This window comes from Paenibacillus sp. sgz302190 (genome assembly GCF_059820445.1).
In genome coordinates, this window is record NZ_JBZYAO010000033.1 from 1 (window position 1) to 56,620 (window position 56,620).

Consider the following 56,620-nt stretch of genomic DNA (forward strand, 5'->3'; position numbering starts at 1 on the left):
TCAGGATATGAATAAGATTTTGGATGCAGAATTTATTAACCCGTTTGCGCCGCAGAAGGCAGGAGTGTTTGGAGGTATACCTGAAACAACAACGCTAAGGGAAATCTTGCAGGACGCAACGGGGAAAATATCGAATTATATGAAAAGCGAAGGCGATTCAGTTGGTCATGGAAAGGGTGGAGGTGGTTCGGGCTCTAAGGGGACGGGTAATGGTCAAAGACTCATCCCTGGTAGTCCTGGGGTTGTTACAGGTGGAAACTCTACAAAACTTGGTAAGAATATGATGGAGGAAATGGGCTTAAAACGTTCCCAAAAATGGTCGGGATATCAAGCCCAACATATCATTCCTTCGGAAATGAAATCACATCCAGTTATTCAGAAAATAGGGATGGATTTTGATAATGCTAATAATGGAGTATTCCTGAGAATACCTGATAATGACATTAGTACGATGGCTAGACACCAAGGCTATCATTCTGTTTATAATGAAGTTGTAGAAGGGGCATTAAATCGTATGGACATAAACCAAAGTGTTGATGTCTTGCAAAAGCAAGTCTATGCATTACAGAAGAATCTCAGATACCTCCAAGAAAAAGGATTGCCTCTTTATCCAAACCAAGGTGCTTCTGTGGAACTTTGGGAACGGAAATTGAGTCAATTGATGGAGTAATCCGATTTTATGAAAGGATGGTGTGTTTGCAATGAATAACGAAGAACTACAGAAGCTGAAGGACCTGTTATATAGTGAAGATAGTGAAAGCATTATTGTAGAAATCAAAAATATGAAGAATCCTCTGTATCTTCATGTATATGCCGCCAACTATAATTGGAATAGTGGCTTTGAAGTTCCGAACGCTATATTAAGCAATGAAAATTGTGATTTTGGAACAGGTCTGCTAATGTTTTATCATGCAGATGGCTATCGTCTACTCGAATCAAAAGACGTGGTCGTTGTCTCAACTTTGAGTGAATGGAAAGAGTTCATCTCAAAGTTGTATGAAAAAATATTTGATAATGACTTCTCTAATAAGTCAATTTCTTTTACTCCTCCATTAACAAAAGTACAAGCCTTTAAGCTAAGAAAGTCAAACCCTAGTAATCCTGATGTCTTCTTCGAGAAGTCGCCTGGTGATGACATAGAAATCCCAGTTCTCTAGTTTATCATATGGGGCTACCCAGTGCCGAATGAACTCATCATTCAACCAATAACAGACTTAATCCATGTAATACCCGTATATAGATTTAGCTATTTCATTTGTACGTACAGTAATGCTTGAAAAGTATAACCTAATTAACGCTGAAGCGTTACGTAGAACAGGTCGATTATGGTGAGATACCACCATGATTGACCTGTTTTTTGTTGTCTTCGTTTTCTCACATGATTTTCAAAATCTAATGCAACTGTAGAATACGCTGCCCCGAAAGGGACGATGGGAGGAACAAATATCGCAACTTCTAGCGTAGACAGCACGACCATTTATAGGAGGGCGGTCACAAAGATAGAGTTCCGCCGCCGCTCCCTCCCGCCCCGTTGGGCGGCTCTCCTGATGGCTGTGAAACCGCACAGAAGGATTTTACAGGAGTTTCCATGACTAGGGTAATCGGGGTATATCGCCCGATAACATGGCTCTAAGAGCCGCATAGATGCTTTAGACGCGGTGGGGAGAAATGTCAGAACGTCCAACAAGGTAGTCAAGGCTTACATCAAAATAATCTGCCAGTGCGTAAGCAATTTCTAAACTAGGGATTCGCGTTCCTCTTTCCCAATGACTTACGATAGTTCTGTCAACATCTAAGAAATCGGCAATATCTTGCTGTGAGATTGATTTCATAAGTCGTAAATTTTTTAAACGAGCCGCAAATATTTCTCGATTAAACATAAGAATAGCTCCTTGACTTGTGACTATATGTCACTATATAATCAAAGTATGATATGTGACTTTAAGTCACCTTAAAAGGTAGTACTATATTGATACTGAACAACGTAAGTTTACCAGTTTTGCAATATCAAGAAAAGAGTGCGTAAGAATTTTAGAAGCGTGACAGTAATCTGAATTTCTGTAACGGAGGGCAACTACAATGAACGTAATCGGCTATATTCGAGTGTCCACAGCAGGACAAGCCAAGGGTGGTTACAATTTATCTTACCAGCAAGAAGAAATTGAATCCTATTGCCAGCAGCAAGGCTGGAACCTGCTGCATGTATTCAGTGATGAAGGTATCAGCGGCGCAAAAGTAGATGAGGATACTTTGGAGGTTGATCGGCATGGTTTCCAAGACATGCTTTACCTCATCGCTATTCAACCTGTTCATGCTGTAGTCGTTTTGAACACCAACCGTCTATGGCGCGGCGATATTAACGGCTTGTTGGAGCTATTTCCTACATGGTCATTATCCGAATTGGCGTATCAGCTTCAAGTTGAATCTATTGGCGAGCACCAAGCCATTATTTAAGCGGTGGGCGATATGAGAAATCAATATGCCGCCTATGAACAAGAAGAAAAAAGCTTGCTCGGAATGATAGAAGTGTGTGAATCTTGCAAGAAATTAGTCCTTGAGTTTGTAAGGGAACAAAAAGGAAGTATAAAAGGCATTGTTATAGAAGACCTGCTTATGAGCATTTTTAAACTGGAAATGGAACAACGGGAAAATCTGCTTCATCTTCAATTAGCCATGACAGGATGGAGTCAAACTAATAACGAACGAACGTGATTTTACAGCAGCACTATTAAAAAATGGACAACATGACAGGAATAAAATAGAGAGGCTTGCGTCCTATTGCGAACCGAAAGATTAACGCTCGAACTGAGGTTGCCCCTATTCGATATCCCGTCATGTTGGAATACGAAACTGGATGAAAGTCAAATCGAAAACAAACTAAGCAGCTTCGATGACCTGATGAAGTTCGTCAAGAAGTAAACAGCAAAAGGCTTGACCCCTGTGTATGGATTAGAAGATACGGGCGGCAATGGCAGAACGTTAGCCGTTCATCCGGTGGAGAAGAAGCAAATCGTCAAGGAAGTCAATTCTGCCCTGAGCTTCTTTTCTTTTTAAGTTCGCTGAGCGGGTAAAATGTTCCTCTCCAGTAGATGCCGCCCTGCTTGAACGTCAGCCCGACCGACCGGATGATCGTATACAGCAGCAGCGCAGCGCTGACGGGGAGCAGGTAAGCTTCTTTGCCGCGCTCACCCATCAAGCCGAACATCAGCTTCCGGTACAGCACGATTTGCAGGATTACGCACAGGGCATATGCGGCGGCGGGCCAGATTCCGGTGAGGAGCATGCCGATCCATGGGAAAATAAAAAACAGCAGCTGCCCGATGCAGGCCAGCAGCGCGAACGACAAGTTGTAACCGAAGCCGGAAAAAAGATTTTTCTCAAGCCCTTTCACCGCATCGCGCAGCGTCGGGTACCACTCTACCTGAAGCGTATGCCTGGCCGATAAAACGCGCTGCTTGAATCCGGCTCCTTTCAGCTGAACGCCTAACTGAAGATCGTCGTCGGGTCTGAGCGCAATCGCTTTATGGGTGCCGACGGCCTCGTACGCCTGACGGCTCACCATATTAAAGGCGCCGATTCCCATGCCATGGCGTCTCGTATCGTCCCGGTTCGCATTCCAGGGGCGGACGAACAGCGAGAACGAAAAGAAAAAGAAATGAACGAATCCCCGCAGCAGAGTATGACGCGCGATCATGTTCGGGGCAAGGGTCAGATGCTCGACGCCGTGCCGCTTCATATAAGCGACAGCGTCGGAGACGGCGGTTGGCGAAAAAAGAATGTCGGCATCGGTAAACAGCAAATATTGCCCTCTCGCTTGCAAATAGCCTTGATAGAGGGCGTGATTTTTGCCCAGCCAGCCTTCGGGCAGCTGTGTGATGTGAATGATGCGCAGCGGGACGGAAATGCCGCTTTTCCGCTCCGACCATGCGCGCAGCTCTTCGAGCCGGACGCCGGTGGCGTCTTTGGAGCGGTCGTTGACGGCGATGATTTCAAGCCGCGGGTAATTTTGCGACAGCAGATGCCTGACCGTCTCCATGATGGTGCCTTCTTCTTCTTTGGCCGCGATGATGACCGATACTAGCGGGGGCTTGTCCGGAAGAGCGGCGCCACGGGGAAGCGTATGCAGCAGTTTCAGGCCTCTGAGCACGACCGCGCTCATCGCCAGCCAGTACAGAACGGTCAGGGAAGCGGCAAACCCAAGTATGGACATGGTGTACCTCCATGTGGAAGAATAGAAATTGACTGCATTATACCATTCGGAAAGAGCGGGGGGCAATGAGACCATGAAACAGGAGCCGGTCGTGCGTGAGGACCGTTATTGGAAAAAAATAAAGGGAGAAGAACTCGCCCCCTTTTTGCAAAAAATCGCCGGGGAGTGCGGGCTGGAGCCGCAGACTCTCGCTTTTGTATGTATCGGAACCGATCGTTCGACGGGAGATGCGCTGGGGCCGTTGGTCGGCTCACGGCTGGAGCAGGCGGGCTATCCGCATGTGATCGGCACGCTGGCGGCGCCATGCGACGCAAGCAATCTGGTTGAGCGGCTGCGGGAAATACCGCAAGGCTGCAGCGTCATTGCGATCGATGCATGCCTGGGCCGGAGGGAGTCCGTGGGCTTGTATCAAGTATCGAATCAGCCGATCGTTCCCGGCAAATCGGTGGGCAAGGCGCTTCCGCAGGTAGGGGATTTCACGATAGCGGCGATTGTCAACGCGGAGGGGCCGAAGCAGTATGCGATCCTCCAGACGACCTCGCTGTACAGCGTGCTCCGAATGGCGGAGGAAGTGGCGGATGCGATATTGCGGGCAGTTCCGCCGCCGCGCGAATCATAACAATGTTTGAAACCGGATCGGAGTGAGGACAGGTGAGGAACGGATTTGGCGAAGGCGTAAGCCATCATTTGGAGAAAAAGGGGAGAGCGGACAAAGCCAGTTTGAAAGATGTGTCGCTGCGCCGTATTTTGCGGCTTTTTCGCGGATATGGGGGGCAGTTGGCCGTCATTTTGCTGCTGGCGCTGCTGTCGGCCGTCATCGGGCTGATCCCTCCGCTCGTCATGCGGGAAATTATCGACAAAGCGATTCCGCAGGGCAGTTTGCGGCTGCTCGCGGAAATGGCGCTGCTCATGATTGCGCTCCCGGTCGGAAGCGGCGTGCTGGGGGTATGGCAAAATCATTTGAATACGAAAGTGACCCAAGGGGTGATGCGGGACCTGGGGCAGTCGCTCTATCGCAATTTGCAGCGGCAATCGATGTCCTTCTTCACGGACGCCAAGTCCGGCGAAATCGTACAGCGGCTGACAGGCGACGTCCAGGCGATTCAAAACGTCGTCACTTCGCTGGTCGTATCTTCCATTACGCACATCGTCATCGTCGGGACGACGGTCGTCATCTTGTTTGCCCTCGATTGGAAGCTGGCGATCGTGTCGCTGCTTATTTTACCGCTGTTCGTGCTGCCGGTGCGAAAAGTGTCCAAAATGCGCAAGCAGCTCCGCTTGGAGACGCAAAAGGTGCGAGGGGACATCGCCTCGCAGTTGAGCGAAAGCTTCGGCATCTCCGGGGCGCTGCTGACGCGCATTTTCGGCAGGGAGCGGGAGCAGGAAGCGGAGTACCGGTCCATGAACCAGAAGGTCATGGACCTGGAGCTGCGGCTGAACCTCGTCGGCCGCTGGTTCAACATGGCGACGGGCACGCTGGGGCCGCTGGGCACGGCGATCATTTATTTGTACGGCGGCTATTCGGTCATTACCGGAAGCATGACGATCGGCGGCATCGTCGCTTTCGCGGCGTATTTGGGCCGCCTGTACATGCCCGTGGGCACGCTGCTGAACCTGCAGGTGGAGGTCGCGACCGCGCTGGGCGTGTTCCAGCGCATTTTTGAATACGAGGACATGGAGCCCGATGTCCTCGAAAGCCCGGATGCGCGGCCGCTGCCGCCGATCCGCGGGCATGTGGCTTATAAGCAGGTGTCTTTTGCTTATAAGCCTGGGCAGTACGCGCTGCGCGGCGTCTCGTTCGAGGCGCAGCCAGGGGAGATGATCGCGCTCGTCGGGCCGAGCGGCGCGGGCAAATCGACGCTGATCGGCATGATCGCGCGGCTGTACGACCCGACGGAGGGCTCCGTCGAGGTTGACGGCGTGAACGTACGCGGCGTTCAGCTTGCTTCGCTGCGCAGCGGCATCGCGTACGTGACGCAGGAATCGTTCCTGTTTCACGCGACGATTCGCGAGAACCTGCTGTTTGCGAAGGCGGACGCAACGCAAGAGGAAATGGAGGCCGCGTGCCGCCAGGCCTACATTCACGACTTCATCGTGTCGCTGCCCCAAGGGTACGACACGAGGGTGGGCGAGCGCGGCCACAGGCTCTCCGGCGGCGAACGGCAGCGGATCGCCATCGCCCGCGCGATTTTGAAGCGCCCGCGCATCCTGATCCTCGATGAAGCGACCTCGCACCTGGACTCGGAGTCCGAGTCCTATGTGCAGGCCGCGCTCGAGGAGCTGATGCAGGGGCGCACGACGCTCGTGATCGCGCACCGCCTCTCCACGGTGCTGGCCGCCGATCACATTCTGGTGATCGAGGCGGGCAGCGTCGTGGAGCGGGGCACGCACAGCGAGCTGCTGGCGCTGGAGGGGCTGTATGCGCGCCTGTACCGCACGCAGTTCGCCAAGGCGGAAGCGGCTGAGGAGGCCGAAGCGTGAATGAGGGGAGTGCCGATTTCCGTTTTTTAGTATCGGGCGGTCACCATTTTTTTGCGGGTGTAAAATTCGACGCCGTCACGGCCGTTTGCGTGCAGATCGCCGTAGAACGACTTTTTGTAGCCGGAGAAGGGGAAGAAAGCCATCGGCGCAGGTACTCCCAGATTGATGCCGAGCATCCCTGCGTCGATATCTTCCCGGAACTGGCGCACGGCTTTGGCGCTGTCCGTGTAGAGGCAGGCGCCATTGGCGAATTCCGAGCGGTTGCTGATTTCGATCGCTTCGGTCAAATCTTTGGCCCGGACGATAGATAGCACCGGAGCGAAGATTTCATCCTTCCAAATCGTCATGTCAGGCCGCACATGATCGAAAATCGTCGGGCCGACGAAAAATCCCCGACCCCGGGCAGCGCTATCCTGCCTGCCGTCCCTCGTCAGCGCGGCGCCTTCCTGTTCGCCGATTTCGATGTAACGAAGCGTTCTTTGCTTGTTTTCTTCGCGAATGACGGGGCCGAGGAAAACACCCTCTTCAAGTCCGCTGCCGATCGTAATCGCGTTTGCCGCCTGGAGCAGTCGTTCCGCCAGCTCATCGGCGATATCGCCAACCGCGACGACGACGGCACAAGCCATGCAGCGTTCGCCGGCGGAGCCGAATGCGGCGTTGACAATGTTGGTCACGGCGTTGTCCAAATCGGCGTCTGGCATAACGATTGAGTGGTTTTTGGCGCCTGCCAGCGCTTGCACTCTTTTGCCGTGAGCGGTTCCTGTTTGATATACAAACTCGGCGATAGGCTGGGACCCGACAAAAGAGATGGCCTTGATGTCGGGATGTTCGAGCATGCCGTTCACGACCTCGCGGGCGCCATGCACAATGTTGAGCACGCCGTCGGGCAGCCCCGCTTCCCGGAACAGCTCGGCCAGGCGGTTCGCCAGCAGCGGCGTCCGTTCGGACGGCTTGAGCACGAAAGCATTTCCGCAAGCGATCGCCAGCGGGAACATCCAGCAAGGCACCATCATCGGAAAGTTGAAAGGGGAAATGCCGCCGACGACGCCAAGCGGATAGCGGTACATGCCGGATTCAACGCCGGTGGCGATGTCCGGGAGCTGGCTGCCCATCATCAGTGTCGGGATGCCTGCGGCAAATTCGACGCATTCGATGCCGCGCTGCACTTCACCGTAAGCTTCGCCATAGCTTTTGCCGTTCTCCATCGTCACAATCCGGGCAAGCTCCTCCCAATGCCGGACCAGCAGCTGCTGATAGCTGAACAATATTCTCGCGCGGCGCGGTACGGCTATTTTTTTCCATGACTCAAAAGCTTTGCTTGCCGCCTGAGCCGCCAAATCCACATCTTCCTCCGTCGAGATGGGCACGCGCGCAATGATTTCGCCTGTCGCCGGATTCGGCACATCCTCGTAACGCCCGCCAGACGCCTCTACCCATCGTCCGCCTATAAAATTTTTTATTTTTACCGCTTCACTCGCTGTAGTCATCGAAAATCCCCCTTTTGCCAGTATCATTCTCTTATTTAGTATAAAAACTGCGAGACCCTAAAACATTAGACACATTGTGTAAAAGATGCGTTAATTTTTTTACAAATTGAAACGGAGAAGGGAAATCCCCCTGTGTAAAAGCGATGATTTCTTGCAGCAAACCTGATATGGGGAATTTCCGGGCATTGCTGTTTAGGCATGCGGCATCCCACGTAGGGGGGCAAATAGCGCCAGGAGAAGCCGAACGTCTGCGATAATGCGGCGTTGGTGAAGCCGACCGGTCTGCGTTCAACGCAGCGGAAATCCTGCGCAGCAAAGGTGGGTCTCCAAAGCCCGCACGCCGGCTCGCAACGATGAGAATGCATAGTTCCTTGTGGAATAGTTAGGTGACGCTGCACTTTTGCTGCTCAAAGGCTTGGCGTAGGTGGTTGGGAAGTAGCTAGTCAGCCCGAAAAATTGCAATGGTCAAACTGTGGGGGGGAGTCGCGAGACTTTTGTTAGGGTAGCCGGAAGGGGTGCAAAAATTGGGGTGCGGCCATTTGTGAAGCGGCTAGTCAGCCTGAAAACTGCAATGGTCAAACTGTGGGGGGAGTCGCGAGATTTTTGTTAGGGTAGCCGGAAGGGGTGCAAAAATTGGGATGCGGCCATTCGCGAAGCGGTTAGTCAGCCCGAAAAACTGCAAAAGTGCAGGCTTTTTCCGGGAAAGTGACTCGTTTTAGCGAAAAGCCTGCGATTGTACAGGAATTTTCGATGAATATGAGTCTGAGCCCATATTCGCGGCGAAAAGCCTGCACATTTGCAGGAATTTTTCGTAGCCAGCGTATCTATGCGCAAAAACCTGCTTTTTTGCAGGTTTTCTTCGCGTAGCCGTGCAGAATTGTCGCCGGCTCTGCATAGCCAGGCGAAAGTGCCCGCTGGCTTCGCGTAGCCAGGCATAATTGCCGCTGGCTCTTGCGTACGACAGCCTGCGCCCCGGATCATCAAGCACCCCGCAACGGTGCGCTCTCGCAAAAAAAACGCCTCGCACCACTTGTATAGTGGTATTGGAGGCGTTTTTTGGTTTACTTGCGGGCCGGTTTCGTTGAATCAGGCTCATTTGTTTTCGATATAGGAATCCTCGCCGTTCGGCTGCGGGCCTTTTTCGAGTTTTACTTCCTCACGAAGCAAATAGCCGAAAAAGAGGATGTAATACGTTACGATGACAAAGAAAATGCCGGCCGTCGTCGGATCTTTGGCGAATTGGGAAGGATCGGCGGGGTTCGCGGCGCCGGGATTGGGCATTGTCGCCATAACGACGATCCGGTAAGCGATACGGCCTAAAAACAGCACTAAAACCGTGATCTCAATCCATATATGAGTCCGGTAATACCAGCCGTCGGCGCGGTGCTCGAAGCGGGTATGGCGGATCGCGGCAAGCCCCAGAGCGGCTCCGGCGGCCACACCGACGGCATCGCCTATGAAATAAACCGGATGGACGAAGCCAAGCGATAGAATTAAAAGTCCGATAATGCCGAACATGACGATCCGGAACTTGAGTCTGCCGCGCGATAATTTTTGAAATCCGATGGTTCGTTTGGTGCGGCGGTAAATGATCAAACCCGCGACAAGGATCGGAATTGCGTAGTGCGACCAGGTTTGCACGGTTTTTCCTCCAGACTATATGATCAGGTGATTCCATTGTAGCAAAATTAGACGGTCTGTCATTAAAAATATTATTCCGTTTACAAAAATCCGTCATACACTTAATAGTATGTCGATACACTTACTATTACACACATATTGTACCGCAAGGAGTTGGCTGAACAATGGCTCTAATTACTCATGTCAATATTTGCAATGCCGACAACGAAATATATTGCTGTCTGCGTAACAAGGTTGTAAAGCTGGACGCCGCTCAGCATCAACATTTTTGCAGCAGCTGCAAAATGCATGCCGGCGATGCCGATGGCGGCGGTGTCGCCTGCAACTGGGAAGATCTTCGGGATATCAGCAATCCTCATTATGCGCTGGACCCGAACAAAGAATTTGCCAGCAACCAAGTTCGACAAGTGCCGCCGGAAGGTCCGGCCCCATTATTATTTTATAGCTGATGAAGAAACACATCTTGTTTGATTTTGACGGGACGTTGGTCGATTCCAGGGCTTTGCTTGTGAAGCTTTATAATGAACTGGCTGCCGAACACCGGTTTCGTAAAATCCGCAATCTGGATCTAATGCTGCTGCGCTCCCTATCCATTTCCGAACGTGTGGAGTGGCTGGGGGTGCCTGTGCTGCAAATTCCGAAGCTTATTTTGACGGCCAGGCAGCGCTACCAGGAAAACATCCGCTTTTTGCATATCGTTCCCGGTATGAAAGAAGTAATCGGCAGACTTATCGCCGAAGGCCACAAGCTTTCCATCCTGTCTTCCAATTCGACGAGCAATATCCGCCAGATTTTGCGGAACAACAAGCTGGAACATGCGTTCTACGAGATCGTATCGGCGAAGCATTTGGACGGGAAGCATCAATCGATTCGAAAAATTTTGAAGCGGTGGGGGGTTTCGCCTTCGCAAATCGCGTATGTGGGCGACGAGCTGCGGGATATTGAAGCCTGCAGGAAGCTGGGCGTGCCCATAATCGCCGTGACGTGGGGTTACGACGCTCCCGTGCTGCTTCGCCGCGGAAGACCCGACTATGTGGTCGGCGAACCGTCCGAGCTTTTGAAAATTCTCTTGACCTTGACGTAACGTTAAGGTCTATTTTGCATATAAGAGCAGCGCGCGCAAGCTCGGAGTCTGGAGGGTGAACTCAGCCCGCCAGACTCCTCAAAATGTTTTCGTATGAGAGGATGCTTTATGGACAAAGAACAGCTTCAGGAGCTTTACACGCAAGAATCGTATTATTGGGGAAAAGAGCCCAACCGGATGGCGCTGATGGTACCGCGCTACGGTCATGGCGGCTATGCCGTTGATTTGGGGGCGGGTGAAGGGCGTGACAGCGTATTTTTGGCGCAGCACGGTTACAGGGTGCTGGCCGTCGATACCTCCCCGGCTGGGCTGGCCAAGGCGGTCCGGCTTGCCGGGGAAGCGGGGGTGCATGTGGATACGCAGGAAGGGGATATCAATACCTTTCAGCTTGAACAGCCGGTCGATCTTCTTTATTCGATAGGAGCGCTCCAATATATCCGCCCCGAAAGGCGGCTGAAGCAGTTTGCCCAGTGGAAATCCAATACCCGAGCGGGCGGGCTGCACGTCTTGTTTGCTTTTAACGAGCACCCGGATGTGGAGATAGCGCCGGACTGGGGAGTGAACGAATATTTGTACAAACCCGGCGAACTGCAGGATCATTACGCGGATTGGGAGCAGCCGTACGTCGAAGAGTACATATTTGACTGCAATTCCTCCGGGGTCCCGCACTGCCATGCCGCAACGATTGTGATCGCCCGCAAGCCGGAATAACGAAACTGTTGAGGATTTTCCTGAAAAGCGTAACTTTGTCTTGTATGTATTTCAGGCGATTGCTGATACAGTAGAAGAAAACCGGATTTGGACGGGCAACGCGTCCATGGGAACCGAAAGGGAATGATGGAATGGACACAGCAGGCGGCAAGCGTCTTGCCTTGAATTTGCAAGGGATAACGAAGCGAGTGCGGCCGGGCACGCTGCGGTTAGGCGGTCAAAACCCGCAAGGGGATCGGATTTCTTTTACCAATTATTACATGGAATGGAACGGCAGGCCGTTTTTCGGCATTGCGGGCGAGTTTCATTACTCCCGTTATCCCGATGAGGGATGGGAGGAAGCTCTGTTAAAAATGAAGGCGGCGGGCGTGAATATCGTCGCTACCTACATTTTTTGGATTCATCACGAAGAAGAGGAAGGGCGGTTTTGCTGGGACGGCAATTTGCAGCTGCGCAAATTTATTGAATTGTGCGGCAAGCACGGGCTGCATCTGATTTTGCGGGTCGGGCCATTTTGCCATGGTGAGTGCCGCAATGGAGGGATTCCCGATTGGCTGTACGGCAGACCGTTCGAGGTCCGTTCCAACGATGGGGCTTATCTGGCTTATGTGACCCGGCTCTACAAAGAAATCGGTAAGCAAGCCGAAGGCCTGATGTTCAAGGACGGCGGTCCGGTTATCGGCATCCAGCTGGAAAATGAATATATGCATGCAGGCGCGCCTTGGGAGCATACGAACGGGCAGAGCAACGAATTCGTACCGGCCGGCGAGGACGGGGCGGAGCATATGAGGGAATTGAAGCGGCTCGCTTTGGAAGCTGGATTGGTTGCGCCGATTTATACGTCTACCGGTTGGGGCGGGGCGCCTGTGCTGGAGGACGAAGTGCTGCCACTCTATGGAGGTTATGCGTACACGCCCTGGAATGTCAACGAAAATCAGCCTGAGCAGCCGCCGACGACCGAGTTTTTGTTTGCGGACTATCATAACAATGCGCGCCAGGCTCACGGGTTTGAGCCGCCTTACGAGCCGGAAAACTATCCCTATGCCTGCTGCGAGATGGGCGGAGGAATGCAGGCCTGGTATTTGGCGCGGTTTCAGGTGGAGCCGGAGAGCGTGCAGGCGATGACGCTGCAAAAAATCGCCGGAGGCTGCAATTTTATCGGCTACTACGTCTTCCATGGCGGTACCCAGCCCGTAGGCAAACATGCTTACATGAACGAGAAAACGTGTCCGAAAATATCCTATGACTATCAGGCGCCGATCGGCGAATTCGGTCAAGTCCGCGAGTCGTACCGCAGGCTGAAGGGGCTGTTCACCTTCCTGCGCAGCTTCGGCGAAACGCTCTGCGATACGGCCACAGTGCTGCCGGACAATGCCGCGCTGCTGACCCCGGCCGATACGGAGCATGTGCGTTATGCGGCCCGCGCGCGCGACGGAGCGGGGTATTTGTTCCTGAACAACTTTCAGGATCATGTGGAGATGAAAGATCATCACGACGTGTCGATTGCGCTGGAGCTGGACGGCGAGACGCTGCGGGTACCCGAATCGGGCGGATTCACGCTACGGCGGAACGTTTCGGCTATGCTTCCTTTTCATTTGGACCTGGACGGCATTCTTTTGAAATATGCGACCGCTCAGCCGCTTACGAAAATCGGGGCGGGAGATGAGACCGTTTATTTCTTCTTCACGCCTGAAGGCATGGAGGCGGAGTTTGCTTTCGCCGGTCCGGATTTGGCGGGCGTGGAATCCGATGGCGGCTCGGTGCAGCGTGCGGGGGCGCGGACGTTAGTTCGGTTTGGTCCGGACGGCCAGGGCGTGATCCGTTTGAAAAAAACGGACGGAACCGCCGTGCAGATCAGGCTGCTCACCCATGAGCAGTCGCTGCGGTTGTATGACGTGAGCGTCTGGGGCGAGCACAGATTGATTTTGTCGGAAAGCCCGGTCGCCGTGCTTGACGATCAGCTTCGACTGTTTCACCGTGACGGGGGAACTGTTGAATTCGGCGTGTTTGCAGCGGAACGGCTGACACTTTCCTGCTCTGCCGGCGCGGGAACGCTGACGCCGACAGGGGAGGCGGAAGCGGGATTCGCACGCTACCGCCTGGAGCTTCCGCCGAATCGGCTGGAAGCGGAGGTGCAGTTGATCGGCGGCCGCAAAGCGGTGGTGCGAATTCCCGAATCTGCATGGAGTCTGCCTAACCTGCATGAATGGTTCCTGTCCGTCGAATACGAAGGCGACATCGGCAGCGCTTTTATAGGCGGCAAGCTTGTCGGCGACCATTTCTGGAACGGCGATGCATGGGAGCTTGGATTGACCCGCCTGGAAGCGCAGCTGCATGCTCAGCCGCTTGACGTAGTCGTCGTTCCGGCCCGCCGGGGGACAATCGTAACCAGCGATTCGGCCATGGCCATCCAGCAGACGTTCGTCGGCCAGGAAGTAGCCCAAATCCGCTCCGTTCGCCTCATCCCGGAGGTTTGCCTAACGGTTGCCAAGGGGTAGACGGAGGGCTATTTTCACCTATGGAGCAATCGCAACTAGATCTCAAACGAATTTCGCTGTGGAGCTTATCCTGGCCGATCGCGGTCGAAATGCTTCTTCAGTTTTTGATGGGAACCGTCGATTCGCTGATGGTCAGTAGTATCGGGGATAACGCGGTTTCGGCGGTTGGGCTTTCCAATCAAGTTATTCAATCCATAATGACGGTATTTTTTCTTATCAATTCAGGAGCGGGTGTCGTAGTCGCCCGGAAATGGGGAGCGGGAAAAACCGCTGAGGCGCGCAGGACGGCATTTATGGCGATCAAAATAAACCTCACCGGCGGTCTGGCGCTCAGCATGCTCCTCTGCATGTTGGCGGAACCTATCGTTCGGCTGATGAACGCCCCCGGCGAAGTGCACGATTACGCCGTTACGTACCTAAGAATCGTCGGCGCCGGGATGTTCGTGACGGTGCTCCACCTCAGCATCTCGTCTTTCATCCGCAGCACGGGGAACACGCGGGGGCCGATGGTCGTTTCCATCGGTATGAATCTGATCCATGCGGCGTCGAATTCCGTATTGATATTCGGTTTGCTCGGCTTTCCGACGCTCGGCATTCTGGGCGTGTCGATCTCGACTCTGGCAAGCCGTTCCGCTGCATTGCTATGCTGCATGTGGCTGCTGTATCAGGCATTCAGGCACGGTATGCGCCGGCTGGACTGGAAAGGCTATGACAGACCGTTAATGAGGGAAATGCTGTCGATTGGCGTGCCTTCGATTTTTACATCGGTATCCTGGGGATTGTCGCAGGTTGTTGTGCTTTCCATTGTGTCCTCGCTTGGTGAGACGCAGCTTGCCTCCTTCACGTATTTGAACGTGATTCAGCAGTTTCCGTGGGTTATCGGTTCCGCTGTCGGCGCTGCCGTGTCCATTCAAGTGGGACAATTGTTCGGAGCCGGGCGGCATGACCTTGTGAGACGCAGCCCTTACCTGGGCGCCAGAGCCGGTATGGCCGCAACGCTCTGCGCCGCTCTGCTCGCCTGGTACTTCGCGCGCACAGCTTTGGGGTGGTTCACCCGGGATCAAGAGGTGATTGCGGCTGCGCTGCCTGTTTTCACATTTTGCCTTGTGTGGCAGCCGCTGCGCATCTGGACCTTCTGTCTGACCAACGCTTTGAATGTCGTCGGCCATGCCAGGTTTGTGGCTGTCATCAGCGTGCTGGGTATGTGGCTGACGACAACCGGCGGCGCATATTTGTTCGGGATTACGGCTGGCTGGGGGATCTACGGCATTTTTGCCGCCTATATGGTCGACGAAACGTTCCGGGCCGTATTGGCTTGGCGCCGTTGGAAACGCGGCATAGCCCAGCCGAAGGAGCAGGGTGCTGCCCCGGCGGTTGGAACATAGAGGAGGGAGCGACGGAGCATGCCTTAAGGGCGTGCTCAGAGCCGATAGCCACAATCTTCCTGGCGATGGTGGTGCTGCCGGTGCGGTGTGGTGTGGTGCGAAGAAAACCTGCAAATATACATCAATTTGCACCCTTAATCCGCTGGACGCGAACAATTCCTGCAATTGTGCAGTTTTTTCACTTCGTGCGTGGGCTCGGGCTCATTTTCGCCGGAAATTCCTGCACTTTCGCAGGCATTTGCCAAAATGAAGCTTTTCCGCAGGAAAAACCTGCACTTTTGCAGGTTTTCTCCTGTCCTGGTTTGTCAAACCGCCTCATGACCGTCCGCCATGCAGCGGCATCCCCCGCACCAGGACAGGTGCGAGATGGAGAGCACGGTTGTGCCGAACATTGTCGCTTCTCCAGTTCCTCTAAGCCTAATACGTATAACCCATGGATCACCCGCGTAAAAACTTTTTTGTGGAAATATGTTAGATTATGGGTTGATATGGAACTTGTATTGAAACTAATGTACTATTTTCATAGTTTTAAATACCTAATAACCAAGTGAAATTGAAAAGGCAAACCTGACCGAAAGACAGGGACGCAAAGCCACGGGTCTACTTCTATGGGGTGCAAGTCGTCAGACATCCTCAGGAAACGGCAGCCGGGCCGCCAACAGCAGTTGGTTTTTTGTTTTGCGGCAAGTAGTGTAATGCGAGGAGGAAGCCAGGTGCAAATATGTGTAGACACGTCGACGCTGCGAGCGACGGCCAGCGAGCTTCGCACGACCATCGGGACGCTGGAGCGCATCCAAAGCCAGCTCCGCAGCGCAATGAACGGGCTTGCGATGTCCAGCCGGCATCGGTCCGATGTGGATAGCGGCTACCAATCGATTGACCGGATGCTGCAAGAACTGCGCTACGAACTGCAGCAAATCCAGGACTTCACCACGAAAAAAGCGAATCAATTCGATGAGGCGGACGGGAAGAGCAAGGGGTTCAGCATGAGCGGCGCTCTTTCTTTTGTGAAGAATGCCGTCAACAAAGGGTTTAGTTTTCTTTCTCCGATTAGCAACACCGCAAGGTTGATGTCGGCGTTATTTGGCAGCGGCCAAGCCGCCGGGAAGCAATCCAACTTCAAGGAACTGGGATTGACAGCCTTAGAAGCCTACGCGACAATGGTGAATAAGAGCGCCAAGTTGATGGATTATTTGGAGGTCCCGAGCACTTTTGTCACGAAATCGCTGGATAGCTTCCAGGAAATCGGGAAGGACATGATAAAAGGATTCGAAGAACGCGCCGCCCACTCCCTGGACTCCCCTGCTGATTTTTTGAATTATGTAACCATGGGTATTCCAAAAGGCATCAACGACGGTCTACAAAATAGGGCAAACAAAATGATGGATTCTCCCTACGATTTTGCCAATTGGCTGAGCATGGGGGCCGTCGAAACGGTCAAGGAGGCATTGGATCCGAAAGAAGCGCTCTCCAAGGAGCATTGGATGGCGAGCTTTGGGCTGGCTTCCATGATCACGGGAGGGACATCGGCGCTTATTTCGAAGGGGAAGCCTGCTTTAGGGAATACGGCCAGAGGAATCGGCGAAGCAGACCAGGGAACTCCTCCGTAAACGATCAAACCGCCTGAGAAGCCACATGAGAGACCAAATGAGAAGCTGCCAGAGGGTGAGGGACGAGGAAATCTTAAATTTAAAAATGTAGGGGAATACTTTGAATATATCAGTGAAATAGGAAAACGAACGGATTTAACTGCTGAACAGAAGTTTGAAAAGATTCATGAAGCGTATGCTGCGTTAGAAGTTAAAGGTGATGTTACAGTTGTCTCTGACATGAAATTCCTGAAGCCTGAAGGATTTGGACCAAACGGCAGAATGATTGTAGATTGGCCAGATAATCTGGGATTTGTAGAAGATTCAATCCAATCTATCAACAGAAAAAATCCTTTGCCAGAACAATGGGATAGAGTTGGGGGGAAGGCTGGGGAGAATTTCACTACTTTACCTAATAACGGTGTACCATTCACTTATGATCAACGTGCAATTCCTTATGTGGAAAATTTAACAGCAAGGCATGAAGGAACTTTCTTAAAGGATTCGTATTTTGATGCCATTGATGCTATCAAGAGTGGAAATCTTGAAGAGTTGAATCGAATTGTAAGTGCAAATGAAAAGAAGCCTGTTTCTAATATTGAGTTTGACAGATTTAAGGCACAATACACAAGTCTCCAGGAAAATGTAAAACAAGCCGTTGGAAATGTGGATGCAACTTATGGATTGAAAGGCACTGCTGCACCATGGACTAGTAGCTCTACAGGTGAGGTATTAATGAATGGTGGGGCAGAGCAAATTGTAACACCGTTGAATGGAGAAATACTGGAGAGAATGGGGATTATACCAAAATATTAGGGGTGTTTGTAATGACTAAGGAAGAGCTTCTAATGAAACTGGAGTCTGAAAAAATCAATATTGGTGAGTATATCATGGTACTTGATAGCATAACAGATGAACCGCTTGTAATGGGCTGTGTCTTTGATAAAGGTATGTGGAAAATTTATGAGACAAGGGAACGTGGAGGTCATTATATCATCAAGGAAATAGATAATGAAAATGAAGCGTTTGATTATTTTTATGAGTTGCTATTAAGTAGACATAACTATTTGACTCAAAATAATTAGAGTCATACTTTAGAGAATAAGGCCTAAGAGAAATTACAAGAGTGATTTCAACCAATAAAAGACCCCCCTTCTCCACGTTGCGAGTGGAAATGGGGGGTCTTTTGCTTCAGCTTGCGCGGGCAGGCGCTTTGGCGATCGCTCCGCCTGACTTTACACCCGGCGCAGCGGCGCCAAGGTGCCGTCGCGCTCTTCCAGCTCGAGGATGATCGGGCGCTCCTCGGGGTTCACGTTCGGGGCGTGGATGGTGAGCAGCAGCCTGCCCGCAAAATCGCGGAACAGCATGCCGTGGCCGCCATCCTCGCCGAATACGGGCGCTGCGTCGTGCACCCATGGGCCCGTAACGAGCCCGGACTGCGACCGGGCGAGACCCATCGCGTAGCCTTGGCGGCCTCCGCTCGACCAGAGCATGACAAGCTCTCCGTCTTTCATCCGGTAGAGGAAAGGGCCGTCCGTCACGTATTGCCCCTCCTTGCCGCCGACCGACCATGGCGCCTCCGAGGCGCGGAACAGCAGCATAGGCTCGCCTACAGTTCCCGTCAAATCCTCTTTCAGCCTTACGGCATACATTTCTCCGTCCGTAACCTGCAGCCATTCCCTGCAAAAAATCATCCAAGGCGCGCGCTGCTCATCCAGGAATAAAGTCCCGTCCAAACATTCCCAGTCCTCCGGCGTCACCGGATCTGTCCCATGTGGTACAAAAGGCCCCTCCGGGCTGTCCGATACGAGAATTTGCGTAGCGCGGCACCGGCCTTCGGCTTTGAACGAGGCGAACATATAAAAGCGCCCCTCGTAAATATGAACTTCAGGGGCCCAGTAATGATGATCGGACCAGAAGCTTTCGTCCGGGCGGAAAACGGCCTTCGGCCCGTCCCAATGAACAAGGTCGGAGCTGGTGTAAACATCGAAGCCGTGCGGCTTTCCCGACCAAGCGGTAAGGCCGGCGGTTCCGTACAAGTAATAAACGCCTTCCTGCGGAACGGGCAAAATAAAAGGATCTCTGAAATTGATTTGCGAAAGTGGAAGTGAAGTCATGCGCTATGGCCTCCATAATCAAATATATGTCTAGCTAATTATAGTAAAAAATATAAGATAAAATAAGAGCGGATTTATATCGAAACTGAATAGAACTTTCGAACTACATGTGCTATGATTATATAGGACTATATATTTGTCGAAAGAACGACCGAAATGGGAGAGGATTTCATGTCAGCCGCAAGACAGGAGTTAGTTGATGAATTTTTCCAAATGATTCGCAAATTGAATCGTACGGGAACAGATATTCATCATGTCAGAGACTTTTTCTGGAAAGTTTCGGGGCTTCGTTCCTTCGTACCTCCGACCGTTGAGTTTATGACGGTTTTGAAAAATTACAATGCCGTTTTGTTCCATGAATTTAAAAGTTCGCTGGTGCCGAACTCCAGTATGCATATTCTGGCCGGTCTCCACATGGAAGCCGGGGCAGCACTGATCAGCTTGGGGATTACCACCGTGGAAGAACTCGAGACGGCTGTCAGGGGCTCGGGCAAGTCCGCCAAGTCGGTGAAATCGTGTAGAGCCGTTTAACCGTCATCCAATGAAAAACCTCCAAAACCACTGAAGCGAGTGGAGTTTGGAGGTTTTTTATTTTGCCTTAATCCCCGTTTTGCTGCTGCAGGGCGGCCCGGAGTTTATCGGCGAGGCTGTTGCCTACGCCCGAATTGTCGGAGTACTGCTCGATCAGCTGGCGGTTCGCCTTGGCCGCTGCCCGCCGGCCGCCGCCACCGCCGCCGTTTTCGTTCTCCAGCTTCTCGACCACGTTGCAGGGGCGGCATTGAAAATATTTTCCGGCCTTGCCCGTATGAATTTCCATCTTTTTGTGGCACTGCGGGCAGCGCCGGTTGGACAACTGCCCGTCAGCCTCGCGCCTGTAGGAGCATTCCCGGCTGGAACAGGCGAGATATCGCCCGCGTTTGCCCTTGATTTCCTGCAGCAGCTCGCCGCAATCGGGACATTTGCTGTGCGTAAGATTGTGCGGCTTGTAAGCCGCGGAGCTCCGCTTGATTTCGCCGACCAGTTCGGCAGCTTTGGCGCGAATGCCGCTCAGGAACTGGTCCATGCTGCCCTGGCCTTTGGCGATCCGCTCCAGCTCCAGCTCCCACCCGGCGGTCAGTTCGGGGGAGCGCAGCTCTTCGGAGGCGAGCTCGATCAATTGGACTCCTTTGCCCGTCGGCAGCAGGAGCGAGCCTTGGCGTTCGATGGTGTCCGAGGACACCAGCTTTTCGATAATATCGGCCCGCGTGGCGGGCGTTCCGAGATTGTGCTTTTCCATCTGCGACAGCAGCGCAGCTTCCGTGTAGCGGCCGGGCGGCTTCGTCTGCCTGGCGAGCTGGCGGCTGCTCCTGACGTCCAGTACGTCGCCGGATTTGACCTGCGGCAGCAGTTGGGCCGTCTCCTCCTCGGCCCCGGCGTCATCGCGGTCCGGGTCGGAGAAGTCCGCTGCGCCGTACACTTCTTTCCAGCCCGCCTGCTTGATGACTTTACCCGAAGCATACAGCTTCTCGCCGGCGATTTCCAGAGTCAGCCGGGTTTCGTCATATTTGCACGGCTCGTGGAACAGCGCCAGAAATCTTCGCACGATCAGGTCGTAGAGACGCCTTTCGTCCGCGCTCAGCGCCGCCAGCGAGACCGCTTCTCCGGTAGGAATGATCGCGTGATGGTCGCTGACCTTGCTGTCGTCGACGATCCGTTTCGTTATTTTCAGCGGCTTCCGGATAAACGGGGCGGCCAGAGCGGCATACGGGCCGATGGCGGTTCCCTTAAGCCTTCCCGGCAGCGTAGCGGCCATGTCGGAAGTCAAGTAACGCGAGTCCGTCCGCGGATAAGTGACGATTTTGTACTGCTCGTACAGCCTTTGCAGCACATTCGAAGTCTGCTTGGCGGAAAAGCCGAATTTGCGGTTGGCGTCGCGCTGCAATTCCGTCAAATCGTACGCGAGCGGATGCGGAATCTGCTTCTCGGTCTGCTGGACAGCGGCGATTTTCGCCTTCTGGCCCTGCAGTTTCGCTTTCAGCGCGTCCGCCCGCTCGCGGTCAAAAATGCGCGTATCGCCGGTCTTCGGATCCCTCCACAGCGCGCGGAAAGAGCCGAAATCGGCCTCGATCAGCCAGTAATCGACGGAGCGGAACTCGCGAATCTCCGTTTCGCGGCGCATCAGCGTCGCGAGCGTCGGCGTCTGCACGCGGCCGGCCGACAAAGAGGCGTTGAACTTGCTCGTCAACGCCCGGGTCACATTGAGGCCGATCAGCCAATCGGCCTCCGAACGGCACACGGCTGATTGGTACAGCCGGTTGTAGTCGGTGCCGGGCTTCAGCCGGGCGAAGCCCTCGCGGATCGCCTGATCCGTCTGCGACGAAATCCAAAGCCGCTTGAACGGCTTTTTCCAACGGATCAGCTCCATAATCCAGCGGGCGACGAGCTCGCCTTCGCGCCCCGCGTCGGTGGCGATGACCATCTCCGCGAGGTCCGGCCGCTTGCTCAGCTGCTCGATCGCACGGTATTGGTGCGACGTTTCCTTGATGACCTTGAGCTTCATGCGCTCGGGTATAATGGGCAGGTCTTCCAGGTTCCACGTTTTATAGCGCGGATCGTAGTCGTCAGGCTCTGCGAGCGTGACCAAATGTCCGAGCGCCCACGTTACGACGTATTTGGGACCTTCATGGTGGTGTTTGTGCTTTTGATTGCAGCCGAGCACGCGGGCGATTTCCTTCGCTACGCTGGGCTTTTCGGCCAATACTAATATTTTCATATAAATAGGCGACCTCATCTCACTTTTATTCTGGCAAAACTAGACATGAAATACGAGCGACCAGACCTGCTTGCCGATCAGCAGTACCGTAACCAGCACGAACAGCGGCTTGACGAAAGTGCTGCCCTTGCGAATGGCCACCTGGGAGCCAACGAGCGCTCCTGCGATCATGGCGATCCCCATAGGCAGCCCGTAATAAATATTGACGGATTTCATCAGGAAAAAGGTGCCCAGGCTCGCGATATTGCTGGCCAGGTTCAGCACTTTGGCGTTCGCGGACGCGCCGACGAAATCAAAGCCGACCATCAGGAACAGGAAGATCAGGAACGATCCTGTGCCCGGACCGAAAAAACCGTCGTAAAAGCCGATGACGAAAGCCCCGGCAGTGAGCAGCAGCGTTGTTTTCGGCGTCAGCCCGGCGAATGTCGAGGCGGCGCCCCAATTTTTTTTGAAGAGCGTGTACAGCGTTACGGCAACGAGCATGCCGACGACAAGCGGTTTTAAAAAGTCGGACGGAATTTGCTTGACGGTATAGCTGCCTAATATGGCGCCGACAAAAGAGAGCGGGAATAGCGATAGCGATAGCCGCATATTAATCTTTTTGGACAATAAAAAAGAGCCTGTGCTCGCCAGAGAGGACATCGTGCCGCCCAATTTGTTGGTTCCGAGGCCAAAAACGGGAGGAAGCCCGGCGAAGAGCAGGGCAGGCAGGGAGATCAATCCGCCGCCGCCGACGACGGAATCGATGAAAGCGGCGAGAAAGCCGACGACAATAAGAAACAAGAGCATGTGCAAAGTTGGATAATCCATCATAAGTATTCAGGCTCCTTAGTGTGCGATACAAGTTAGCATAAGCCAAAATGGGGCCATTTTCAATGGAGTATCGTTGACAGTGGGAGGGGGCGGAAGTACAATGGGGCTATAAACGCGCGTTTATGAAAGCGAGGCAATAGTCATTGAAAAAGACGGAAACCAATAGCGAAGAAATCGCGAAGCTGGCCGGCGTTTCCCGGAGCACAGTCAGCAGAGTCATTAATAACTATTCCAACGTGCCCGAGAAGACGCGCGCCAAAGTCATGAAGATCATCGAGCAGCATAATTATTTCCCGAATTTGTCGGCCCGGGTGCTGGCCGGGAAGAAGACGAGAACGATCGGCTTGTTTTTCATCGAATCCGGCCATGTGGCGGGAGACATACTCAGCAATTTAATGATTGTGAGCATTATCGAATACGCCTCGTCGTTCGACTACTACGTTTTGACGAATATTATCCGCAATCCGAAGGACCCGAAGCAGGCGTCGCGCATCAAAGAGACGTTCTTTCAGAGACGCATCGACGGCGGCATATTCATAGGCGCGGCCAATGATGAGCCGGTTATCGAGCAGCTCATAGCCGAAGGCTTCATGGTGGCGATCTTCGATCAAAACCTGCCGGGACACAATGAACCGAACCGCATTGTCGTCAACTTCGACTACGATGAAAGCGTCAATGCCGCAGTCGATTATCTGGTCGGTTTGAATCATACGAGAATCGGCATTATCAACGGAGACATGAAGCGCTATGCGGGCCCGTCCAAATATCAGGCTTTTCTGAACGCCATGAGCCGGCACCGTTTGACCGTTGAAGCAGGGTGGGTGCTGCCTGGCGATTTTAACGAAACGAGCGGATTTCAGGCCGTTCAGCAGCTGCTGGCGCAAACGCCGGAGCTGCCTACGGCGCTTGTTGCCGCCAATGACAGCGTCGCGTTCGGGGCCATACGCGCCCTGCAGCAAGCCGGGATCAACGTGCCGGGGGATATTTCGGTAATCGGTTTTGACGACCATGCGCTGAGCGCTCGTTTTCAGCCGGGACTGACGACGTTCCGCATGGATTTCGAGTCGATGATGCTCAAATTGACGCAGCTGCTGATTGAAAATATCGAGCATGGAGCCAAAGATTTCAACAAGGTGCTGATTCAATCCAAATTAGTTGTCAGGGACTCGTGCAAGCCGCTCTGACATACGTGTTTACAAAAAACGCGCAAAAGGGAGATCGGACATGGACAATAACATTTTGGGAACGAAAGTTATCGCGCAAATCGGGCTGCTAGTTCACGACATTGACAAGACAAGCCAGACGTATGCGGATTTTTTCGGCGTGGAGAAGCCGAAGTGGTTTTGGACGGATACGGTCGACGTCACGCAAGCCGAATATCGGGGAGAACGGATGGAAGCAAGATGCAAGCTGGCTTTTTTCGACATGGGCTCGCTGCAGCTTGAGCTGATCGAACCGGACGAAAAGCCGAGCGTATGGCGCGACTGGCTCGACAGAGACGGCGAAGGCTTCCATCACATCGCTTTTATTATCGACGGCATGAAAGAGAAAATCGCGATCATGGAGCGGAGCGGGATGCCGCTGCTGCAAAAAGGCGAGTACACCGGCGGGCGCTATGCCTACCTGGACAGCGTGCCGCAGCTGAAGCTGATGATCGAATTGCTGGAGAACGATAAAAAATAATAGTCAAACCGCCGAACCTGGAAGTATCATTAGAGAAGAAAGCAGGCTGATAAAGCGGGGGGATTCCTTTGAATATTTTCATTACAGGCGCGAATCGCGGCCTCGGCTTCGCGTTGGCGGAGCTTGGCGCGGAGCGGGGGCACACGGTATATGCGGGCGTCCGCGATCCGGAATCGGCCGCTGATTTGAAAGCGCTTCATGGACGATACCCGGAGCGGGTTATTCCGATCGCGCTTCATGTGACCGAGGAAGCGTCCGTGGCCGCTGCCGCACAAGCTTTGCGCGAAAGCGGCGCGGCGCTCGACGCGATTGTCAACAACGCGGCGATTTTGCTGGGCCGTTCCGCCGCGATCGAAGAGCTGGAGCTGTCCGACGTTGCCGACTCGTTTGCCGTTAACTTGTTCGGCCCGCTGCTTGTGGTCAAGCACTTTTTGCCGCTTGTCGCCAAAGGCGCGCAGGCGAGGGTCGTCAACATCAGCTCCGAAGCGGGCAGCATGGCCGGAGCTTACGGGGGCGACTACCCGTACGCGCTGTCGAAAGCCGCGCTCAATTATTTTTCGCTGCAGTTGAGACGCTATTTGCAGGAGGATGGGGTGCGGGTATTCGCGGTCCATCCGGGATGGATTCGGACGGATATGGGCGGCGAGTCCGCTCCGGGCGATCCGGCCGCCGCGGCCGCAGGCATTCTCGGCCTGTTGGACGGCACGACAGCGGTCGCGCACGATGCCATGTTCGTCGATCACACCGGACAGCCCATGCCGCTCTAAGGAATACGGATACGCATACGAGGAGGACTATATGAGTCGGATTGTTGCCGTCGTAGGAGATTACTATCACCCGCAAGAGCCGATCAGGCGCGCACTTCTGTCCGCTTTGCAGCCGCAGCTGCAGGACGGTTCCCTGCAGATCGATTTTTGCGGCGAGGATGAGTTGGCCGGCGCCCTGCGGGATAACCCGGATGCGGTCGTTCTTTTCAAAGAGGACAGGCTGAATCCGCAGGACGACGAGGTGAACACCTGGATGATGGAAGAGACGGCCGCTGCCGTCGTTCGCTACGTGGAAGCGGGAGGAGGCTGGCTGGCCTGGCATTCCGGACTGGCCTCCTACCCGGTCGAAGGCGCTTATGTCCGCATGCTTCGCGGCTATTTCGAATACCATCCGGAGCGGCACAGCGTCGTTACATATACCCGGACAGGCGGCGGGGACGAGCGGGATTCGTCCTTTGCGTTCGCCGACGAGCATTATTTCGTTCACTGTGACCGGGAGCGCACCGAAGTGTTTTTGCTGTCCGCCTCGAAGGACGGCGCGTCGGTTGCCGGCTGGAAGCACGAATCGGGCCGCGGCCGGGTATGTTGCCTGACTCCCGCCCATACGGAAGCCGGCTTGAACGACCCTGCCGCGCTGCGGCTGCTGGCTGCCTGCATCGGATGGTGCCGCGGCGAATAGCCGGGAAAAACGAAGAAAAACAAACCCCATACAGAAAGAAGCAGAAGCGCTTCTCTCTGGTGGGGTATTTTTTTTGCGTAAATTGTCGGAATTTAGGAGACACGTATCCTTTTTTCACCAAGAAATGAGCTATAATGAAAGGATTAAGACAAAAGAGAGGGACAGCGCTTTGATCCGACGAATGAATTCCTTTTTTGTAAATAAGACCATTAAGCAAAGGTTTCAGCTGTGGATAGGAACCGTTATTGTTGCTTTAGGCTTCGCTATCATTCTATCTTTTTATTTTACCGAAAAAAAGGACCGGCTGTCCGAGGCCAGAAGCCAGTTGAAGCAAATCGTAGCTTTTCAAAGTTTGTACATAGAACAGTGGAGCCAGGAGCGGATGGATACGATCAAAAGGTTCGCTGTTTCCGATAACGCCAGAAATCACCGAATCGCCGAGCTGAATAGTGAGATTTTCGCTTATGCGCGCGTTCATACCGATTTTGAAAACATCGCTTACGTAGACAAGGACGGCTTCTTCAGGTCGATGGCGAATCCGGGCCAGTCGATCTATTTGGGGGACCGGGAATATTTTGCGGCGGCGCTGGAGAACAAAGATTTCATCACCGGCGTGTTGAAGTCGAAAGCGGACGGAAAAGATATCGTCACCTTTTCATCGCCGGTGCTTGACGCGAACGGGAAATTTGCCGGGGCCATCATCGGAACCGTGACGATCGAACTGCTGGACACATTGATGAAGCAGCTAAGCTTCGGCCAGACGGGGGAAGTTTACATTTTGGACAACCGCAGCAGAATCGTCACGACTTCGGAAACGAACAATGCCGAATCAAACCTGCTGATGGATACGGAGCTTTTGCGCCAGGCTCAAAATAACGGGCAAGTGACCGAGGCGTATACAGGCTTTCACGGGCAAAAAGTGTACGGCCAATATCAATGGACGCCAGGCAAAAACTGGATCGTCGTCAGTGAAATTACCGAAAACGAAGTGTTTGAAAAGCTGGACCAGCTCCTGATCACCGTCATCTGCATCACCTTGATCGCTCTCGTTCTCAGCTTCGCGGCAACCGTTAACGTCGTATCCCGATTGGAGAGGCCGATCGGCTACTTGCTGAAGGGCACGAAAATCATACAAAACGGGAATTACGATTACTACATCAATCCCGACAATATCAAAGAGGCGCCGATCGAACTCCGGCAGCTGTGCAATACGTACAATTTGATGGCCAGCAAGCTCAAAGCCAATATCACGCTTTTGGAGCATTCCGCGCTTGTCGATCAGCTGACAGAAATTTTCAATCGCCGCTATATGATGCTGGAGGGCGGCAACCGGCTGAGCGCGTGCATCGCGTCGGGGCAAAACTGCTCGGCCATTATGGTCGACATCGATCATTTCAAAAAAATAAACGATACGTACGGACATCCGGTCGGAGACCGCGTGCTGCGCCATGTAGCGCTGCTGCTCAGCCGGTACGCCGGCGACGATACGATTGTCGCCCGCTACGGCGGCGAGGAGTTTATCGTGCTGGCGCTGAATCGAAATACGGAAGACAGCCGAAAGCTGGCTGAAAGCTTGAGAATGCGCATCATGAACGAACCGTACGAGGAAGACCGCTTGGCTGTTCCGATCACGGCCAGCATGGGCATTGCCGGATATGCCGCGCAGCCGGAGACTGCTTTGGCGGCGCTGGAGGATATGGTGGCTCGCGCGGATCATGCGCTGTACAGGGCGAAAGCGGGCGGCCGCAATCGGGTGGAGCTGGCGCTGTAATTTTGTTGGTCGGAATATCGGAAGTTTCGTGTATAATAGGCAGAGAGTCGTCACAATTACCATTTTTAGGGGGATTTCCATGTTAAGTACGCCGCTGAGGCCAATCGGTATCGGAAGAATATTGGATCGCAGCTTCCAATTGTACCGCAAGCATTTTGTGAAGTTGACATTGATCATGTTGATTTTATACGGGCCGATTTATTTGCTGCAAAGTTTATTGCTTTCCCAGGAGTCGTCGGTGTCCAATTCCATGTTCCAACAGCTTATGGACGGAGCTTCCTGGGAGGACATCCTGCAGTCCACAGCTGCGATGCAGCAAAATGAGCCGCCTGCGGAAATGTTGAAAAAGTTGTCGCTTGTCATGCTGCTGCTGCCGCTGTTCTTGCTGGGGCTAATGCCGGCATCCGTGGCATCTGTCGTTCATCTTGTGAAGGCGGAGCTGTTCGGGGAAGAAGTGCCCGGACCCGCAGCGCTTCTGAAAAAGGCTTTCCGCAGATTTTGGCCGATGGTCGGAAGCACATTTCTCTATGGCCTGATCATTTTCGGCATTTATTTCGGCTGTGCTATTATTCTTCTTATTCTCGTCCTTATCTTTACGTTAGGAGCAGGCGTCTCCGGGGCTATTGGCGGTTCAGGAGCCGGTATGACCGTCTGGTTGATCGTTTTTTTCGTCGTGGTGTTCCTCGGATTTTTTTTCACGCTGATTTATTTCCTCACCCGTTGGATTTATTATTTGCCTGTAGTGGCAAGCGGCGGCGATGAACTCGGTTTGAAGGCAAGCTGGAGACTTACCCGCAAAAACTTCTGGCGGCTGTTCGGGATGTATTTCGTGCTTTCTCTCATTTTGTACTTATTCTTGGGCGTCGTTCAAGCGCTGATCACGGTCCTGCTCGGGGTCGGACTGACCGCTCAACTGGTGAACAGCCTGTTCAGCCTGCTCGTCTCGCCGCTTTGGCTGCTTCCTTATGCCATCAGTTTTTTTGACCTGAAAGTCCGCAACGAAGGTTTAGGGGTTGAAACGATGATGGAGAGCGTCATCCATCCGCCTGACCCTTGGTCGGATTCATCCGCTATGCTCGCGCCGATCGTGCTCGACAAGAAGCGGAACGAGGAGACGGAACAAGGCGAGGACGGACAACCGGAGGATTCGGATAAAAAGCATGAATAGCGCCGTTCAAGTCTCCGAAGATAAAGAGCGATTGAGGGAAATATTGGAGAAACACGAATACGCCGTCTATAACCGGCCGGAGAGCAGTTCGTTCTGGGATTCGGTGAAATCGCTGCTGCGCAAGCTGATGAGCTATTTTCCGGAGCTCCATCTCTCGCAAGGCACAGGGGATGTCTTGACGATCGGTTTCCTGCTCATTTTGCTCGGTGTGGCCGCTTACGCCATCTACTGGTTCTCCAGGCAGATTATCAGGCAAAAGCGCATCCGTTCCGCGGCCTATTTGCCGGAAGGCGAAATGAGCCGTTCCTACCGGGATTATTGGCGGCAGGCTGCGGAGTTCAGAGCTGCGGGGAATTGGCGGGAAGGCGTGCGCGCGGCGTTCCTCTCCCTGCTGTTTTATTTGGAAGCGAGCCGCAGCATCCGTGTGGAAAAATGGAAGACGAACTGGGAGTACGCCGACGAGCTTGCGGGTACGGAGCCTGCGCTCGTCCCTTTGTTTCAGGACAGCTCCCTGGTCTTTGAACGGATCTGGTACGGCAAGGCGGATGTGACGGAGGAACAGTTCGCTTTCATCTACGATCGGGTCACACAGGTGATGGACAGAGAGGGGGGCTCGCATGAAAGGGCTGAATAAGCTGTATGCGGGATTCGCCGTCAGCGTTCTTCTCTTCTTCGCACTCGGATACTGGATCGTGAAGCCGCAAGCGCCCAATCAGCCGCCGTATTTGTCGTTCTCGGCAGACCGCGACGGCACGAAAGCATGGCGGGAGCTGCTGGAGCAAAAGCAGCCGGCCGTCAAGGAATGGCGGCTCGGATGGAACTATTTGCCCGCCGGGAGCGGGATGCTGCTCGTCGCCATCGGACCCGAAGCGATCACGAAGGCGGATCGCGAAAAAGTGCTGGAATGGGTCGAGCAAGGGAACGATTTCGTGCTGGTGGACCGGCAGCCGCAAGGCTGGCAAGACGTTGAGACGCTGCGGATCGACGGGAAAGCGGACACGGCCGCTGCGAAATCCGGCGGCTCGGACAGCGGCGCTGCAGCGGTGCGCGCTTTGACGGCGGCGCCGGAATATGCGCAAGGCGGCGGCTTGTCCGGCGAGGTGAGCACGCCGTACCGGATCAAGCCAGGCGGCGGCATGACGGCGCTGTTCTCCGACGACGCCGGCGCGCTGGCGGGCCGCATGCAGGTGGGAGCCGGCAGCATGACCGTCGTGCTGACGCCGGAGTGGTTGTTCAATGGGAAGATTTTGGAACATTCCCATTTTGAGTTGATGTGGCCGCTGTTCGGGAAGTCGTGGAACGCCGTGTGGGTCGACGAGACCCACCACGGCTACGGGACGAATCCCGGGCTGCTGGCCGTCTACCCCGCGTGGCTCGTGCTCGCCAGCGCGCAGCTCGGCCTCGCGCTGCTGCTGTGGCTCTGGCTGCGCGGCAAGCGCTTCGGCCCCGTCCACACGCCGCGGGCGTGGACGGTACGGCGCGGCGACGAGGGCTTGCAAGCCGTCGCCGCCTGGTATGAGCGCCTCGGCTACCGCGACGAGGCGCTGCGCCACCAGCAGCGCTTCCTGCGGCTGCTGCTGGCCCGGCGCTGGGGGCTGAGCCCCGGCGCCGACACCCGGCAGGCGGAAGCCGCTGCGCGCGCCCGCCTGCCTGAAGCGCAGGCGGCGCGGCTTGTCCGCCTGCTGGAGGATGAGTCCCGGGCGAATCAAAGCCCGGGCCGGAACGCAAAAGCGTTCGTAGAGCGAACGCGTGAGATGGGCGAAATGATCGCCTGCCTGGAGAAGGAGTGAGCGAGATGAAACAATTAGTGGAAGCGATGGAGCAGCGGCTGTACGGACAAAAGCTCAATATCCGGCTGCTGGTGACGGCGCTGGTGGCCGGCGGACATGTGCTGCTGGAAGGTGTGCCGGGACTCGGCAAAACGAAGATGGCCCGGACTTTGGCGCAATTGTCGGGAGCCGACTACCGCCGCATACAATTTACGCCGGATTTGATGCCCGGGGATATTACCGGAAGCGTCATTTATCATATGCAGGACAATACGTTTTCGACGATCCAGGGGCCTGTCTTCACGAATGTGCTGCTTGCCGACGAGATCAACCGTTCGGGGCCGAAGACGCAGGCCGCGCTGCTGGAAGCGATGGAGGAGCGGCAGGTGACGATCCAAGGGACTACCTACAAGCTGCCTGACCCGTTCTTCGTCATCGCGACTCAAAATCCGGTCGAGTACGAGGGAACGTATCCTTTGCCGGAAGCGCAGCTAGACCGCTTTCTGTTCAAGCTAGTGCTGGACTATCCCGGCGAAGAAGCGGAAGTGGACATTTTGCGCAGCCACGTGCCTTTCCGCGTGGAGACAGAGCAGACGCTGCAGCCGGTTTTCACGCCGGAGCGGATTCAGGCTTTGCAAAGGCAGCTTGCCGACGTTGTCGTAGAGGATTCTTTGTATGCGTACATATCGACGCTGATCCGCAAAACGCGCGAATCCCAACGGGTTCAACTGGGCGCAAGTCCGCGGGCGGGCATCGCGGTGCTGATGGCGAGCAAAGCATGGGCGCTGCTGGACGGCAGAACCTATGTAACGCCCGATGACATCAAGCTTGTGGCGCGGCCGGCGCTGAGGCACAGGCTGCTCCTGACGCCGCAGGCGGAATTGGAGGGCGGCAGCAGTGACCAGATTATCCAAGAAACGCTCGGCTCTATTCCGGTTCCTCGATAAAATTCTGCTTAAGGACTTCATCCTCCCGACCGGGCGGATGATCGCTTTCGCATCGGCCGGAGCGGCGGTGACGATAGCGGGATACATATTCGGCCAGGGAATGCCTGTATTTTTGAGCTTCAATGCGCTGTTGATCGTCCTGAGCGCCGTGGATTTGCTGCTGCTGCCCGGACGAAGCGTCTGGAACGTGAACAGGCGGCTGCCGGAACGGATGGATGTCAGACAGGGTTTTGAAGTGGGGCTGGAGCTGCGCGCTGCGCAGCCGCAATCGGTACATATCGAACTGAACGACGATTTGCCCGCTGTGTTTAGCGCAGTGCGCAATTGTTTGAGCGGCCGGATGGACGGAGCGGAAGCTTCGTTTTTGTATACGGCCATGGCGCTCGAACGCGGTAAATATACGCTGGAACACGTCTATCTCCGCTATTGGGGCGGTCTTGGTCTTTGGAAAAAGCAAGTTCGGTTGGAATGCCCGGATACGATCGAGATTTATCCCGATCTGTCAGGGGTTCGGGGCGTATTGGGAGCAGCGCAGGATACGCTCATTTTGGAAGGGCAGCGGATTTATAAAAGACAGCGAAGCGGCTCGGAGTTTCACTATATCCGCGATTACGTGCAGGGAGACGATGTGCGGCATATGAACTGGAAGGCGTCCGCCCGCGCAGCGAAGCTGATGACGAACTTGTACCAGCCGGAAAGAGGGAAGATCGTCACGCTCGTGCTCGATTGCGGCAGGCAGATGGGCATCGAGCTGGACGGCCAGGTGAAGCTGGACCGCACGCTGGAGGCCGCATTGACCCTTGCGGCGGTGGCCCTCAAGCAGGGGGATCAGGTGTCGCTGCTCGCTTTTTCAAGCCGCGTCAAGGTGTACGTTCCGCCGGGCAAAGGATTGCCTCATTTGCAGGAGCTGACGCGCGCGGTGTACGACCTGCGGACCGATTTTGTCGAGTCGTCTTATCAGACGGCGATGGCTTATTTGCTGCAGTATTTGAAAAAACGCTCGCTGGTCGTACTGTTTTCCGATATGGAGAGCTATTTGTACGACAGGGAGCTGATGCCTTACGCGCTTCGGCTTCGCAGAGTGCATCATGTGCTGCTGCTGTCGCTCAGCGATCCGTTGCTGCATGATTGGGCCCGCATCCGGGCGGAAAGCAGCCGGCAGGCTTACATTCAGAGCATCGCCCACAAATTTACGTCGGACCGGCAGGAGTATGCAACGAAAATGGCCGCCCGGGGCATCCCCGTGATGGATGTCCCGGCCGACCAATTGACGCTTGGCGCGGTAAACGCGTATCTGGATTTGAAGTCCTCGGACGCTCTCTAAATTTACACTTCGGCGCGCTTCGAGGCGTTCCGCTTGCCGATGCCGTACACGTAGTAGAGCGCGAGGATCAGCAAAGTTCCGCCGGCTATGATGTACTTGACCTCCAGAGAAAGCGTGGACGGCGTGATATAGCCTTCGATGATGCCGGCGATGACGAATAGCGGAATCGTTCCGATCAGCAGCTGCGCCGATTCCTTGGCCGATTCGAGGAACCGGTGCTTGCGCGGAAACGGGCCCGGGACGAAGAAGCGGTAGCCCATATACAGGCCTGCTCCGCCCGCGATAAAGATAGCCGTAAGCTCGATGATGCCATGGGGCAAAATATACGCCCAAAACACGTAGCTTTTGCCGGATTGCATGAATACGGCGGCCAGCGCGCCGACGAGCAGCCCGTTGCTGATCATCAGATAGACGGTTCCGATGCCAAGCGTAACGCCGCTGATGAAGGCAAGAACGGCGACACGGATGTTGTTGGTCATAATGGTCGTCGAAACGAGCGAGCTGTGCAGATCGCCGCGCGGATCGGCCGTTTTGGAAGGATCGATGCTGTCGGCCATCTGTCCGGGCATGATCAGATACAAATTCAGCGGATCGCTGCGGACCGACAAAAAGCCGAGCAGACCCCCAATCACGAACAGCAGCAGCGCTGCGGCGACAAACCAGCTCCTGGCTTGAATGAGCGAAGGAAAGTAATGCAGGAAAAACTCTTTCAACTGTGTGCTGCTTTTGTTGTTTTCCTTATACATGGCGTTGTGGGCCCGGGAGACGAGGTGGTTCAAATATACCGCCGTTTCACCGTCCGGCCGATAAGTCTGCATCGTCGCCAAATGGGACGAAACTGCTTTGTACAATTCGGCAAAACGGTCCAATTGGCTCGCCTGAAGCGACTTTCTGCGTTTGCCGAGCTGGTCCAGCAGCTCTTCAAGCTCTGTCCACAGCGACTTGTTTTCTTTGATAAAACGTGAAAGTTCCATGAGTACCCCCTTGATTTGTACTTTATTTTACCATAATTTCGGAACCGCGAGGAGATGCTATGAACGAGGCCACGGATAAAAAACTGACGATTACGACTCCCGAACAGGTGCAGCTGCAATTTCAAACCGCCGGGTTGGGCAGCAGAGCGCTGGCGCACTTGCTCGACAGCCTTATACTTGGCGCGGTCAATACGCTTCTTGTCTTGTTTGTGATCGGCGGGAGCCGGATGTATACAGGGGAATGGTTCCCGGAGCTGAGCGATTATGTGCTGGCTTTTTGCATCATATTTTTTGTCGTCATCAACTTGGGATATTTAGTTTGCACTGAAGCTTTCATGGGCGGCCAGACCCCGGGAAAACGGATATGCGGACTGCGCGTCCTGCAAAATAACGGGCAATCCCCGACTTTCCTGTCCATTCTTATACGCAACTTGTTCCGGCTTCTTGACATGCTGCCAAGCGGCTATTTCCTGGGGGGCGTAGCGATGCTCTTCAGTTCCCGCGACAAGCGGATCGGGGATATGGTCGCAGGCACGATCGTCGTGGTTGAAGCCGGGAAAGAACGGTCCAAACGCAGATCCGTCATCGATAAGGAAATTGCCAAAAGGAGAAGCGCCATCCCCCATCTTGTATTGGACGAATCCTTGAAGCGGACGATCACGGTCGATGATTGGAGGCTGCTGAACAGTTGGATCGAAAGCTTGCCCACTATGCACGAAACGAGGCTCCGGGAGCTCAGTGAGCCGATAGCCCGGCATTTTGCCGCCAAATTGGAGCATGATCTTCTGCTTTATTTTGATCTGTCCGCGTATTTGATCGCTTTGTACGAACTGCTTCGTGACGATTGGGAAGTGTAAAAGGGGGCTTTGGTATGGGATATACGGCTGTCGTCGCCGGAGCAACGGGACTTGTCGGACGGGAGCTTGTCCGGCTGCTGCTCGCGAGCGAAGCGTATGACAAGGTCATTGCGCTTGTGAGAAGGCGCGTTGAGCTGCAGCATGACAAGCTGATCCAGCGGATCGTCGATTATGATCGTTTGGACAGCGCGCTCGCCGAGGACGAGGTGCAGGGAGCGCATATTTTTTGCGCGCTCGGGACCACGATCAAAGTTGCGGGGAGCCAGGAGCAGTTCCGCAAAGTCGACCAGGACTATCCCTTGAGGCTGGGAGAGCTGGCGCAGAAGTACGGAGCTGCGGTTTTCGTCATCGTGACCGCGATGGGGGCCGACCGCGGTTCCGCCTTTTTTTACAACCGGGTCAAGGGCGAGGTGGAAGAGGGGCTGCGGCAGCTTGGCTTGAAGGCGCTCCACATTTTGCGGCCTTCTTTAATTCTCGGGGAGCGCGCGGAGCGCCGTCCGGGCGAGAAGTTCGCAGCGGCTGCATCGAAGCTGCTGACCCCGCTTATGGTCGGCGCGCTGCGGCCGTACAGACCGATCCCGGCGGCTTCTATCGCCGGCGCGATGATGAAGTCGGCTCTCCGCCAAAGCCGGAGTCACATCGTGTACAGCTCCGACGAAATCGCGAGCTTTCATGCCGCCAATCCGTAAGGAGCCGAGTTAAAAATAGGACGAAGCAAAGAGGGCTGCTTCGTCCTATTTTTATTTGCGAGGCTCTGCCATACGAGCGGAAAGCTGCAGAAAGTCTGCAGAAGTGCATCTTTCTACTCTTAGATGCGCTTGCCCCGAATGGTTCCTGCAAATCTGCAGTGCAGTCTTTTCCGCTAAAATGCAAGCCAAGCCCCATCGTGAACGGGAATGCCTGCACAATTGCAGGCTGCCTAGAACCCCATGCACCAGAGCCGTCCGCCCAATCTGCCTGGCTGCGCGAAAGAAAACCTGCAAAAATACAGTTTTTGCTCGCCCAGAACCCCACGTGCCAGGGCCGTTCGCCCAATCTGCCTGGTTGTGCGAAAGAAAACCAGCAAAAGTACAGTTTTTGTTCGCCAGAACCCCACGTGCCAGTGCTAGTAGCCAATCTGCCTGTTTGCGCGAAAGAAAACCTGCAAAAATACAGTTTTTGCTCGGTTGAAACGCTGGCTACGAAAAATTCCTGCAATTGTGCAGGCTTTTCGCCGTGATTGTGGGCTCAGATTCATTTTCAGCGAAAATTCCTGCACAATTGCAGGCTTTTCGCCAAAATGAACCACTTTTACGGAAAAAAACTGCACTTTCGCAGGTTTTTCCCTGCCAAGCCGCCTTGTGCCCCCCACTTCAGCACCGCAACCCGAGCAGAAGAGTAGAGCCCCCCACTTCAGCAACCCGTGAAGGAGAAGTACCGCCCAGCGGCATGGGGGACTTTCACAGGTTTTGCGGCCTGGCAAGCTGTACCTGCCAGCCTTGTACGAGCCGTACGGGGCGCCTGCTGCGTTTGCGGAAAGCCTTACTCTTCGTGGTTCGTGTACAGCACCCTCGCGAGCAGATCCTGGTTATAGTTGCCGAAGTTTTGCCCGAAAATGGTGAGGCCGCGCTTGTTTTTGGACTTCTCGTCGACTGCCATTTTGAAGTTGAGCTCGCTTTTGTAATCGAGTTGAATGTCCGCCAGCGTGACGTCGGAAATGCGGCAGCCGTCGATAAAGCTTCCTTCCTCGTTGATGCGGATCAGCTTGAGCATGCCGTATTGGTTCAGGTGCGGCGGCCACCAGTCCGGGTTGAACGTTCCGCGGGTGTCTCCGAAGTCGCCGGGACTGGTCCAGAAGCCGATCTCGCGGCCGTTGACGTAGAAATAAATGTCAGACGGATAGTTGTTGCAGTAGCCCGGCGCTTCCGAGCCTAATTCCATGGAAAACTGAATCTCTTTGAAGCTTTGATTCGGTTTCAAATAGTTCGGTATCCGGTACTCCAGAAACCCTTCCGAGAGCCAAATGATCTGGGAGTCGATCCGCTGCGGATCGGCAAAATACCGTGGGTCGTCGAAATCGCCGATGATGCTGTCCTTGGTCGCCAGACCGCAGGTCGGGAGCACCTGATAGTTGCTGTAGTGGCCGACCTTGATGTTCACTTCGTACAGGTTGTCGATTTCTTTACTGCGCAGGTCGACCATCAGCTTTTCTTCGTTCAGATAGCAGATTTTCTGAATGCCGTGCTTGCCGACCGCGGTGTTGATTTCGATCAATCCGCTTTCTTCCAGCTTTTTGATATGCATCGTGATCGCGCCGTTCGTCAATTTAAGCTTGCCGGCCAGGTCGTTCAGGTTCAAGCTCTGATTTTTCGCCAGCAGTTCCAGAATCTCGATCCGGATTTCAGAGCTTAATGCTTTAAATATATTTAAACCAGATCGCAATTCTTTTATATATATCATCCAATAATCCCCTTTTTTATTTTAGATTTATTATAATTGATGGCCGAAAATAAAGAAAGCTATCCGTTAAATATTTTACGCGGATAATCATATAAGCGATTTCATGTCGTTAAACATGCGCTATTCGAATAGTTGATGTCATATAAAGCGAGAAAGAAAGCGTATTCAAATTTTTCTTGACAAAAATATAAAGTAAAAATAATATAAATTTGAAATGATTTAAGTTTGACTAAATTAAAACATCATGAGCACACACCATGCAGCTTTCGTTTTTATCCATGAAAAGGGGGAAGGATCGAATGAGGAAGGCGTTTATGATTGCGGCATTGTTGGTTCTCTGTATGGTCACAGTTTTATCGGGGTGCAGCAGCAGTAGCAGTGCGGGCACCGGCGAATCCGGGGGCTCCAAACCGGGCGGATCAACGAAATTGGTGCTTTGGACGTTTAACGAGCTGCATGCCAAGTTTTATCAAAGTATGGCGGAGACGTGGAACAAGGCGAATCCCGACAAGCAGATCGAATTGCAGGCGGATACGTTGCCGTACGACGATATGCACAACAAGCTGCTGGTCGCCCTGCAATCGGGCACGGGAGCACCGGACTTGGCCGACATTGAGATCAGCAAATTTCCCAACTACCTGAAAGGAACTCCGCAACTTGCAGAGCTCAACGAAATCGTGGAACCCGAGCTGAAAAACATCGTGAAATCCAGGGTCGAAATTTACGCCAAAGACGGCAAATATTACGGCATCGACTTCCACGTAGGCGCAGCCGTTATTTATTACAATAAAGAAATTCTCGATAAAGCCGGCGTCAACCCGGATTCGATCGTCACCTGGGCCGACTACGCGGAAGCGGGCAAAAAAGTGCTGGCCGCCACCGGCAAGCCGATGACGACGGTCGAAACGGCCGACCAGTGGTCGTTCTGGCCGCTGATTTCCCAGCAAAAGTCCGACTACCTCGATAAAGACGGCAAAGTCACTCTCGACAACGAAGTGAACACAAAAACGCTGCAGTACTTGCAGCAGCTGGTGAAAGACAAAATCGCGGTTCCCGCGCCGGGCGGCGGCCATCATGCCGAAGAATACTACGGCTTCATGAACAAAGGCGGGGCGGCTTCGGTCTGGATGCCGATGTGGTACATGGGACGGTTCACCGACTATATGCCGGATTTGAAAGGCAAAATCATCATCAAGCCGATGCCTGTATGGGAAAAAGGCCAATTCCGCTCCGCAGGCATGGGCGGTACGGGTACGGCGGTCACCAAGCAGTCGAAAAACCAGCAGCTGGCGATGCAGTTCCTGTCCTACGCGAAGCTGTCCAAGGAAGGCAACATCCAAATTTGGAAGCAGCTTGGCTTTGACCCGATCCGCATAGAAGTATGGAGCATGCCGGAGCTGAAAGAGGACAACAAATTCACCCAGTTTTTCGGCAAAGACATTTTCAAAGTGCTTGAATCGGTAAAAGACGAAATCTATCCGGTCCATGTCGGCGAAAAAATTCCGGCCGTATCCGACGCGGTGAAGACGAAAATCATGCCGAGCGTGCTGCAGGACGGCAAAGATGCCGCCCAAACTTTGAAAGATGTAGCCGGCGAGCTGCGCAAGTAACGCTTCCGGGCTTTACGAATGTTCAAGATCACTGGCTTTGCGCGCGCAGGCTCCTGCTTGCTCCGGCAAAGCCGGTGATTATCCTTGGTTAGGGAGGTGGGCCGCTGTGGAAACCAGTCAAATGACCGTGACGGCCGAGCGCGGGCGCACTGCCGGAAGCAAGCTGCTGTACTCGCAAAAAGTGGCGCCTTACGTGTTCGTGCTGCCGTTCGTTCTGTCTTTTATTATATTTTTCGCTTATCCTGTCATATCTACAATTACGATGAGCTTTCAAGAGGTGCTTCCGGGCAGCACCCGGTTCATCGGATTTGAAAACTACAAAAAGCTGCTGAATCCCGATTTTTTCAAAGCGCTGCTCAATAATACGAAGTATACGTTCTGGACGCTGGTCGTTTTGATCCCGGGACCGCTGGTGCTCGCCGTATTTTTGAACTCGAAAATGATGAAGGCGCGCAATTTTTTCCGGGCCTCGCTGTTTGTTCCTGCGCTCACTTCGGTAGTCGTCGCGGGCACGATTTTCCGGCTTATTTTTGGCGAACTGGACGGCTCGCTGCTCAACTCCTTCATGCATCTGATCGGGCTAGAAAGCGAAAAATGGTTGAGAAGCTCGGGGACGGCGATGTTCGCGCTCATCGTTCTGGCGGCTTGGCGCTGGACCGGCATTAATATTTTGTACTTCTTGTCCGCTCTGCAGAGCATTCCCGGGGAGCTGTACGAATCCGCCGAAATCGACGGAGCGGGCGTTTGGGACAAGTTCCGCAATATTACGCTGCCTTTGCTGAAGCCGGTCACGATTTATGTGCTCACGATCAGCATTTACGGCGGATACGCGATGTTTGTGGAGAGCTACACGATGTTCGGCGGCAACAATTCACCCAATCAGATCGGCCTGACGATGATCGGCTATATTTACAAGCAAGGGCTGGAGTCCAACAATCTCGGATTCGGTTCGGCGATCGGCCTGACGCTGCTCGTCATCACTTTGCTGGTGAATCTGGTGCAGCTCAAATCTTTCGGATTGTTCAAAAAGGAGGAGTAAACGTATGAAAGAACGCAGTTCCTGGTCGCTTCCGTCCGTGCTGATGCTCCTTCTTTTTATCGTTCTGGCCATTGCCTCGCTGTTTCCGCTGTACGCGCTTTTGCTGGCGTCGCTCAAGCCTTCCAAGGAGCTGCTCAGGTACGGGCTGAACATTAAGCTGCAGTGGGACGTCATGGGGCTCAGCAATTATTCGTTCATTTTGTCCGGCTCGGCCAAAAACTACTTTAACTGGTACAAAAACAGCCTGCTGATTACGGTCATTTTTACCGCAGCGAGCCTGCTTTTTTCTTCGATGGTCGGGTATGGGCTGGCCAAGTACAATTTTAAAGGCAAAAATTTGGTATTCACGATGGTTTTGCTGGTGATGATGATTCCGGTCGAAATCATTATGCTTCCGCTGTACAAATTAACGATCAGCCTCGGGTTGATCAACACGGTCGCCGGCGTTATTTTGCCTTTTGCGGTCGCTCCGCTGCCGATTTTTTTCTTCCGCCAGTATGCGGCCGACTTGCCCAAAGATTTTCTCGATGCGGGACGCATGGACGGCTGCTCGGAATACGGCATTTTCTTCCGCATCATGGTGCCGCTTATGGCCCCGGCTTTCGGCGCCATGACGATTTTGCAGGCGATGGGCAGTTGGAACAATTTCCTGTGGCCTTTGATCGTCCTGCGCACGAACGACAAGTTTACGCTGCCGATCGGCCTTTCCACGCTGCTGACGCCGTACGGCAACAACTATGATGTCCTAATCGCGGGATCTGTGCTGGCTATACTGCCGATTTTAATTTTGTTCGTGTTCTTCCAACGTTATTTCGTATCCGGCCTGACGATCGGCGGGGTCAAGGGATAGCGCTGCACAATGAAGCATATAAGCAAAGAGGAGAGAGGGACCCACCATGACTGAACAAAACAAAAGCGCACAAAAAGAGCAATTCGTAAATCCGATGATCGAGCAGCGGGCCGATCCCTGGGTGTTCAACCATACGGACGGGTATTATTATTTTACGGCGTCCGTGCCGGAGTACGACCGGATCGAGGTTAGAAGAGCGAGGACGATTCAGGCGCTGGCGCAGGCCGAGCCCGTCGTCGCATGGAGAAAGTACGAAAGCGGTCCGATGAGCGCCAACATTTGGGCGCCGGAAATCCATTTTATTAGCGGAAAATGGTACATTTACTTCGCTGCGGCGAGAACGGCGGAGACGGATAACGGCTTGTTCGATCACCGCATGTTCGTGCTGGAGAACGAATCCGCGAATCCGCTGGAGGGCGAATGGGTGGAAAAAGGCCAGCTGAAGGCGAACTGGGAATCGTTCTCGCTGGATGCGACTACGTTCGAGCACCGTGGAGTCCGGTACCTCATATGGGCACAGCGGGACCCGGCGATTGTCGGGAATTCCAATCTGTACATCGCCCCGCTGGAAAATCCCTGGACGATTCGAGGCCGCCAGGTGATGATTACGAAGCCCGAATACGATTGGGAAATTATCGGATTCCATGTGAATGAAGGGCCGGCCGTGATCCGCAAGAACGGCAAAATTTTCATCAGTTATTCGGCCAGCGCTACCGATTATAACTATTGCATGGGGCTTCTGACGGCATCGGAAGACAGCGATCTGCTGGACCCGGCCTCATGGAGCAAAAGTCCTGTTCCGGTGTTCGCCACGAGCGAAGCGACAGGACAATACGGCCCCGGTCACAATTGCTTCACCGTTTCCGCCGACGGATCGGAGGATATACTCGTCTATCACGCCCGCAATTATAAAGAAATCAACGGCGATCCGCTGTACGATCCGAACCGCCATGCCCGCGCGCAGAGGTTGGGCTGGAACAGCGACGGCACGCCGAACTTCGGCATTCCGGCGGCGGACGGCGTGACTGTTTAGGCTAGCCTCGTACTTCGTACGCCTTGCGCGGTCCCGCTGCTTTAAAGATGCCGCAGCGTTTTGCGGTAAGACGTAGGCGCGCAGCCGCTCCATTTGCGGAATTGCTTGGAAAAATAAAGCGCGTCGTTAAAACCGACCGACGAAGCGACCTGGTCGATCGTCATCGGCGTTTCGAGCAGCTGCTCGGCGCGTTCCATGCGTATTTTCAATAAATACTGCATGGGGGAAAGTCCAGTTATTTGTTTGAACATCTTGCACAAATGAGTCCGGTGGTACCCGATCATGCGGGCCAACTGCTCAATAGATACGGGCTGCGTATATTGCAGCTCCAAATAGCGGATCGCCTGTCCGACCTGACGGTGCGCGTCCGATTCGGCGGCCGGCTTTGCCGGCCAGCGGCGGCGGTTGGCGAGGCCGAGCTCGCTGAGCAGAAGCCGCAGCCAGCCTCCGGACTCCGTATCCTCCAGGGCGGGGATAGCGTTCTGGGCGAAGCAAGCGCGCAGCCGCCGGTACAGATGGCGGACTTTTTTCGTGCCGCTGTTCGGGATCACCGGATTGTCCGGGACGATTCCCATCGAGGACAGCACGGTACCCGCCGCACGGCCGGCGAAAGCGACCCAGACATAATGCCACGGCCGATGCGCGTCCGCTACGTAGCTGAACAGCTCGCCCGGGAAAATGACGAAGCTGTCGCCCGCCCCGCAGCGGTAAGTCCGGCCATGGATTTCAAAAACCCCTTCGCCGGACAGTACCGTATGGATCAAATAATAATCGTGCACGGCCGGCCCCATTTTGTGCCGGGGATTCGGCTTGCCTTCGCCGCTGAAAAGCACAGGCAATTCGCCGCTGCCGGTGAACGGATTAATAGTGACATAGAAGTAGGAGTGGTCCGGATTCATAGGGGCACCTTTTTGTGTTTTTATCATAAGAGTAGCGGAAGAAACTACAAATGTCCATATTCCTGTTCGTTCGTTCCATACTCAACCGAATCGTCGTCGCTTATAGTAAAAGAAAGCAGGGAACAACGATTTGGAGGCGAAACGAACATGTCAAAAATTACTTTTTTAGGTGCGGGAAGTACCGTTTTTGCTAAAAATGTACTGGGTGATTGCATGCTGACGCCCGCGCTTCAAGGCTTTGAGCTGGCGCTCTTCGACATTGACCGCGAGCGGCTGCTGGACTCGGAGAACATGCTGAATAATTTGAAAAAAACAAGCGGCAGCACCTGCGAAGTGAAAGCGTATTCGGACCGGAAGGAAGCTTTGCGCGGCGCCAAATACGTCGTCAACGCGATTCAGGTCGGCGGCTACGATCCGTGCACGATCACCGATTTTGAAATACCGAAAAAATACGGCCTGCGCCAGACGATCGCCGACACGGTCGGCATCGGGGGCATTTTCCGCAATCTGCGCACGATTCCCGTTATGCTGGATTTTGCCGCGGATATCCGCGAAGTTTGCCCGGACGCGTGGTTCCTGAACTACACGAATCCGATGGCGGTGCTTACCAACGTGATGAACACGTACGGCGGAGTGCGCACGGTAGGCTTGTGCCACAGCGTTCAAGTGTGCGTCCCTCATCTGTTCGAACATCTGGGCATGGAGCAGGACGGGGTTCAGGCGAAAATCGCCGGAATCAATCATATGGCCTGGCTGCTGGAAGTGAGCAAGGACGGCGTCGACCTGTACCCGGAAATCAAGCGGCGCGCAGCCGAAAAGCAGCTGGAAAAGCACGGGGACATGGTCCGCTACGAAATGATGCTGAAATTCGGCTATTACATTACGGAGTCTTCCGAGCATAACGCGGAATATCACCCTTATTTCATCAAACGCAATTACCCGGAGCTGATCGACCGCTTCAACATTCCGCTGGACGAGTATCCGCGCCGCTGCATCGGGCAGATCTCGAACTGGAAAAAGATGCGCGAAGATATCGTGAACAACGCGAATCTGACGCACGAGCGCTCCCACGAGTATGCTTCTTATATTTTCGAAGCGATGGAGACGAATGTGCCGTTCAAAATCGGCGGCAACGTGATGAACACCGGCCTTATTACGAATTTGCCGCGCGAGGCTTGCGTGGAAGTGCCTTGCCTGGTTGACCGGAACGGCGTTACGCCGACTTATGTAGGCGACCTGCCTCCGCAGTGCGCGGCGCTTAACCGCACCAATATCAACACCCAACTGCTGACGATCGAGGCGGCGATTACGCGCAAGCGCGAGCACATTTATCATGCCGCGATGCTGGATCCGCACACATCGGCCGAGCTGTCGATGGACGATATCATCGCGATGTGCGACGATTTGATCGAAGCACACGGGAGCTGGCTGCCCGAGTACAAGTAAGCCGGAAACGAGAAAGCCGAGGGGAATGCGTTCCCTTCGGCTTTTTTTTGTGGGCTCCCTGCAGAGGGCGGCTGGGCGCAGCTAGCTTGCTGGGCAGCTTGGCGCCCCAAGGTCTGCGAAAGTGCAGGCATTTCCGTTCGCGATGGGGCTGAGCTCGCATTTTAGCCGAAAAACCTGCAGATTTCAGGCTGCCCAGAAACCCGCACGCCAGAAGGCGGTCGCACAATCCGCCTGGTTGCGTGAGCTCGCACGCTAGAGGCGGTAACTGTTCGGCAATGCGAAGAAAGCCTGCAAAAGTCAGGAGCTCGCACGCTAGAGGTGGTAACTGCTCGGCAATGCGAAGAAAGCCTGCAAAAGTACAGTTTTTGCCCGATGGATGCGCTGACCACGACATATTCCTGCAAAAGTGCAGGCTTTTCGCCTCGAACTTGGACTTAGATTCATTTTCACCAAAAATTCCTGCACAATTGCAGGATTTTCGCCAAAATGAACCACTTTCGTGGAAAAAACCTGCACTTTCGCAGGCTTTCCCTTACCGTTTTCTCCTGCCAAGCCGCTTTGTCCCCCCACTTCAGCACCGCAACTCGTACAGGGGAGGCACGGGTTGGGGAAGAGCGGCTGTGACCCCTCTGGTTTCGCTACCCTGTCGTTTTATCGGCAATCTAATTTTCGTAGGTTTTCTGTGCGTTTATAGAGTTAGAGCTACGCCTCACCAATGTACGTTTTCTCAGCAGCCTGAGATTTGCAGAAATATTTCGAAACAAGCACGCTTGGGTGCAATAAGATTACTACTAGAACGATCCGATTGATCGGTTACAGTTTGTTTGGCCGTATGCCGTCGACGGCATGGGGGGCTTTTGCAGGTTCTCTGAGCGTGCTGCCAATGTAGCGGCAGCACGGAGGGCAGAACTGCTGCAGTCGCGCTTTCGCAGCAGGTGTTTTGCTTACGCCCCGCGCGCGGTACCTGGCGTGCGTCGCGGCGTCGCACGGCGGTCGTGCCGGTGAGGCACCGGCGGGCGGGCTTTTCCGCGGCCGTGCATGCTGTCGACCGGCCGCCATCATGCAAGCGCCGCCCTGCGCGCAGCCCCCGGCGCGCCGTTGCGAGACCCGGCGCTAGCCGCCGGCGGCCGGCCCGGTCATCCGCCGAACGCTTCGCGGAATGCGTGATTCAAAGCGGCAAGCTCCACGTTCCAGAGCGGAGCGATTTCCGGGCCTACGTGTTCGCCGAACCAGTCGGCAAGCAGCTTGCGGTTGCTGCCGTGCTCGACGATGAACGGCAGGTTCAGCATTACTTTTTTGACGTAAAGCTCCTCGGCTTGCCGCATTTGCTCCGGAGAAATCCACGTTTTCAGCCGTTTGGCCGTCCGGTACAGCTCCTTGCTGCAAGCCCGTCTTATTCCGCGCGCAGTCGGGAGCTGCTGTTTGTGCTTTTCATTGGTGTTATTTTTCATTGCCGCCTCAACACTCCTCTCTCTGCTATGTGTATGCGCAGCGAGGACGGATAGCTACTGGCGCGGCAGCAGCCCGGAGCCCAAGTTGGGAGTCGTCCGGCGGGCGGCGGCGCCTTCCGCGGATTTCGCCTGCCGGGCTCTTGAGAGTCTGTCCGACGGAGTTGCGTTTGTGCTTACCCACTGAATAATGACTGTATATATGCCGCTCACGCTGCATGAATACCGTCATTGTGCATACATATACCTTCTACGTGGTTCATCGGACAGACTCCAGGGAGGCTTACTCCGTGACGACGATGTAGCCGATCATGGGGCCGTTATGGTTTTTATCGGCATGCGTCATGCAGATCAACCTGTATGTGCCCGCTTGCTCCGGCGTGAACGAAACGACGGTTTCCTTGCCTTTTTTGACTTCCCCTTTAATGTTCAGCCCTTCGATCAGAAAAGGGTGGCTGGCGCCGTTGACGCCCAAGATGTTGAGCTTTATTTTTTCGCCTTTGCGTACGACAACGGTTCCGGGGTCCCAGCGGTAAGCCTCGATTGTCGATCCATCCTCTGTATTGGCTTTGAATTCCCCGGTCACCATATGAATGGTCCGCTCGGCAGCAGGCTCCGCCATGGCGGGGACGATCCGCTCCCGGTTCGCGTATAACAATCCGGCTGCAATGATCAGGAGCGCCACTGCTGCAAGGATTAGGTGTTTGCGCTGAATGATCCATACTTTCGACATCAAAAGTCCGCCTCCTGTACATTCGTTTTTGTACATCCTATGCAGGAGCTTGTCTGCGCATGTATGCGGAATGCTGCCGCCGGAACCGAAATTGGTGACATATGCACGTCTATGGTAGAATAGGAAGAGGTTAGGATCGAGCCGAAAATAGCAAGACAAAGAAACGGTCCGGCTACTATTTGCGGAGAGAGGTCTATGAAATGGGTGAGTTCATTCACAATGTTTTGCTGTATTTGGAAGGACTGGGTTACTGGGGCATATTCCTCGGCCTTATGCTGGAAGTAATTCCTAACGAATTGCTTTTGGCCTACGCGGGCTACCTTGTTTCCAAAGGAGAAATCAGCTTTATCGGGGCGATCATATGTGCAGTCATCGGAGGGACGTTGGCCCAAATCGTGCTGTATTGGATCGGCCGTTACGGCGGAAGACCCTTTTTGGAGAAATACGGCAAATATTTGCTGATCAGCAAGCATCACATCGACGTTGCCGAGTCCTGGTTCAACCGGTACGGCACCGGGATGATTTTCACGGCCCGTTTTATTCCGATTGTCCGTCACGCGATTTCTCTTCCCGGCGGAATGGCGAAAATGCCTCTGGGCAAATTCACCCTGTACACCGGTCTGGCGTTAATACCGTATTCGTTCCTGTACGTGTATCTCGGCATGGCGCTTAAAGACAACTGGGAAACGATCGATCAGGTTGCCGGCCCGTATATTAAGCCTCTCATAATTGCAGCCGTAGTGCTGACCGTGCTGTATGTCGGCTATCAATTTTATATCAAAAGAAAAAACAAAAGCGCCAAATAATCGCTTGAATCTTGGAAGTCAATTCTGTTGGAGCTTTCGCAAGCATTTGCTACAATATAGGCAGAGCTGAAACATTACTCGCATTTATAAAAAATATGTAACAGGAGGCTGAGCATTGATGAGCATCAATCTCGCAAGCAAGCTGCGGACAGGCATTAAGCCCCAGCAATTTATCGACGGTATGGAGAAAAATAAAGAGCAGTTCCTCGCCTACTACGAAAGCTTCGAATGGGCTGACGCTGAGGACAAGGAGTATTTCGAATCCTTGAACAACCGTGACGATCTGCGCTGCCTCATTCTGTGCGCGGACTGGTGCGGAGACGTTGTGCGCAACGTTCCGGTCGTGTTTAAAGCGCTGGAAAACAGCGGCATTCCTGTGGAAGTGCTGATCCAGGAGCAAAATATGGACGTGATGGACCAATTCCTGACGATGGGCGGCCGCGCGATTCCGATCGTTATTTTCACGGATACAGGCGGTTTCGTATTAGGCCAATGGGGACCTCGTCCGCAAAATGTACAGGCGGTAATGGCGAAATTCAAGCAGGAAAACCCCGACCGCGAGGCTGCGGATTACAACGAGAAAATTCAAGTTGCCCGGGCGGAAATGGGCCGTCAATACGGCGAAGGCAACGGTTATCACGCCGTGATCGTCAAAGAGCTTCGCGATTTGATTTCTACGTTTTAAGGGCAAGCATCTCTAAAAGATTGAGAGCGAATAAAGATGATCAAAATAGATACGTTCCCTCTGGGTCCGCTCAGCACCAACGCATACTTGCTGTCCGACCCGGATACGAAAAAAGGGATCATTATCGATCCCGGCATGAACCCGCAGCCGCTGATCAACAAAATCGGCGATCTGGACATCGAGGCGATTTTGCTGACGCATGCGCATTTTGACCATATCGGCGGCGTGGACGCGATCCGCAAGCTCAAAGGCTGTCCGGTATACATACACGACCTGGAAGCGGATTGGCTGACCAATCCGAAGAAGAACGGCTCTGCGCGCTGGCCGGAGCTGGGCGCGGAGATTGTGACCGATCCGGCGGAATACGCGCTGGACGAAGGCCAGGTGCTGGAGTTTCTCGGCATCCGGCTGAAGGTTTTCCACACGCCGGGCCATTCTCCGGGAAGCGTGAGCTTTCTCTACGACAAGCACCTGTTCGGCGGCGACGTGCTGTTTAAGCTTTCGGTAGGCCGTACCGACCTTCCGGGCGGGGACACGAACACGCTGCTGGACTCGATTCAGGACAAGCTGTTCACCCTGGAAGACGATGTCGTCGTGTACCCCGGACACGGCGCAAAAACGACGATCGGCTTCGAACGCGACAATAATCCATATGTGTAACCGAGAGGGACTGTCCGATTAGCGGACAGTCTTTTCGTTTGCGACGGCTCGTCATCCATGACAGGAAACCAATTTTATTTCTTCTGGGTATTTACCGTGTTCTGAATAGGTGCGCTCCCATAGACTGATGTTGTAAGTTAACCACCTAAACAACCACGTCACCAACTTCAGCTAACGAAATAAAGGAGGTGCTTTTCCATGGAATATCTAAGACCAAATAACGCAGCTCCCGTATTCCCGACTTATACGATGCCGATTCATACGGGACCAAACATGATGCCAAACGTAATGCCGGCCTACACCATGCCGAATGCAATGCCGAACGTGATGCCGGCCGCCTACGCGCCGCCTGTCGCGCCTAAACCGATTCATCATAACATTCATTTGCACGCGATCCAGCAAACTGCTGTAGTGTATCCGAAACCCGTGCATCATGTGAAGCCGGTAGCAGTCGCTCCTTACAACAACGTCGGAAGCATTCTTGTTCTCTTCATCCTGCTAATCATTATTACCCGCGGTTTTTTCCATCATCATAAATGCTAGTCATATTTGCAAGCTGAATGGGAAAGGGTCTGACCCAAACGCAGCGTTGGCTGCCGGAGGGCCAGACCCTTTTCGCTTTATCGCCGCAACTTGCGCAACTGTTCATGAAGCCGCGGCTTGGCAGGCCGGAAAACCTGCAAAAACTCTCATGGCGCCGTGGACAAAACGTGACCCCACAGAATGAAAATAATCAGGTCCCAGAAACCCGTACGCCGGAGCCAGTCGCACAATCTGCCTGTTTGCGCGGAGAAAGCCTGCAAAAGTCAGGAATTCGCGCGATAGGAGGCAGCAATTGCTCGGCAATGCGGGCGGAAAAAGCCTGCAAAAGTACAGTTTTTGCCCGATGGATGCGCTGGCCACGACAAATTCCTGCAATTGTGCAGGCTTTTTGCCGCGAACAGGGGCTCTGGTTCATTTTCCTTGAAAATTCCTGCACAATCGCAGGCTTTTCGCCAAAATGAACCATTTTTGCGAAAAAAGCCTGCACTTTTGCAGGCTTTTCCGCGTTGCCAGCGGGTGCGGCTACCCGCCCGCCGTCATGCAGCGCAACCCCGCGCGCTGGGAGCTGCGCGGGGTAAGCGAGCGGCCTCGCAGTTGCAGTTTTGCCGCCCGGCCGGCTGCTTCACAAACGGCTGCGCCGACCTTTGGTGCCCCGCGGAGCGAAGGCGCAAATAAGCTGCTCGGTCGGCTCGTCGGAACGCTTGTGTTCGCCCCTGAGCCCGGCGGAGCGTCTTTCAATTGCCGATCCCCGTTTAGGGGGACGGCTTGCGACCTCATATGACCGGCGGAGCCCAAAACTTCTTCTATCTTCCGAAGCCTTGGTTCAAAGAAAGCGGGAATCGGGTGGCTCTTTTGATCGAAGGGATGGAAGAGGAGGCGCAATTATCGGGGTTAACATTTAAGCTCGTTGATTGAATAGAGAAGAGGCCTGTGGGGGCGCTTGCGTGCGGCCCTTGCAAGGCCTCTTCTTGACGTTTGGTTATGCAGCGTGTATTAATAAAATATGGAAAATATCATCAGTCTTATGATTTGATTGGAATTTTCGGGACGTGTCAAGCCTTAGCTGTAATTGAAGGAGGAGCAAGCGTGCAGAAGTCAAGGATGAATAAAATTTTACTTATCGCAAGCGGTTTGTTCGTTGCCACGATTTCAACGACAAGTGCGGATAACCCGGAGCAAATAACCAAATCATCCGCAGCGCTAAAGGTCAATGGCGTGAAGAAAGATCTGCCCGGGGAACTGCAGATTTATAACATTAACGGCCGCACTTACGTGCCCCTCAGGTATGTGGCGGATCAATTGGGCGGAGCCGTCTATTACGATCAAAAATCTGCAGCTATTGAAATCAATCAGCCCCAAAATTCCGAAAAATACGCATCGGTTAGCTCGATAAAAAAATTCGATGACTTTACACTGGCGCTTCATTCAGGCAAAAGCATCTACGCCCGGGACGAAGTAATAAACGTATGGTCCACGCTGTCTTATCAGGGCGCTGAGAAAACAGATTTTATACACGGACTGCCGTCGCTCACCTTCTCTATTACAGATCAAGACGGGATTAGAGAGGGCGGTTATGTTGCAGCATCCGCAATCAAAGTGGAGTTGAACCCGGGAAATGAGATCGCTCATAACTTTCCCCTAAGCACGATATTGGAATTTAATTTCCGGAAAAGCGGCAAGCCGGATTACCAAAAGTTCCTGGAAAATCCGGACTCCAACCCGGCGTATTTGCCGCCCGGAACTTATACAATTAAAGTGTACGCAAGCTTTTCGAAGGGCGAAGGTGTCGATAACGACCGGGATGAAAGCGCAGAAATGCAAATACAGGTGAAATAACATGAAAACCACTGACCGTGCGGGTCAGTGGTTTTTTACCACATAAGAATGTTTAAGTTCATTACAGCGCTAAAGCGCGTAGAACACATTCTTATTGGCGAATAAACCTGCCTCTAAACGCGGCCCTCACATCTTCGAAAGACATCGATAGAGGTTTATCTCACTTCTTAAGTCGGAGGAAGTATCCGTCTGGGGGCCGGGAAAAAGACTGGACTTGAGCAAGTTTTTGAACAATTCTCCGAACCATATAATGGAAGAGTCAAAGATGATGGTGATGGGGAGTGAATATGATGGGTAATACAAAAATGAGGAGTTCGGTTGAAACAACGAATTTAAATCGCAAAATTTTCCAAGGGGAAAAGTGGTTGGTTCTTACAGGAATGCTTGGCTTTCTGCTTGCAGGGATATGTGCAGTATGGGTGTTGTTGTACGGAGGGCCCGTTTCCCCTAAAGGCAACGTTCTAAATGCGTTCTCCTTCAATGCTGCGTTGGGTATGTTTTTGATTTCGACGGCGGCAATCGCTCCTTTTTCCGAGTTGGGTACCAGAGGCAGAGCTTTCTTTCGATGGTTTTATATTATACTGGCACTCTATTCTTACTTTGCTGAAACCGTTCAAAATTTCCGCGGGGTCAACCCGAGATTTGTAAAGGGCGGCACACATTTTGATGCAATGGTCGGTTCTATTTTTGCTTTTGTCGCTTTGCTGTTGATTCTGAGTTATCTATTCCTGGCAGTTCAATATTTCCGCCGAAAAGCAATCGCGCTCCAACCGGAGCTGGTGCTGGGCATCCGCTATGCGATGGTCGCAATCATGCTTTCGTTTGCGGCCGGTATCTGGATTTCTCTCAATATGGGCCGAACCGTTGGCCTTCATGGCAATATAATTTGGCTGCACGGTCTCGGCTTTCACGCTCTGCAAGCCATGCCGATTGTCGCCTGGCTGACCAAACGAACCCCGCTGACGGCCAAGGCCCGCAGCAGTTTGCTTCATACCGCAGGCACCGCCTACGTGCTCGGCTTATTGGCGCTCGGCTGGCAAACGTACCTGGGCCGCTCCGTTTTTGAATGGTCGACGCTTCCGTTTGTTGTTCTCGGATGCTTTTTGATTTCGTTAGCGGCAGGGGCGCAAGCGCTGCGAAAAGCGTGGCCGCTCGCTAGAGCCGGCGGCACATCTGTTTGACAACGCGGAGAAAACCTGCAAAAGTGCAGCTTTTTGCCTGTTGAGAAGCCTGGTGCGGGAAATTCCTGCAAAAGTGCAGGTTTTTCAGTGGGTACAGGGGATCTGACCCATTTTTACCCGAAATTCCTGCACAATCGCAGGCTTTTCCCAAAATGAGTCATATTCGCAAAAAAAGCCTGTACTTTCGCAGGTTTTCCGAAGCTGCAGCGGTCGATGGATGTCCAGGAAAACCGTTTATTAGCGGGTCACGGCCATAAAATTATGCAAGGATTTGAAAGGAATTTTGCCTTTTCGGACCGAAATAGTATTGGCATTCCGATGCTTTGGTCAAGCTAAGTGCTACATGATGAATGGTTTAGGTTACTAAGGAGATGTTTGATAATGTTAATAAAGGAAAATAAAACCATTGTTTGTTTGGGCGAGCTGTTGATCGATTTTGTGCCGGACGTGAACGGACAGGCACTGGCGGATGTGGCCGCCTTCCAGCGGGCGGCAGGCGGAGCGCCGGCCAATGTGGCGGCAGCCGTCGCCAAACTGGGCGGCGAGGCGCGGTTTATCGGCAAAATCGGCCGCGACCCGTTCGGCGATTATTTGAAGCGCACGCTTGAGGAAGTCGGCGTGCAGGCGGCTGTAATCCAGACCGACGAGGCGAAGACCGGTCTGGCTTTTGTGTCGCTGCGGGCGGACGGCGAGCGCGACTTTTTGTTTTTCCGCGACCCGGCGGCGGACATGCTGCTGCGCGCCGACGAAGTCGAGGCGCAGTGGCTGGCGGACGCGGCCGTGTATCACTTCGGCTCGGTGTCGCTGATCGCCGAGCCCTGCCGCACCGCGACGCTCGATGCGGCGCGCCGCGCGCGCGAGCTTGGCGCATTGGTGTCGTACGACCCCAATGTGCGCCTCGCGCTGTGGCCGAGCGCCGACGCCGCTCGGCGGGAAATACTCGCGCAGCTGCCGCTGGCCGATGTGGTCAAGGTGAGCGAGGAGGAAATCGAATTCCTCCTCGGCACCGACGCGACCACAGGGGCGCAGCAGCTGCTGGCGCAAGGCCCCAAAGTGATCGTCATCACTTGGGCGCCCAGGGCTGCCGTGTCGTGACCGCACGGCAGGATGTGACCTTCCCCGGCCAGCCTGCGGCGGCCGTGGATACGACCGGCGCCGGCGACAGCTTCGTCGGCGCCATGCTGCTGCAGCTGGCGGCGCTCGGCGCTTCGCCGGCTGGGATCGCGGACGCGCTCGGCGAAGCCGGAGCCGCGGAGCGGGTATTCGCGTTCGCGAACCGCGTGGGCGCGATCACGACGACACGCCGGGGCGCGATCCCGGCGCTGCCGACGCTCGCCGAGGTGCAGGCGTAGCCGCGGCGCGCAAAGATGCTGTCCCGTTCGCAATGTACGGGACAGCCCGAAAATCAGGCAAAAGGACCTCAAATTCCACTACTGAGTGGAATTGAGGTCCTCTTTTCGTACAGCCCCTTTGTATTTTAGCGATACAAGCGGTTATTCTTTCACTTCCGTGATGCGGCCGTCTGTTTTGGGGCTGATCGATTTGCGTTTGCCGAGCGCTTCCTCTACCAGTTCATAGAGGGTAATGCCGGTGTTCAGCGCCTTTTTGCCTTTGAACATTTCGTACCCGTCGCCGCCGGCTGCGATGAAATCGTTGGTTGCCAGCTTGTATGTTTTGTCCGGGTCAAGCGGCTGGCCGCCTACTTTGACTTCGAGGACGCGCTGGCCGGCAGGTTTGGCCGGATTGTAGGTGAAGGACATGCCGCTGATTTGCGGGAACCGGCCTGCGCCGTTTTCCACCTGGCTGACGCCGTTTTCAAGGGCTGCCTTCAGCTCGCTGCCTTTGGCATCGAGAATGACGACGGTGTTCGGGAACGGCAGCACGTCGTAGAGCGCTTTTTTCGTGATGTCGCCCGCTTTTACCTGCGTCCGGATGCCTCCGCCGTTAGTCAGCGCCACATCGGCATTGTTTCCTTGAATGGATTTGGTGCGCTCCACCATCACGTCTGTGATGAAGTCGCCCAGATTCGTTTCGCGTTTGCGGACGAAATTGCGGTCGCCGTCCAGATCGACATCGGTTTTGGCGATGACTACGTTTAACGCGGTATCGATTTGTTTCACAATCGTTTCCACTTGTTTGGCGACGTCCGGATCGGGCTGGACGTTCTCGTCATATTCCAGCAGGCCGCCGGTAAAGTTGACCAGCTCGTTTTTATAATAGTATAAGTCAGCGCGTCCGAGCGATTTGCCGTATTCCCAATCCTGCACGATGTAAGTTCCGTTAACGACTTCCGGATCGCGGAGCGGGGTGTGGGAGTGGCCTCCGATAATCAGGTCGATTCCGGGCACTTGCTTGGCGATTTCCCGGTCCGTTTCGATGCCTACGTGGGAGACGACGACGACCCGGTCCACTTTCTTTTTCAATTCGGGTACTACTTTTTTGGCGATTTCGACAGGACTTTTGAAAGTCAGTCCCTGCACGTTGTCCGGGTGGGTCAGTATCGGCGTTTCTTCCGTTACGAAGCCGAGGAAGGCAAACTTTTTGCCGCCGATTTCCGCATAGTACACCGGTTCCAGCAGGTTGTTGCCGTCGCTTGTAAAGACGTTGGCGTTAATTATCGGGTATTTCAACTGATCGCGAAGGTTGAGCAGCTGCTTGTAGCCGAAGTCGAACTCGTGGTTTCCTGCGGCCATCGCATTGTATTTCAGCCCGTTCAGGATAGGCAGGATGGATTCTCCTTTGAATTGATTGACAAAAACGGTGCCTTGAAACGTATCGCCGGCGTCCATCAGCAGGAAATTCGGATTCTCGCCGCGCCACTGTTTGATCAGCGTCGCTATTTTCGCATAACCGAATTCTTTGTTGCTTTTGTTTTCTTCGATGTGCCCGTGCACGTCGTTCGTATGTCCGATTGTGATGTGGAGCGTAACCGCATCTCCAAGAGCGTTCAGAAAGCTTCCGCGTGTCACCGTGGATTCCTCGGGAAGCGTCAGGTCGTAGTTTAATTTGGCCGCGATTTGTTTGATTTGCGCAGCTGTGAGCTGTTGGTCGGGAGACGCTGCTTCGTCGGCGGTAATCAGACCTTTGGACTGAGCCAAAGAAAGCTGACCCCCTGCCCAATGACGCTTAGCGGCGCTGTCTGTCGTAATGCCGGTCAAGCCCTGTACTCTTTCCAGTACGGTAACAACTTCGGCCAGCGTGACCGGGCGATCCAGCGCCAGGTTTCCGCCGAGATCTCCTTCTACCCACGATTTCTTTTGCATCCACTCCACGTGAGAGACCGGTTTGACCGGCGCAGCAAAAACGGAGCCTGCGGTTAGCGCCGAAATTAAAACCCCCGAAATAACGGCGCCGCATAATTTCAACTTTTTCATCGTAGAAATTCTCCTCTCAATTCTGTTTCATATCAGTATAACGGATGCACATTTTAATAGAGTTAACTTGTTATAAAGTTTTTATAAAGGATTTGTAAGAATATGTTGAAACTTTTAAAAGAGTATGGTACTTTAGAATTACTTGAGCATGGTGCGGAAGAACCGCCTGTTTCATTCGTCTCTCAAACGGATGGACAGGCGGTTTGTCATTCGCAAAGAAAAAAGGTATTTACATATATGTGTATTTAGTGTAATATTTGGAATGAACACAACAAACATCGCTAGATTTGCGAAGAACGCAGATTTCGGACATGAGTCCGGGGTTTGCGTTCTTTTTTGCTTTTTAACTGCATGAGAGGGAGAGGGGGAGCGGCATTGAATCGCAGGAGAAGCCTGTTCATCAGTTTCACGGCGGCGATTGTCGCCGGTTGTCTTGTCTATGTCGTGTATGTGCTGCAAATGAATCAAGTGGAGCTGCAGCAAACTGTTCAGGTTGTCGTGCCTCATGATTTTATCCGGGCAGGCACTTTGATAAGCCGCGATATGGTGGGGTTTAAATCTGTTCAGAAAGGAAGTGTTACAAGCGATATGATTACGGATTTGGAGGAGGTGATCGGTCAGGAATCGCTGCTACCGCTGGGGACGCACGAGCCGATTTTGAAATGGAAAGTAAACCGGTATCATTTGCTGCCGTCCCGGCGACAGGCGACTTTTCAAATACCGAAGGAATATTTGCTGTCGGTTTCCAACGGTATCCGGGCCGGGGATCTGGTCCGCCTCTTTGTGTCGTCTGCCGACGGGAGTCCGCGGAAGCTTTTTGATCAGGAAATCGTTGTCGCTTCCGTGAAATCGTCGGCTAACGTCGAAATCGACAATCCCAAAAATTCCAATCTATTGTCGAAAGCGGAGGGAGATGCGGAAAAAATGTACGTGTCCCGGCTTGAGGCCAACGGGGCGATCGATCAAATTAATTTGAATTTGACGGAGGAAGAGTGGCTGGAAGTGGACCGGCTCTGCAGCACCAAAAAAGCAAAGCTCGTCATCGCGTTCAGCTCCTCCTCGATTCTGTCGGTAGAATGAAGGGGGGATTATGATGCAAGCTATTTTGCATTCGACGGACGAAAGGTTGATCGATGAACTGACGAATGTGGTGTTTCAAGAGCATTTGGACTGGACGGTATGCGCATCTGCGGAGGAGATGGAGCGGGAATTGCTTAAGCAGCCCTACTCCCGCCTGATTGTGTCCGACCGACATATGGATTTCGGAGTTTTGGAAGAAACGCTCGAACGTTATCGGAAGCAATGGCCGGGGATGAAAATTATGGTGCTTA

Annotated in this window: 56 protein-coding genes, 2 pseudogenes and 1 riboswitch (1 of these 59 cut by a window edge); of the genes and pseudogenes, 43 read left to right on the plus strand and 15 right to left on the minus strand. The window is 53.8% G+C overall.

All coding sequences use genetic code 11. The features are described from left to right. The first annotated feature begins 7 nt into the window (after window positions 1-7). Both AC6RNO_RS27265 and AC6RNO_RS27270 read left to right on the plus strand, forming a co-directional pair. Complete coding sequence (locus AC6RNO_RS27265) at window positions 8-670, plus strand: AHH domain-containing protein (RefSeq protein WP_497107466.1); 663 nt, start codon at window positions 8-10, stop codon at window positions 668-670. A gap of 31 nt (window positions 671-701) precedes the next feature. After that, entirely contained in the window at window positions 702-1,157 is a 456-nt protein-coding gene (locus tag AC6RNO_RS27270; RefSeq protein WP_497107399.1) for a DUF4274 domain-containing protein, read from the plus strand. 492 nt (window positions 1,158-1,649) lie between these two features. Here AC6RNO_RS27270 and AC6RNO_RS27275 read toward each other — a convergent pair whose 3' ends face one another. Beyond that, window positions 1,650-1,880: a helix-turn-helix domain-containing protein gene (locus AC6RNO_RS27275; RefSeq protein ID WP_497107400.1), complete on the minus strand. Its 231-nt coding sequence runs from the start codon at window positions 1,878-1,880 to the stop codon at window positions 1,650-1,652. A 199-nt stretch (window positions 1,881-2,079) separates the two neighbouring features. Here AC6RNO_RS27275 and AC6RNO_RS27280 point away from each other — a divergent pair. Together AC6RNO_RS27280 and AC6RNO_RS27285 are read left to right on the plus strand one after the other, a co-directional pair. After that, window positions 2,080-2,358, plus strand: a pseudogene (locus AC6RNO_RS27280) (recombinase family protein); the annotation flags it as partial. A 108-nt stretch (window positions 2,359-2,466) separates the two neighbouring features. Beyond that, window positions 2,467-2,712, plus strand: a complete 246-nt coding sequence (locus AC6RNO_RS27285; RefSeq protein ID WP_497107401.1) for a hypothetical protein — start codon at window positions 2,467-2,469, stop codon at window positions 2,710-2,712. 310 nt (window positions 2,713-3,022) lie between these two features. Here AC6RNO_RS27285 and AC6RNO_RS27290 read toward each other — a convergent pair whose 3' ends face one another. Then, window positions 3,023-4,210, minus strand: coding sequence for a glycosyltransferase (locus AC6RNO_RS27290; RefSeq protein WP_497107402.1), 1,188 nt, complete (start codon window positions 4,208-4,210; stop codon window positions 3,023-3,025). Between the two features lie 73 nt (window positions 4,211-4,283). On the opposite strand from AC6RNO_RS27290, the gene yyaC reads away from it, so the two are divergent. After that, window positions 4,284-4,829 (plus strand): spore protease YyaC, encoded by a 546-nt coding sequence (yyaC, locus tag AC6RNO_RS27295; RefSeq protein WP_488438293.1) that lies wholly within the window; start codon window positions 4,284-4,286, stop codon window positions 4,827-4,829. Between the two features lie 32 nt (window positions 4,830-4,861). Beyond that, entirely contained in the window at window positions 4,862-6,691 is a 1,830-nt protein-coding gene (locus AC6RNO_RS27300) for an ABC transporter transmembrane domain-containing protein (protein ID WP_497107403.1), read from the plus strand. Between the two features lie 26 nt (window positions 6,692-6,717). Here the strand turns inward: AC6RNO_RS27300 and AC6RNO_RS27305 are convergent, their stop codons facing one another. From AC6RNO_RS27305 to AC6RNO_RS27315, 3 genes are all read right to left on the minus strand, one after another. Further along, window positions 6,718-8,178: a CoA-acylating methylmalonate-semialdehyde dehydrogenase gene (locus AC6RNO_RS27305; protein ID WP_497107404.1), complete on the minus strand. Its 1,461-nt coding sequence runs from the start codon at window positions 8,176-8,178 to the stop codon at window positions 6,718-6,720. A gap of 1,092 nt (window positions 8,179-9,270) precedes the next feature. Next, a complete protein-coding gene (locus AC6RNO_RS27310) occupies window positions 9,271-9,819 on the minus strand; it encodes a CcdC protein domain-containing protein (protein ID WP_474685193.1) in 549 nt (182 codons plus the stop codon). Window positions 9,820-9,989: 170 nt separating this feature from the next. Beyond that, complete coding sequence (locus tag AC6RNO_RS27315; protein ID WP_474685194.1) at window positions 9,990-10,217, minus strand: hypothetical protein; 228 nt, start codon at window positions 10,215-10,217, stop codon at window positions 9,990-9,992. 65 nt (window positions 10,218-10,282) lie between these two features. On the opposite strand from AC6RNO_RS27315, the gene AC6RNO_RS27320 reads away from it, so the two are divergent. The 7 genes from AC6RNO_RS27320 (at window position 10,283) to AC6RNO_RS27350 (ending at window position 18,171) form a co-directional block, all read left to right on the plus strand. Then, window positions 10,283-10,903 (plus strand): HAD-IA family hydrolase, encoded by a 621-nt coding sequence (locus tag AC6RNO_RS27320; protein WP_474685195.1) that lies wholly within the window; start codon window positions 10,283-10,285, stop codon window positions 10,901-10,903. Between the two features lie 108 nt (window positions 10,904-11,011). Continuing rightward, window positions 11,012-11,614 (plus strand): methyltransferase domain-containing protein, encoded by a 603-nt coding sequence (locus tag AC6RNO_RS27325; protein ID WP_497107405.1) that lies wholly within the window; start codon window positions 11,012-11,014, stop codon window positions 11,612-11,614. Between the two features lie 131 nt (window positions 11,615-11,745). Then, window positions 11,746-14,112: a beta-galactosidase gene (locus AC6RNO_RS27330; RefSeq protein ID WP_497107406.1), complete on the plus strand. Its 2,367-nt coding sequence runs from the start codon at window positions 11,746-11,748 to the stop codon at window positions 14,110-14,112. 20 nt (window positions 14,113-14,132) lie between these two features. Further along, window positions 14,133-15,497 carry an MATE family efflux transporter gene (locus tag AC6RNO_RS27335; protein ID WP_497107407.1) on the plus strand — a complete coding sequence of 455 codons (1,365 nt, stop codon included), beginning with the start codon at window positions 14,133-14,135 and terminating at the stop codon, window positions 15,495-15,497. Window positions 15,498-16,047: 550 nt separating this feature from the next. After that, window positions 16,048-16,157: riboswitch (cyclic di-GMP riboswitch) on the plus strand. A gap of 53 nt (window positions 16,158-16,210) precedes the next feature. Then, a complete protein-coding gene (locus tag AC6RNO_RS27340) occupies window positions 16,211-17,107 on the plus strand; it encodes a WXG100 family type VII secretion target (protein WP_497107408.1) in 897 nt (298 codons plus the stop codon). A gap of 219 nt (window positions 17,108-17,326) precedes the next feature. Continuing rightward, complete coding sequence (locus tag AC6RNO_RS27345) at window positions 17,327-17,902, plus strand: hypothetical protein (RefSeq protein WP_497107409.1); 576 nt, start codon at window positions 17,327-17,329, stop codon at window positions 17,900-17,902. Window positions 17,903-17,913: 11 nt separating this feature from the next. Next, entirely contained in the window at window positions 17,914-18,171 is a 258-nt protein-coding gene (locus tag AC6RNO_RS27350) for a hypothetical protein (protein WP_474685200.1), read from the plus strand. A gap of 150 nt (window positions 18,172-18,321) precedes the next feature. Here the strand turns inward: AC6RNO_RS27350 and AC6RNO_RS27355 are convergent, their stop codons facing one another. Next, window positions 18,322-19,203, minus strand: a complete 882-nt coding sequence (locus AC6RNO_RS27355; protein ID WP_497107410.1) for a family 43 glycosylhydrolase — start codon at window positions 19,201-19,203, stop codon at window positions 18,322-18,324. A gap of 171 nt (window positions 19,204-19,374) precedes the next feature. On the opposite strand from AC6RNO_RS27355, the gene AC6RNO_RS27360 reads away from it, so the two are divergent. Continuing rightward, complete coding sequence (locus AC6RNO_RS27360; protein ID WP_497107411.1) at window positions 19,375-19,734, plus strand: hypothetical protein; 360 nt, start codon at window positions 19,375-19,377, stop codon at window positions 19,732-19,734. A 67-nt stretch (window positions 19,735-19,801) separates the two neighbouring features. On the opposite strand, the gene AC6RNO_RS27365 is transcribed toward AC6RNO_RS27360, so the two are convergent. Beyond that, the gene (locus tag AC6RNO_RS27365; protein ID WP_497107412.1) at window positions 19,802-21,955 is read right to left on the minus strand and encodes a DNA topoisomerase 3; all 2,154 of its coding nucleotides are present in this window, start codon (window positions 21,953-21,955) and stop codon (window positions 19,802-19,804) included. A gap of 39 nt (window positions 21,956-21,994) precedes the next feature. Then, the gene (locus AC6RNO_RS27370) at window positions 21,995-22,765 is read right to left on the minus strand and encodes a TSUP family transporter (protein ID WP_497107467.1); all 771 of its coding nucleotides are present in this window, start codon (window positions 22,763-22,765) and stop codon (window positions 21,995-21,997) included. 146 nt (window positions 22,766-22,911) lie between these two features. Here AC6RNO_RS27370 and AC6RNO_RS27375 point away from each other — a divergent pair, with 146 nt between their 5' ends. From AC6RNO_RS27375 to AC6RNO_RS27420, 10 genes are all read left to right on the plus strand, one after another. After that, window positions 22,912-23,952 carry a substrate-binding domain-containing protein gene (locus tag AC6RNO_RS27375; protein WP_497107414.1) on the plus strand — a complete coding sequence of 347 codons (1,041 nt, stop codon included), beginning with the start codon at window positions 22,912-22,914 and terminating at the stop codon, window positions 23,950-23,952. A 40-nt stretch (window positions 23,953-23,992) separates the two neighbouring features. After that, window positions 23,993-24,451 carry a VOC family protein gene (locus AC6RNO_RS27380; RefSeq protein ID WP_497107415.1) on the plus strand — a complete coding sequence of 153 codons (459 nt, stop codon included), beginning with the start codon at window positions 23,993-23,995 and terminating at the stop codon, window positions 24,449-24,451. Window positions 24,452-24,519: 68 nt separating this feature from the next. Next, window positions 24,520-25,218, plus strand: a complete 699-nt coding sequence (locus AC6RNO_RS27385; RefSeq protein WP_497107417.1) for an SDR family NAD(P)-dependent oxidoreductase — start codon at window positions 24,520-24,522, stop codon at window positions 25,216-25,218. Window positions 25,219-25,249: 31 nt separating this feature from the next. Next, window positions 25,250-25,897 carry a ThuA domain-containing protein gene (locus AC6RNO_RS27390; protein WP_497107418.1) on the plus strand — a complete coding sequence of 216 codons (648 nt, stop codon included), beginning with the start codon at window positions 25,250-25,252 and terminating at the stop codon, window positions 25,895-25,897. A 169-nt stretch (window positions 25,898-26,066) separates the two neighbouring features. Then, entirely contained in the window at window positions 26,067-27,668 is a 1,602-nt protein-coding gene (locus tag AC6RNO_RS27395; RefSeq protein ID WP_497107419.1) for a diguanylate cyclase, read from the plus strand. A 79-nt stretch (window positions 27,669-27,747) separates the two neighbouring features. Beyond that, complete coding sequence (locus tag AC6RNO_RS27400; protein ID WP_497107420.1) at window positions 27,748-28,836, plus strand: hypothetical protein; 1,089 nt, start codon at window positions 27,748-27,750, stop codon at window positions 28,834-28,836. Continuing rightward, the gene (locus AC6RNO_RS27405) at window positions 28,829-29,470 is read left to right on the plus strand and encodes a DUF4129 domain-containing protein (RefSeq protein WP_497107421.1); all 642 of its coding nucleotides are present in this window, start codon (window positions 28,829-28,831) and stop codon (window positions 29,468-29,470) included. The genes AC6RNO_RS27400 and AC6RNO_RS27405 overlap by 8 nt, the downstream gene beginning before the upstream one ends. After that, complete coding sequence (locus tag AC6RNO_RS27410) at window positions 29,454-30,626, plus strand: DUF4350 domain-containing protein (protein WP_497107422.1); 1,173 nt, start codon at window positions 29,454-29,456, stop codon at window positions 30,624-30,626. The genes AC6RNO_RS27405 and AC6RNO_RS27410 overlap by 17 nt, the downstream gene beginning before the upstream one ends. Window positions 30,627-30,631: 5 nt before the next feature. Next, window positions 30,632-31,552 (plus strand): AAA family ATPase, encoded by a 921-nt coding sequence (locus AC6RNO_RS27415; RefSeq protein ID WP_474685212.1) that lies wholly within the window; start codon window positions 30,632-30,634, stop codon window positions 31,550-31,552. Then, entirely contained in the window at window positions 31,503-32,876 is a 1,374-nt protein-coding gene (locus tag AC6RNO_RS27420; protein ID WP_497107423.1) for a DUF58 domain-containing protein, read from the plus strand. Before AC6RNO_RS27415 ends, AC6RNO_RS27420 begins: the two co-directional genes overlap by 50 nt. Window positions 32,877-32,878: 2 nt before the next feature. Here AC6RNO_RS27420 and AC6RNO_RS27425 read toward each other — a convergent pair whose 3' ends face one another. Further along, window positions 32,879-33,850, minus strand: coding sequence for a stage II sporulation protein M (locus tag AC6RNO_RS27425; RefSeq protein WP_497107424.1), 972 nt, complete (start codon window positions 33,848-33,850; stop codon window positions 32,879-32,881). Between the two features lie 59 nt (window positions 33,851-33,909). Between AC6RNO_RS27425 and AC6RNO_RS27430 the strand changes: the two genes are divergently transcribed. Both AC6RNO_RS27430 and AC6RNO_RS27435 read left to right on the plus strand, forming a co-directional pair. Next, complete coding sequence (locus tag AC6RNO_RS27430) at window positions 33,910-34,707, plus strand: RDD family protein (RefSeq protein WP_497107425.1); 798 nt, start codon at window positions 33,910-33,912, stop codon at window positions 34,705-34,707. Window positions 34,708-34,721: 14 nt separating this feature from the next. Continuing rightward, window positions 34,722-35,396: an NAD(P)H-binding protein gene (locus AC6RNO_RS27435; protein ID WP_497107426.1), complete on the plus strand. Its 675-nt coding sequence runs from the start codon at window positions 34,722-34,724 to the stop codon at window positions 35,394-35,396. An 832-nt stretch (window positions 35,397-36,228) separates the two neighbouring features. On the opposite strand, the gene AC6RNO_RS27440 is transcribed toward AC6RNO_RS27435, so the two are convergent. Beyond that, on the minus strand, window positions 36,229-37,146 hold the full coding sequence (locus tag AC6RNO_RS27440; protein WP_474685217.1) for an ArsR/SmtB family transcription factor: 918 nt from the start codon (window positions 37,144-37,146) through the stop codon (window positions 36,229-36,231). A gap of 299 nt (window positions 37,147-37,445) precedes the next feature. Between AC6RNO_RS27440 and AC6RNO_RS27445 the strand changes: the two genes are divergently transcribed. The 4 genes from AC6RNO_RS27445 (at window position 37,446) to AC6RNO_RS27460 (ending at window position 41,678) form a co-directional block, all read left to right on the plus strand. Continuing rightward, entirely contained in the window at window positions 37,446-38,756 is a 1,311-nt protein-coding gene (locus AC6RNO_RS27445; RefSeq protein ID WP_497107427.1) for an extracellular solute-binding protein, read from the plus strand. Between the two features lie 121 nt (window positions 38,757-38,877). Further along, a complete protein-coding gene (locus tag AC6RNO_RS27450) occupies window positions 38,878-39,795 on the plus strand; it encodes a carbohydrate ABC transporter permease (protein ID WP_474685276.1) in 918 nt (305 codons plus the stop codon). 4 nt (window positions 39,796-39,799) lie between these two features. Further along, a complete protein-coding gene (locus tag AC6RNO_RS27455; protein ID WP_474685219.1) occupies window positions 39,800-40,645 on the plus strand; it encodes a carbohydrate ABC transporter permease in 846 nt (281 codons plus the stop codon). Window positions 40,646-40,691: 46 nt separating this feature from the next. Further along, window positions 40,692-41,678, plus strand: a complete 987-nt coding sequence (locus AC6RNO_RS27460; protein ID WP_497107428.1) for a family 43 glycosylhydrolase — start codon at window positions 40,692-40,694, stop codon at window positions 41,676-41,678. Window positions 41,679-41,719: 41 nt separating this feature from the next. Here AC6RNO_RS27460 and AC6RNO_RS27465 read toward each other — a convergent pair whose 3' ends face one another. Then, window positions 41,720-42,577: a helix-turn-helix transcriptional regulator gene (locus AC6RNO_RS27465; RefSeq protein WP_488438312.1), complete on the minus strand. Its 858-nt coding sequence runs from the start codon at window positions 42,575-42,577 to the stop codon at window positions 41,720-41,722. A 147-nt stretch (window positions 42,578-42,724) separates the two neighbouring features. Between AC6RNO_RS27465 and AC6RNO_RS27470 the strand changes: the two genes are divergently transcribed. Then, complete coding sequence (locus AC6RNO_RS27470) at window positions 42,725-44,023, plus strand: alpha-glucosidase/alpha-galactosidase (RefSeq protein ID WP_488438313.1); 1,299 nt, start codon at window positions 42,725-42,727, stop codon at window positions 44,021-44,023. A gap of 312 nt (window positions 44,024-44,335) precedes the next feature. Here the strand turns inward: AC6RNO_RS27470 and AC6RNO_RS27475 are convergent, their stop codons facing one another. The 3 genes from AC6RNO_RS27475 to AC6RNO_RS27485 all read right to left on the minus strand — a co-directional run bounded on the left by AC6RNO_RS27475 (window position 44,336) and on the right by AC6RNO_RS27485 (window position 46,204). Next, a complete protein-coding gene (locus AC6RNO_RS27475) occupies window positions 44,336-44,575 on the minus strand; it encodes a hypothetical protein (protein ID WP_497107429.1) in 240 nt (79 codons plus the stop codon). Between the two features lie 584 nt (window positions 44,576-45,159). Next, a complete protein-coding gene (locus tag AC6RNO_RS27480) occupies window positions 45,160-45,474 on the minus strand; it encodes a dehydrogenase (RefSeq protein ID WP_497107430.1) in 315 nt (104 codons plus the stop codon). Window positions 45,475-45,754: 280 nt separating this feature from the next. Beyond that, window positions 45,755-46,204, minus strand: coding sequence for a cupredoxin domain-containing protein (locus AC6RNO_RS27485; protein ID WP_497107431.1), 450 nt, complete (start codon window positions 46,202-46,204; stop codon window positions 45,755-45,757). 200 nt (window positions 46,205-46,404) lie between these two features. On the opposite strand from AC6RNO_RS27485, the gene uptA reads away from it, so the two are divergent. From uptA to AC6RNO_RS27530, 9 genes and pseudogenes are all read left to right on the plus strand, one after another. Beyond that, complete coding sequence (gene uptA / locus AC6RNO_RS27490) at window positions 46,405-47,010, plus strand: undecaprenyl phosphate transporter UptA (RefSeq protein ID WP_474685226.1); 606 nt, start codon at window positions 46,405-46,407, stop codon at window positions 47,008-47,010. 118 nt (window positions 47,011-47,128) lie between these two features. Beyond that, complete coding sequence (locus AC6RNO_RS27495; protein WP_474685227.1) at window positions 47,129-47,695, plus strand: thioredoxin family protein; 567 nt, start codon at window positions 47,129-47,131, stop codon at window positions 47,693-47,695. Between the two features lie 36 nt (window positions 47,696-47,731). Then, window positions 47,732-48,355, plus strand: a complete 624-nt coding sequence (locus AC6RNO_RS27500; RefSeq protein ID WP_474685228.1) for an MBL fold metallo-hydrolase — start codon at window positions 47,732-47,734, stop codon at window positions 48,353-48,355. Between the two features lie 198 nt (window positions 48,356-48,553). Next, the gene (locus AC6RNO_RS27505) at window positions 48,554-48,898 is read left to right on the plus strand and encodes a hypothetical protein (RefSeq protein ID WP_488438316.1); all 345 of its coding nucleotides are present in this window, start codon (window positions 48,554-48,556) and stop codon (window positions 48,896-48,898) included. A 17-nt stretch (window positions 48,899-48,915) separates the two neighbouring features. Then, entirely contained in the window at window positions 48,916-49,359 is a 444-nt protein-coding gene (locus AC6RNO_RS27510) for a hypothetical protein (protein WP_497107432.1), read from the plus strand. Window positions 49,360-49,663: 304 nt separating this feature from the next. After that, a complete protein-coding gene (locus AC6RNO_RS27515) occupies window positions 49,664-49,813 on the plus strand; it encodes a hypothetical protein (RefSeq protein WP_497107433.1) in 150 nt (49 codons plus the stop codon). 171 nt (window positions 49,814-49,984) lie between these two features. Beyond that, the gene (locus AC6RNO_RS27520; protein ID WP_497107434.1) at window positions 49,985-50,734 is read left to right on the plus strand and encodes a stalk domain-containing protein; all 750 of its coding nucleotides are present in this window, start codon (window positions 49,985-49,987) and stop codon (window positions 50,732-50,734) included. 365 nt (window positions 50,735-51,099) lie between these two features. Next, on the plus strand, window positions 51,100-51,915 hold the full coding sequence (locus tag AC6RNO_RS27525; RefSeq protein WP_474685233.1) for a hypothetical protein: 816 nt from the start codon (window positions 51,100-51,102) through the stop codon (window positions 51,913-51,915). Window positions 51,916-52,296: 381 nt separating this feature from the next. Next, window positions 52,297-53,267: pseudogene (locus tag AC6RNO_RS27530) on the plus strand (PfkB family carbohydrate kinase). A 141-nt stretch (window positions 53,268-53,408) separates the two neighbouring features. Here the strand turns inward: AC6RNO_RS27530 and AC6RNO_RS27535 are convergent. After that, entirely contained in the window at window positions 53,409-55,289 is a 1,881-nt protein-coding gene (locus AC6RNO_RS27535; RefSeq protein WP_497107435.1) for a 5'-nucleotidase C-terminal domain-containing protein, read from the minus strand. A gap of 102 nt (window positions 55,290-55,391) precedes the next feature. Between AC6RNO_RS27535 and AC6RNO_RS27540 the strand changes: the two genes are divergently transcribed. The 3 genes from AC6RNO_RS27540 to AC6RNO_RS27550 all read left to right on the plus strand — a co-directional run. After that, window positions 55,392-55,538: a hypothetical protein gene (locus AC6RNO_RS27540; protein WP_474685236.1), complete on the plus strand. Its 147-nt coding sequence runs from the start codon at window positions 55,392-55,394 to the stop codon at window positions 55,536-55,538. 126 nt (window positions 55,539-55,664) lie between these two features. Further along, window positions 55,665-56,369, plus strand: a complete 705-nt coding sequence (locus AC6RNO_RS27545; RefSeq protein ID WP_497107436.1) for an SAF domain-containing protein — start codon at window positions 55,665-55,667, stop codon at window positions 56,367-56,369. A 10-nt stretch (window positions 56,370-56,379) separates the two neighbouring features. Then, window positions 56,380-56,620 carry the beginning of a CpaE/TadZ family protein gene (locus AC6RNO_RS27550; RefSeq protein WP_497107437.1) on the plus strand. Its footprint extends 995 nt past the window's final position, so the window shows 241 of its 1,236 coding nt (coding positions 1-241); the start codon lies at window positions 56,380-56,382; its stop codon lies off the right edge, out of view.

Excerpts from the sequence above, each read along its gene's own strand:
- AC6RNO_RS27265 (WP_497107466.1), top strand. The coding sequence starts at position 8 with ATGAATAAGATTTTGGATGCAGAATTTATTAACCCGTTTGCGCCGCAG.
- AC6RNO_RS27270 (WP_497107399.1), top strand. The coding sequence starts at position 702 with ATGAATAACGAAGAACTACAGAAGCTGAAGGACCTGTTATATAGTGAA.
- AC6RNO_RS27275 (WP_497107400.1), bottom strand. The coding sequence starts at position 1,880 with ATGTTTAATCGAGAAATATTTGCGGCTCGTTTAAAAAATTTACGACTT.
- AC6RNO_RS27285 (WP_497107401.1), top strand. The coding sequence starts at position 2,467 with ATGAGAAATCAATATGCCGCCTATGAACAAGAAGAAAAAAGCTTGCTC.
- AC6RNO_RS27290 (WP_497107402.1), bottom strand. The coding sequence starts at position 4,210 with ATGTCCATACTTGGGTTTGCCGCTTCCCTGACCGTTCTGTACTGGCTG.
- yyaC (WP_488438293.1), top strand. The coding sequence starts at position 4,284 with ATGAAACAGGAGCCGGTCGTGCGTGAGGACCGTTATTGGAAAAAAATA.
- AC6RNO_RS27305 (WP_497107404.1), bottom strand. The coding sequence starts at position 8,178 with ATGACTACAGCGAGTGAAGCGGTAAAAATAAAAAATTTTATAGGCGGA.
- AC6RNO_RS27325 (WP_497107405.1), top strand. The coding sequence starts at position 11,012 with ATGGACAAAGAACAGCTTCAGGAGCTTTACACGCAAGAATCGTATTAT.
- AC6RNO_RS27330 (WP_497107406.1), top strand. The coding sequence starts at position 11,746 with ATGGACACAGCAGGCGGCAAGCGTCTTGCCTTGAATTTGCAAGGGATA.
- AC6RNO_RS27335 (WP_497107407.1), top strand. The coding sequence starts at position 14,133 with ATGGAGCAATCGCAACTAGATCTCAAACGAATTTCGCTGTGGAGCTTA.
- AC6RNO_RS27345 (WP_497107409.1), top strand. The coding sequence starts at position 17,327 with ATGAAATTCCTGAAGCCTGAAGGATTTGGACCAAACGGCAGAATGATT.
- AC6RNO_RS27350 (WP_474685200.1), top strand. The coding sequence starts at position 17,914 with ATGACTAAGGAAGAGCTTCTAATGAAACTGGAGTCTGAAAAAATCAAT.
- AC6RNO_RS27355 (WP_497107410.1), bottom strand. The coding sequence starts at position 19,203 with ATGACTTCACTTCCACTTTCGCAAATCAATTTCAGAGATCCTTTTATT.
- AC6RNO_RS27360 (WP_497107411.1), top strand. The coding sequence starts at position 19,375 with ATGTCAGCCGCAAGACAGGAGTTAGTTGATGAATTTTTCCAAATGATT.
- AC6RNO_RS27365 (WP_497107412.1), bottom strand. The coding sequence starts at position 21,955 with ATGAAAATATTAGTATTGGCCGAAAAGCCCAGCGTAGCGAAGGAAATC.
- AC6RNO_RS27370 (WP_497107467.1), bottom strand. The coding sequence starts at position 22,765 with ATGGATTATCCAACTTTGCACATGCTCTTGTTTCTTATTGTCGTCGGC.
- AC6RNO_RS27380 (WP_497107415.1), top strand. The coding sequence starts at position 23,993 with ATGGACAATAACATTTTGGGAACGAAAGTTATCGCGCAAATCGGGCTG.
- AC6RNO_RS27390 (WP_497107418.1), top strand. The coding sequence starts at position 25,250 with ATGAGTCGGATTGTTGCCGTCGTAGGAGATTACTATCACCCGCAAGAG.
- AC6RNO_RS27400 (WP_497107420.1), top strand. The coding sequence starts at position 27,748 with ATGTTAAGTACGCCGCTGAGGCCAATCGGTATCGGAAGAATATTGGAT.
- AC6RNO_RS27405 (WP_497107421.1), top strand. The coding sequence starts at position 28,829 with ATGAATAGCGCCGTTCAAGTCTCCGAAGATAAAGAGCGATTGAGGGAA.
- AC6RNO_RS27410 (WP_497107422.1), top strand. The coding sequence starts at position 29,454 with ATGAAAGGGCTGAATAAGCTGTATGCGGGATTCGCCGTCAGCGTTCTT.
- AC6RNO_RS27415 (WP_474685212.1), top strand. The coding sequence starts at position 30,632 with ATGAAACAATTAGTGGAAGCGATGGAGCAGCGGCTGTACGGACAAAAG.
- AC6RNO_RS27425 (WP_497107424.1), bottom strand. The coding sequence starts at position 33,850 with ATGGAACTTTCACGTTTTATCAAAGAAAACAAGTCGCTGTGGACAGAG.
- AC6RNO_RS27430 (WP_497107425.1), top strand. The coding sequence starts at position 33,910 with ATGAACGAGGCCACGGATAAAAAACTGACGATTACGACTCCCGAACAG.
- AC6RNO_RS27435 (WP_497107426.1), top strand. The coding sequence starts at position 34,722 with ATGGGATATACGGCTGTCGTCGCCGGAGCAACGGGACTTGTCGGACGG.
- AC6RNO_RS27440 (WP_474685217.1), bottom strand. The coding sequence starts at position 37,146 with ATGATATATATAAAAGAATTGCGATCTGGTTTAAATATATTTAAAGCA.
- AC6RNO_RS27445 (WP_497107427.1), top strand. The coding sequence starts at position 37,446 with ATGAGGAAGGCGTTTATGATTGCGGCATTGTTGGTTCTCTGTATGGTC.
- AC6RNO_RS27450 (WP_474685276.1), top strand. The coding sequence starts at position 38,878 with ATGACCGTGACGGCCGAGCGCGGGCGCACTGCCGGAAGCAAGCTGCTG.
- AC6RNO_RS27455 (WP_474685219.1), top strand. The coding sequence starts at position 39,800 with ATGAAAGAACGCAGTTCCTGGTCGCTTCCGTCCGTGCTGATGCTCCTT.
- AC6RNO_RS27460 (WP_497107428.1), top strand. The coding sequence starts at position 40,692 with ATGACTGAACAAAACAAAAGCGCACAAAAAGAGCAATTCGTAAATCCG.
- AC6RNO_RS27465 (WP_488438312.1), bottom strand. The coding sequence starts at position 42,577 with ATGAATCCGGACCACTCCTACTTCTATGTCACTATTAATCCGTTCACC.
- AC6RNO_RS27470 (WP_488438313.1), top strand. The coding sequence starts at position 42,725 with ATGTCAAAAATTACTTTTTTAGGTGCGGGAAGTACCGTTTTTGCTAAA.
- AC6RNO_RS27480 (WP_497107430.1), bottom strand. The coding sequence starts at position 45,474 with ATGAAAAATAACACCAATGAAAAGCACAAACAGCAGCTCCCGACTGCG.
- AC6RNO_RS27485 (WP_497107431.1), bottom strand. The coding sequence starts at position 46,204 with ATGTCGAAAGTATGGATCATTCAGCGCAAACACCTAATCCTTGCAGCA.
- uptA (WP_474685226.1), top strand. The coding sequence starts at position 46,405 with ATGGGTGAGTTCATTCACAATGTTTTGCTGTATTTGGAAGGACTGGGT.
- AC6RNO_RS27495 (WP_474685227.1), top strand. The coding sequence starts at position 47,129 with ATGAGCATCAATCTCGCAAGCAAGCTGCGGACAGGCATTAAGCCCCAG.
- AC6RNO_RS27500 (WP_474685228.1), top strand. The coding sequence starts at position 47,732 with ATGATCAAAATAGATACGTTCCCTCTGGGTCCGCTCAGCACCAACGCA.
- AC6RNO_RS27505 (WP_488438316.1), top strand. The coding sequence starts at position 48,554 with ATGGAATATCTAAGACCAAATAACGCAGCTCCCGTATTCCCGACTTAT.
- AC6RNO_RS27510 (WP_497107432.1), top strand. The coding sequence starts at position 48,916 with ATGGGAAAGGGTCTGACCCAAACGCAGCGTTGGCTGCCGGAGGGCCAG.
- AC6RNO_RS27535 (WP_497107435.1), bottom strand. The coding sequence starts at position 55,289 with ATGAAAAAGTTGAAATTATGCGGCGCCGTTATTTCGGGGGTTTTAATT.
- AC6RNO_RS27540 (WP_474685236.1), top strand. The coding sequence starts at position 55,392 with ATGTTGAAACTTTTAAAAGAGTATGGTACTTTAGAATTACTTGAGCAT.